The following is a 49,590-nucleotide window of genomic DNA, read 5'->3' as shown; positions in this document are numbered from 1 at the left end:
CCCTGGACACCGAAGCCGGGCGGGGCGCGGCTTCAGGCGACGCGCCGCGAGGCGCGACCCTCAGTGACGCGCCGCGCGGCGCGATGGCCGTGATCCGCCTGCCGCTCGCCGGCAAGCCGCGTCGCGCGGCCGCCCAGACCGAACAACAGACGCCGGCAAAGCCCGGCGCGCCCAAGACCGAGGCAGGAGATCTGACCGATGGCTGACATTCTGGTGGTCGACGACGAGGCCGACATCCGTGAGCTCGTCGCCGACATCCTCGAGGACGAAGGCCACTCCACCCGCACCGCGTCGGACGCGGACGGCGCGCTGAAGGCGGTGGAGACCACGCGGCCCGACCTGATCATCCTCGACATCTGGCTGCAGGGCAGCCGCATGGACGGGATCGAGATCCTCAAGACCGTGCGCCGCAACCAGCCCGACATCCCGGTGGTGATCATCTCGGGCCACGGCAACATCGAGATTGCGGTCGCGGCCGTCAAACAGGGCGCCTACGACTTCATCGAAAAGCCCTTCACCACCGACCAGCTGATGCTGGTCTCGACCCGCGCGCTGGAGGCCTCGCGCCTGCGCCGCGAGATCGCCTCCCTGCAGGAGGCCGACCGCTTCCAGGCCGAGATCATCGGCGCCTCCCACGCCATCGTGGCGCTCCGCCAGAAGCTCGACCGCGTGGCGCGCACCGCGTCCCGCGTGCTGCTCTCGGGCCCGCCGGGATCGGGCAAGGAGGTGGCCGCGCGCTACATCCACACCCATTCCGACCGCGCCCGCTCGCCCTTCGTGGTGCTCAACTCGGCCAACATCGAGCCCGCGAAGATGGAGGAGACCCTGTTCGGGCGCGAGCGCGAGGACGGCGCCGTGGTTCCGGGCCTGTTCGAGAAGGCCTCCGGCGGCAGCCTGTTCCTCGACGAGGTCGCCGAGATGCCCGCCGGCGCCCAGTCCAAGATCCTGCGCGTGCTGGTCGACCAGCGCTTCGCGCGGGTCGGCGGCTCGGACATGGTGCAGACCGACGTGCGGGTGATCTCGGCGACCACCCGCGACCTGCAGTCCCTGATCCAGGCCGGCCGCTTCCGCGAGGACCTGTTCCACCGCCTCTCGGTGGTGCCGCTGGAGACGCCCTCGCTCGCGGCCCTGCGCGAGGACATCCCGGTGCTCGCCAACCACTTCCTCGCCCGCCTCGCCAAGACCGAGGGCCTGCCGCTGCGCAAGCTCTCGCCGGATGCGGCCGCGCTGCTGCAGACCCAGAACTGGCCCGGCAACGTCCGCCAGCTTCGCAACGTGATGGAGCAGGTGCTGATCCTGGGCGCCGGCGGCGGCGAGATCGCCCCCGAGGAGCTGCCCCTCACCGCCGGCGACCCCGCCGAGGGCGGCGCGATCCTGAGCCCGGCCATGGCGACGCTGCCGCTGCGCGAGGCGCGCGAGCTGTTCGAGCGCGATTACCTCATCGCCCAGATCAACCGCTTCGGCGGCAACATCTCGCGCACCGCCGCCTTCGTGGGGATGGAGCGGTCGGCCCTGCACCGCAAGCTCAAGAGCCTGGGCGTCGCCACCGTCACCCGCGGCGGCGCGCGCGTGGCCATCGCCGGCGAGGGCGAAGTCGACGAAGAGGATTTCGACGAAGGATCCTGAACGAGTCCTTGACGAGGCGCGCGGCGTTCATTCAATCTGATGAACGGTACCCTGTGCGTCGACTGCAAGGAGTTTGGTCATGACGTCGGTCTCGCGCATTCTCGGCGTCTCGGCTTTGGCTCTCGCGGCGACGTTCGCCGCGGATCGCGCCTCGGCCCTCACCGCCCTGACCGCATTTGAGGGCGGCACGCCCTACTCGTCCTACTATACGGCGACCCCGGGCGACATGATCGGCTGGCGCTTTTCGATCGCAGCGCCGATCATGCTGACCGCGCTGGGCGTGCTCGACGACGGCGACCTGGTCTCGCCGCACATGGTCGGCTTGTGGGGCGGCGGCACGCTGCTCGCCTCGCAGGAGATCGACGCGGTGGAGGGGACGCTGCTGAGCGGCTTCTACTACGAGTCGATCACCCCGGTGGCGCTGGCCGCCGGAACCTACACGATCGCCGCCTACTACCACGGGGACGACCAGGACTCCTACATCAGCGGCGCCACCTCGACGAGCTTCGACCCCGCGGTGACCTGGCTGGCCTCGCTCTATCCCGCGGGGGAGTCCCTGGGCTTCGTCGAGCCGACGCTCACCTCCGGCTCGAGAGGGCGCTTCGGGCCGAACTTCCAGTTCTCGGCGAGCGTCGTGGCGACGCCGCTGCCGGGCGCGGCGGCGCTGCTGGCGGGCGGGCTGGCGGCGTTCGGCGCGCTGGGCGCCGCCCGCCGCCGCCGGGCCTGACCCGGAGGGGCGATCCGGGGGCCGCGCTCAGGCGGAGGCGATCCGGGGCCGCGCTCAGGCGGCCGCCGCCATCCGCGCCAGGAACGGCTCGGGCAGGGCGGCGCGCATCCCCTCCAGCGCATTGACGCGCGCGAACCAGGCGTCGATGGCCGGCCCCCGCGGCCGGGCGTCGACGAACTCCAGGTTCTGCAGGCCCGTCGCCACCGCCAGATCGGCGATCGTGACCCCGTCCCCGACCAGCCACTCGCGCCCGCTCAGCGCCGCCTCCAGGATCGGCGTGAGCCCCTCGAGCAGCGCCCGCCCCTCCGCGATCAGCTCCGGTTTCGCGTTCGGCCCGGCGACGACGATGTTGAAGAACACCAGGCTGGTCGGCCGCGCCAGACGGCACTGCGTCCAGTCCAGCCACTGGTCCACCTGCGCGCGCAGGGCGGGTTGCGCGGGATACCAGCTCTCGAGCCCGTGCGTGCGGCAGATGTGGCGCAGGATGGTCATCGACTCGGCCAGCGCCAGCTCCCCGTCCTCGAGCACCGGGATCTGCCCGTTGGGGTTCAGCGCCAGGAACGCCGGGGTGCGATGCGCGCCGACCGTGAGATCCACCAGCCGCGGCTCCCAGTCGAGGCCCGCGCAGTTGAGCAGCGCCGCCACGCGGCGGGAATTCTGCGAGAACGGATGCAGATGCAGGATCATCTTCAGGCTCCATGAGAAGAAAGGGCCGCGACTCGCCGCCCCCGATCCGCACACTGCCGCCCCTCTGCTGACAGCTGTCTGTCAGCAACCTCGAGCTGCCTGTCGTCGAGGGACGAGCGCAGCCAGCCGAGTCCTGAAACTGGTCCTGAGTCCCTGCGCCTGGCGCACGATCTTCAGGGACGATCAGACGGCTCTGGCCCCCAGCCGCTCCGCCGCCGCGTCGCGTCGCGCCTTCAGTTCGCGGGGGAGGGCGATCTCCTCGACCGCTTCGCTCAGCGTCTCGACCTCCTCGAAGACGAAGGCGCCGGCGCCGTGACTTGCCAGCGACGCCTTCATGTAGGACAGCATCGGCGTCCCCTGACGCATTGAGAACTCGAAACGATTGCGCGCCGCGTCGAGGTCGCGCCCGGCTCCGACCCAGGCCTCGCCTGTCGCCTCGCAGCGCACCAGCCAGACGCCGGGCCGACGCCTCGTCTCCTTCCACGCGGCCAGCGCCGCCTTGCGATCCACCTTGGCCATCTCGGGCTCCCATAATTGTACCCGGGTGTAATTGACATGCCCGCCGCGTCGGGGCAATAGGCTCAAGCCAAACGACCCGCAGCCCGGATCCCGCGTCATGAGCGACCCCGCCCCCCACGCCGCCTTTGCCGGCCCGCGCCTCCTCGCGCTGGGTCCCTTGCCCGAGGTCGCCGCCGCCCTGCACGCGGCGCTGGCGCTGGAGCCGGGCCTCGCGATCCTCGTGTTCGACGCCGAGGGCCGCCAGCTCGACCTCGATCTGCGCGGGACGCAGGCCGAGGCCCGCGCCCGCCACGAGGCGCCGGGGCAGGGCGATCGACCCCGTCCCCGCGGCCGGCCCAGGCTGGGGGTCGTCGCGCGCGAGGTCACCCTGCTGCCGCGCCACTGGGACTGGCTGCGCGCCCGCGGCGGCGCCTCGGCCGCGCTGCGCCGGCTGGTCGAGGCCGCCCGTCGCGCCGAGGCCCCCAAGGACGCCCGCGACGCCGCCTATCGCTTCATGTCCGCCGCCGGCGGGGACCTGCCGGGCTTCGAGGAGGCCGCGCGCGCCCTCTACGCCGGCGATGCGCGGGGCTTCGAGGCCCGCCTCGCCCTCTGGCCGCCGGACCTTGCCGCCCACGCCCGCCGCCTCGCCGCCCCCGCCTTCGCCGAGCGCGGCCCGACCCCGAGCGTCCAGGTCACCGATCCGGCCGTCCGCGCCCTGCTGACCGACCCGCCTGCGGGCGCGCCGCTGATGCTCCACCTCGTGCGCCTGCGCGAGACGGCCGACTATGCCGAGGCGCCCCGGCTTGCGCCCGAGACCCCGATTTCGGGCGCGCAGGCCTTCGACCTCTATCTGCGCGGCGTGCTGCCCCTGCTGAACGAGAACGGCGGCGAGCTGACCCTGCTCGCCCGCGCCCATCCCCTGCTGATCGGGCCCGAGGGGGAGCGGTGGGACCGGGTGATGCTGGTCCGCCAGGCGAGCCTGAAGCGGCTGCTCGCCTTTGCCGACGATCCGCGGATTTCGGCCCACCTGCAGCACCGCGCGGCCGCCGTCGCCGACAGCCGGCTGATCCCGCTGAGCGAGGCCCTGCCGGGCTGACCTCGCTCATCGCGGGGCGGGCGCCGCAGCCCCTTGCCGCGGCGCGCAACGGCGGCGGCGTTTGACACCGCGCGGGCGCCGTCGCATCCTCCGCCCCGGCGTGCAGGGGACGGCCTGCGGGGACGGAGATCCCATGAAGATCATCATCTGCGGCGCGGGCCAGGTCGGTTCGCAGATCGCTCGCCACCTCAGCCGCGAGGCCAACGACGTCACCATCGTCGACCAGGACGCGGGGCTCGTGCGGCGTGTCACTGACTCCTTCGATGTCAATGGAATCGTTGGTTTCGCCTCCCACCCCGACGTGCTCGAGCGGGCCGGGGCCGAGGACGCCGACATGCTGATCGCCGCGACCTTCGCCGACGAGGTGAACATGGTCGCCTGCCAGGTCGCGCACTCGGTCTTCTCGGTGCCCCAGAAGATCGCGCGGATCCGGGCCCAGTCCTACCTGCAGAACCGCTGGGCGGACCTGTTCCGGCGCGATCACATGCCCATCGACGTGGTGATCTCGCCCGAGCTCGAGGTCGCGCGCGTCGCCATGCGCCGCCTGCAGAACCCCGAAGCCTTTGATATCGAGAACTTCCTCGATGAGAAGGTGCGGCTGGTCGGCACCCGCCTGCTGCCCGATTGCCCGGTCCTGAACACGCCTCTGCGCCAGTTGTCGGAGCTGTTCTCGACCCTCAAGGCCATCGTCGTCGCCTATCGCCGCGACGGGCAGCTGCACGTCGCCTCGCCCCAGGACTCGCTGCTGGAAGGCGACGACGTCTACTTTGTCGCCGCCGCCGAGGATGTCACCCGCACCCTGTCGCTGTTCGGGCGCGAGAGCCGCAAGGTCTCCCGCGTGGTGATCGTGGGCGCCGGCAACGTCGGTCTGCAAGTCGCGAGGATGCTTGAAAAACACGCCGAGCGCCCGCGCGTGAAGATGATCGACCGCGACCGGGCCCGCGCCGAGCGCGCCGCCGAGGAGCTGGAGCGGACCATCGTGCTGCTCGGCGACGGCCTCGACCCCGTGCTGCTCGAGGAGGCCAACGTTCGCGACGCCGACGCGATCCTGTCGCTGACCTTCGACGACAAGACCAACCTGCTGGCCGCCGCGCGCGGCAAGAAGGCGGGCTGCCGGACCGCCATCGCGCTGTGCAACGACCCCTCCTACGCCGAGCTTTCGGATTCGCTGGGCGTCGACGCGCTGCTGGTGCCGCGTTCGACCACCGTCTCCTCGATCCTGCGCCATGTGCGCCGGGGGCGGGTTCGCGCCGTCTATGCGGTGGGCGACGCCGAGGCGGAGGTGATCGAGGCGCAGGTGCTCGCCACCTCACCTATCGCCGGCAAGCCGCTGAGATCGGCGGGATTTCCAGAATCCGCCATCGTCGGCGCGGTGCTGGGACGCGACGGGGTGAAGATGCCCTCGGGCGACCTGGTGATCCAGGAGCACGACCGCGTGGTGGTCTTCGCGCGCCGCGACGTGGTGCGGGAGGTGGAGCAGTTGTTCCGCGTCTCGGTCGACTTCTTCTGAGCCGCGGCCGTCCGCCATGCGCCTGAAGGGCTTCCCGGTCTTCCTGGTCTTCGCCTTCGCGCTGGGGGCGCTGATGCTGCTGCCCGCGCTGGCGGCGGGGCTCGAGCGGGACTGGCGCTCGGCGCGGCTGTTCTTCTACGCCTCGCTCTTCGTGATGCTGGCGGCCTCGGCGCTGGGGGCGGCGGCGTGGCGGCGGGGGGAATCGGGCTCCAATGCGCGGGCCGAGCTGATGACCCTGCTGGGCGTCTTCGCCGCCGGCCCGGTCTTCGCGGCCGCGCCCATCGCGCTGATCCTGCCGGAGATCGGCTGGACGGGCGCGTATTTCGAGGCGACCTCGTCGCTGACCACCACCGGCGCCACGCTGATCACGCCGTTCTCCGCGCCGCCCTCGATCCACCTGTGGCGGTCGATGCTGGGCTGGCTCGGGGGGCTCGCGACGCTGGTGGGGGCGATCTCGATCCTCGCCCCGCGCGAGCTGCTGGATCTGCCCGGCGCCTCCTCGGCCGGTGAGGCGCGGATGCGGGTGGGTCGGATCCTGGCGCTGGGGCCGGGGGGACGGCGGGCGGCGCGCGCGCTGATGGCGGTCGGGCCGGCCTATGCCGGGCTGACCGCGATCGCGGCCGCCGCGCTCGCCACCTCGGGCGCCCCCAGCTTCGTGGCGCTGTGTCATGCGATGGGCATCGTCTCGACCTCGGGCATCTCGCCGCTCGCGGGGGGGCTCGCGGCCGAGGGCAACCGCATGGCCGAAGTGGTCGCTGTCCTGTTCCTGATCCTGTCGATGTCGCGCCTGACGCTGGGCCGGCGCGGGCCGACCGCCGGCCCCGGAGCGGCGCGCACCTGGCTCGAGGCGCGTCGCGATCCCGAGATCCAGCTGCTGGTCATCGCCGTGGCCATCGCCACCGTCTGGCTGTTCGCCCATGGCATCTGGGTCGGCGCGGGGCCGAGTCAGATCTTCGACAGCCCGTTCCACGCCGGGCGGGCGCTGTGGGGCGGGTTCGCCACCTCGATCGGGATGATCTCGACCTCGGGCTACGTCTCGGCCGACTGGCCCGACGTGGTCACCTGGGCGCAGGTCGAGGCGCCCTCGCTGATGCTGATGGGCCTCGCGACGCTCGGCGGGGGCGTGGCGACCACCGCGGGCGGGGTGAAGCTGTTCCGCGCCTACGCGCTCTATCGTCACGGGGGGGGAGAGCTGGACCGGCTGTGCCACCCCTCGCGCATCGACACGGCGCGCACCTCGGGGGGGAAGCTGTCGCGCGACGCGATCATCAACGCCTGGGTCTACGTGATGCTCTACATGACCGCGCTGGCGGTGGCGCTGATGGCGCTGACCCTGGCGGGGATGGAGTTCGACGCGGCCATGGCCGGGGCCGTGGCCTCGCTGTCCAACACCGGGCCGCTGTTTCCGCTGGCCACGGGCGCCGACTACCAGCAGGCCTCGGAGGCCGCGCGGGCGGTGATGCTGGCCGCGATGATCCTGGGGCGGATCGAGGTTCTGGCGGCGGTGGCGCTGTGCAACCCCGCCTATTGGCGGAAGTGATCGCGCAAATCTGATTTCGCACCCGCAGCAAACGGCCGCACGCGCGAAAAGGACTTTCATTTCCCGCCGGACGCCCTCATCTTGCCTTCATCGACCCAAGAGCGCCGAAGGGCGCCCGCCTCATAAAACTGAAACCCCAAAGAAGGGGGACGAAACACATGGCCGACAAGCAGAATCTGCAGGACGCCTTCCTCAACCACATCCGCAAGAACAAGGTTCCGGTCACCATCTTCCTGGTGAACGGGGTCAAGCTTCAGGGCGTGATCACCTGGTTCGACAATTTCTGCGTCCTGCTGCGCCGCGACGGGCAGAGCCAGCTGGTCTACAAGCACGCGATCTCGACCGTGATGCCGTCCCAGCCGATCTCCCTTTACGAGCCCGGCGAAGAGGGATAACTGCCGCGGGATGACCCGCGCCCATGTGCTGCATCCCGATATCCGCAACCGACCCACCGACGACCTGCGCCTGCCGGCGCAGGCGCTCGAGGAGGCCATCGGTCTCGCCGCCGCCATCGACCTCGAGGTCGTTGGCGCGGACGTCGTCCGCCTGCCCAAGGCGGACGCCGGCCATCTGTTCGGCTCCGGCAAGGTCGAGGAGCTGGGCGAGCGCTTCAAGGAAGAGGAGGCGGAGCTTGTCATTGTCGACGGCCCCGTCTCCCCCGTCCAGCAGCGCAACCTGGAGAAGGCCTGGAAGGTCAAGATCCTCGACCGCACCGGCCTGATCCTCGAGATCTTCGGCGAGCGCGCCCGCACCCGCGAGGGCGTGCTTCAGGTCGAGCTCGCGCATCTCAACTACCAGAAGACCCGGCTGGTCCGCTCCTGGACCCACCTCGAGCGTCAGCGCGGCGGCCTCGGCTTTGTCGGCGGCCCTGGCGAGACGCAGATCGAGGCGGACCGCCGCGCGCTGAGCGACCGGATCAAGAAGATCGAGAAACGTCTTGAAACGGTTGTCAAAACCCGTGAGCTGCACCGCGAGTCCCGGCGCAAGATCCCCTATCCGGTGATCGCGCTGGTGGGCTACACCAACGCCGGCAAGTCGACGCTCTTCAACCGCCTGACCGAGGCGCATGTGATGGCCGAGGACATGCTCTTCGCCACGCTCGACCCCACGATGCGCGAGATCCGGCTGCCCTCGGGCCGCCGCGCGATCCTGTCGGACACGGTGGGCTTCATCTCCAACCTGCCCACGCAGCTGGTCGCGGCCTTCCGCGCCACCCTCGAGGAGGTGCTGGAGGCCGACCTGATCCTGCACGTGCGCGACGTCAGCCACGACGACGCCGAGGCCCAGGCCGAGGACGTCGCCCGCGTGCTGGGCGCGCTCGGGGTCGACGACGACCGCCGGGCGGGCATGCTCGAGGTGCGCAACAAGGTCGACCGGCTGCCCGACGCCTCGCGCCTGGCGATGCTGAACGAGACCGCGCGGCGCACCGACGCGGTGGCCTGCTCGGCGCTGACCGGGCAGGGCGTGCCCGAGCTGCTCGCGGCCGTCGAATCCCGCCTCGGGCTGCGCGAGCTGAGCCGCCGCCTGCGCGTGCCCTCCGAGGATGGCGCGGCGCTGGCCTGGGTTCACGCTCACATGACCGTGGACGGCGCTGAGACCTCGGACGAGGCGACGCTTCTGGACGTGCGCGGGGATCCGGAGGAATTCGGCCGCCTCGCCAAACGCTTCCCCGATGTGGCCGAGATCGCGGACGAAGACGACCTGCCGCGCGTCGCCGAGTGAGGCGCGCGCGCGGGGCAGGGCGGCGAGCCCTCCCGCGAGACCCCCTGCGCCGCTGATCCCTCCGCCGAACCGATCGCGGGCCGCGGGAGGCGATCGTCTCGCCTGCCGCCTCGCGCGTCCTGTTCACGTGTCGGAAAGCGATTTCACGAACGCTGCGTTCATGTTCTTGCAACAATCCCGATCCTGAAGCAAAACGACGCGGGGGAAATCGGGGTTCGCGCCACAGAGCGCGACAGGGGCAGGATACGCGACATGACGACACCCAGCTGGGATGGGCCGAGCTTCACCGCTTCGGACGGCTTCTTTGCGAAATACGCGCCGCAGGTCGTGGCGCTGGCCGACGGAAACTTCGCGGTGGTCTGGAGCGGCTCGCGCGCGAGCGACGAGGATCCCGACGGCGGCCAGACCCCGATCGCGCGCCTGTTCGACGCCGATCGCAACCCGCTGGGCGACAGCTTCGTCGTTGCCGACGATCTCGACGGGTCGCAGGCCGACTTCATCGTCGCGGCCACCGCCGACGGCGGCTTTGGCGTCATGTACACCGACCGGCTGGCGGCCTCCGAGCCGGGCACGTTCCTCGCGCGCTTCGACAAGACCGGCGCGCGGGTCGGCGACGACGTGCGCCTGTTCGGCGACGGCGTCTCGGGCGTTGGCCTCGCGGGGCAGGCGGACGGCTCGATGATCGCGCTCGAGGTGGTGTTCTCGGGCGGCAACGCCACCCGCGCGGCCGTGATCGACAGCGACAACGCGCTGGTCGAGACCGGCATCGACACCGGCGCGGGCGCCGTCACCATCGGCGGCGAGAACATCCTGGACGCCGTGGGCGCGGGAACCGCCTTTGTCGAGCTTTCGGGCGGGGCCTCGGCGCGCGCCGCGACGCTGTTCGCGCTGGGCGCCGACGGCGCGCCCGACACCGCGACGCCGCTGTTCGCGGGCGAGGAGAACTTCGGCAACTACCTGGCCCGCGTGCTGCCCGACGGCCGCGCGGTCGTGGCCAGCACGGTTTCCGAGGACGGCGCCAGCCTGCTGCGCGTGCGCCTGTTCGGGGCCGACGGCGCGAAGCTCTCCGACCAGACGCTCGACCCCGATCCCGACGCCAACGACCCCTCGCAGATCGTGCCGTCGCCCGACGGCGGCTTTCTGGTGCTGATGACCTCGGGCAACCTCAACGGCCCCGACCGGCAGGAGGCGAGCGCGCTGAGCTTCGACGCCGAGGGCGCGCCTGAGGGCGAGGCCTTCGCGCTGAATCGCGACTCGACCGGCGCCCAGTCCCGCGCCCATGGCGTCTGGCTCGAGGGCGGCGACTTCATGGCGGTCTGGGACGACGCGCCGAATCCCTGGGACAACCGGATCACGGGGCAGGGGTTCGACCCCTCCGGCCTGACCGCGGGCCACGCGCCCACCGACCTGGCGCTGACCGGCGACCCGGTGACGCCCGGCCTCGCGGGCCAGACCATCGGCACGCTTACGGTCGTGGACGAAGACGAGGGCGACAGCTTCACGTTCGAGTTCGTGAACGCCTCGGACTCCCTGCGCTTCGTGATCGAGGGCGATGAGCTGCGCTATGCGCCCTCGGTCGAGCCGACCGACGTCGCCACCTTCAACCAGGTGGCGCTGCGGGTCACCGACGCACAGTTCAACACCTACGTCGAAACCCTTGAAATCCCCTTCGAATCCACCGATCCGGAGCCCGAGGGCGTGACCCGCGTCGGAACGAAGAAAGCCGACAAGCTGGTCGGCAAGGGCGGCGACGACCTGCTCAAGGGCAAGGGCGGCAAGGACAAGCTGCTGGCCCGCGCGGGCGACGACGACCTGCAGGGCGGCGGCGGCAAGGACCTGCTGAAGGGCCAGGGCGGCGACGACCGGCTCGACGGCGGCAAGGGTCGCGACAAGCTGATCGGCGGCGGCGGCGCGGACGTCTTCGTGCTCGACGGCAAGGGCGGCCCCGACCGGGTGAAGGACTTCGCCGACGGGCTCGACCGTATCGAGATCCGCTCGGGCGCCTCCGACTTCGAGGCGCTGAAGCTGGTGCGCAAGGGCGAGGACGTCCTGATCAAGGACGGCCGCGACAAGCTGGCCCTGCTGGACGACGTGTCGAAGTCCGATCTGGACGGCGGCGACTTTCTGTTTTCCTGAATGAATCCAATCTCGTGTCCCAATCGCTTGCAAGGAGCGGTTCGATGACTGTGCCAAGCCTCGACGGCGCCACCCTCGAGATCTCGCAGAGCACCACCAGCTACAACCCCGAAGTCGCGGCCCTGGCGGGCGGCGGGTTCGCGGTGCTCTACCAGACCACCTTCACGCCCGATCTCGACCCCGACCGGGGCGCGGGCGCGGCGGTGCGCCTCTACCAGGCCGACGGGACGCCGATCGGCGCGGCCTTCCACGCGGACGCCGACACCACCGGCTCGCACATCCCGCAGACCATCGTCGCCACGCCCACGGGCTTTGCGGTGATGTGGCTGGAGTCGCCGCTCGTCGGCGGCGCCCAGACCACCTTCGTGCAGCGCTTCGATGAGAACGGGACCCGCGACGGCGGCCCCGTCGCGCTGTCGAACGGCGAGTACGGAGGCGTCGTCGGCCTGACGGCCACTCCTGGCGGCGAGCTGGTGGCGATCCACGCGAACTTCGACGACGACACCACGCGCGTCAGCGTGATCGAGACCGACGGCACGCTCTCGAAGGACTTCGCGGACGAGGGCATGGGGCGCAACTCGCTGGTCGGGGACGCCTGGCAGGCGGCGACGGCGGCGAATGGCGACGTCCTGTTTCTTCGCAACACCGTGGGCGATCGACTGCCGGACATGAGCTGGTCGCGCGACCTGACGCTGCATCGCCTCGACGCCGACGGGACGCTGCTGTCCTCGAGTGTGGTGGTCGACGATCTCGCCAGCCCGGGCGCCTTCATGTTCGCGGCTCTGCCGGCCGGCGGCGCGGCGGTGGTCGAGGTGAAGGCCGGCGCCGCCACGCAGCTGGTCGTGCGCCTGATCGACGAGGACGGGACCGTCTCGACCCCCACGACCCTGACGCTCGACATCTATGCCGAGGCGGCCTCGCTGATCGCGACTAACGACGGCGGTCTGCTGGCGCTGGTGGCGGGCGGCGACTTCTCTGCGCCCGAGGGGCTGGAGATGCTGGCCCAGAAGTTCGACGCGGCGGGCGAGCCCGAGGGCGAGCTGTTCGTGGTCAACCAGGATCCCGACGGCCACCAGGTCCGGGCGGACGGCGCGGTGCTGGCCGGCGGCGACCTGATCGTCGCCTACGAGAGCGGCGCGCCGGGCTACGACATCCTGGGCCAGCTGCTCGATCCCTCGGGGACCACCAGCGGCAGCGTGCTCGACGATCCGGTGATCGAGAACTACGGCAAGGGCAACGATCGCGCGCGCGGCGGCAACAACGACGACGTGATGCGCGGCGGCTCCGGAACGGACCGGCTGTGGGGCCAGGAGGGAGACGACCGGCTTCTCGGCGGCAAGGGCGGCGACGTGTTGTTTGGCGGCGAGGGCGACGACATGCTGTTTGGCGGCGGCGGCCGGGATCGGCTGTTCGGCGGCAGCGGCGACGACCGGCTCGACGGCGGCAAGGGCGTGGACCGGCTCGAGGGCGGCTCGGGCGCGGACATCTTCGTCATCGGCCGCAAGAGCAAGGAGACGATCAGCGACTATCTCGACGGCCTCGACCGGATCGAGATCACCTCGGGCGCGTCCTCCTTCGACGATCTGAAGTTCAGGGAGCGCAATGACGTCGTGCTGGTGAAGATCAAGGGCGCCACGGTGGCGAGGCTCGAGGATGTGGACGACGCCTCGATCTTCGATCACCACGATTTCATATTCAGCTGAGGGGGTTGGGGGGCGGCGTTCAGATGCCGCCCCGCGTTCGCTTACCCGAATATTTTACATAATATTGATTACACGAAAGTCGGATGTGCGTCCGGAATGGCGGCTGTCGGGCCGCGGCCTTCCCTTCAGCCTCCGCGCGCGCGCGCCTCGCGTTTGTTCAGAGCGTGGCCGAGGCGTCGCCGATCAGCACGAACGGTCCCCAGAACACCGGATGCGAGGTCGCCGGAGTGCGGCGCAGCTCGCCCTGCGCCTGCTGGAGCGCGTCGGCGAACTCCAGCTGCTCGTCCTTCAGCAGGCGGAAGAACCGCCCCATGAGCTGCGTGGTCTCGACGTCGGCCACCGGCCAGTGCGTGGCCAGCACCGCCCGCGCGCCGGCCGCGAAGAACGCGCGCGCCAGGCCCGAGAGGCTCTCGCCCCCCGCCCCCGACAGGCCGACCTGCTGGCGCGCGCCGTAGATCGAGTTAGAGGCCGTCGTCAGGTAGCCCGAAGCCGTGTTGCAGGCTGACAGGACAATGAGTTGCGCGTCGAAGGTCATCAACCGGATCTCGGAGGCGGTCAGCAGCCCGTCGCTGTCCTCCGAGGTCGTGGCGGTCACCGTCAGCGCCGGATCGGTGAAGCAGTCCGGAGTCGGCCACAGGATCCCGTGCGTGGCGAAATGCAGGACCCGGTAGTCGGCGAGCGTGCCGTCCTGCGCCTCCTGTTTGAGCGCGTCCTCGTTGAACGCGGCCCCCGTGGCCAGCAGCGCGTCGTCGCCGAATATCTCGCGGATCACCTGCGCCTCCTGCGCGGTGCCCGGCAGCTCGCCCACCCGGTCGACCGCCTCGGCGAGCCGCAGGCAGGTCTGCGGCAGGCTCGAAACCCTCAGCACTTTCTGAGGGTTCACGCCCGCTCTGAAGTCGGCGAACGAGGCCACCGCGCCCGTCGCGTTCGAGCGTCCGGCCCGCACCCGGATGTCGACCAGGTTGCGCGGGCTGGGCACGTAGCTGACGGCCCGCTGCGCGCCCAGGAACGGCACGTCGGTGTAGTCGCCCGTCTGCCAGGCGGTCCCGGGGGCGTCGCTGACCAGCAGCTCGAGCGGCAGGCTCTGCAGCGCGCCGGAGGTCGAGAAGATCAGCCGGTCGTGCTTCATCAGCGCGTCGCGATAGCCCGGGAACAGCAGGTTGAACACCTGGAAGGCCACGTCGGCGCGGTAGGTGGGCACCCTGCCCTCGCGGTCCGTTTCAACCCCTCTGCGAAGAACGCCGACCAGGACGTTGATCTGGCTGTCGGTTACCGGCAGCGCACCGTAGGTGATCTGGTCTCGCGAGATGATCAGCAGGAAGCTGCGCGGCCAGCCGACCAGCACCTGGACCAGCGCCTCGCCCTCCTGCAGCACCGATTGCAGCTGCTCGAGCGACACGGGGCTCGAGATCGCCGACTGGTATTCGGGCGCGATGCGGTCGCGGGCGGCGCGCAGACGCTCGACCTCGGCCTGGGACTCGGCGACGGCCTCGGCGAGCGCGCGGGCCTGGTCGCTCTGGCTCAGCGGATCGCGCAGCTGCAGCACCTGCAGGGCCTTGAGGGTCGCGTAGCGCTCGTTCGCGTCGCGCCAGGCGCGCACCGCGCGGGCCTTCTCGTCGTCGCCCTCGCCCAGCAGCGCCGCGGCGCCCGAGACGGTCTGCGCGGTGATCGACTGGCGCACGATCTGCGCGGCGCGGAAGATGCGCGCGCCCATTTCCACCTGTCGCTCAGGCTGTTGCTTGACGATGTTCAGACCGAGCTGGAAGAACGGCCACAGCGAGCCGTAGTCGACCACCACCGGATTCTCCTCGTAGACGAGGAACCCGCGCTCGAACACCTCCATCGCCTCGTCCTTGCGGTCGAGCGCCACCAGCGCCCGCCCCTCGCGCAGCCGGGCGCGGGCCTCGAGGGGCGTGTCGGGCATCAGGGCGCCGAAACTCTCGGCGGCCTCGCGGGCGTCGCGGCGGGCGCCCTCGTAGTCGCCCTGCTCGAGCTCGACCAGCGCGCGCTGGGAGAGGAACCGCGGCCGGTAGGCGGCGGCCGCCCGCGGCGCCAGCGCGATCACGTCCAGCGCGCGGTTGATCGCCTGCTCGGCCCCGGCGTCGTCGCCCTCGAGCAGGCGCACATGCGACAGGGTGTGGCTGTTGGAGGCCTCCTCGATCAGGGCCAGCTGCTCCTCGCCCGAGGCCTCGATCAGCGCCCCCCCCGAGATCTGCCCCGAGGCGGCCGAGCGCGCGGCCGGCGCGTTCAGCCCGAACTGGGCGGTGTCGGTCAGCCCCTCGGAGGCCTGGTCGACAAAGGCGCGCGCCCCCTCGAGGATCGAGCGGTTGAGCTGATCCTGCGCGCGGTAGGCCACCAGCAGGGCCCGGTCGCGCCCGGCGTCCTCGCGCTCCGCCTCCGGCCCGTCGAGCAACGCCTCGGCCCGGTCGAACAGCCCGTCGGCGGTGACGAACCGCTCCTGGCTCGAGTGGGCAAGCGCCTGATTCATCAGGACATAGGCGCGGCTGGGGGCCCCCGGACACGCGCCCGCAACGTCCTCGATCTCGTAGACCGAGAGCAGCTCCGAGAACGCATCCTCGGCGGCGCGGAAGTTCAGGCCGAAGCTGTTGCGCTGGCCGCGCAGCAGGATCTGGTCGACCTTGCCGCACAGCTCGGGCTCGTCCTCGCCCGAGGCCAGCGTGAACGAGCCCGAGGGGACCGAGCCCGCGCAGGCCGCCGCCCCGACCGCGGCCGCGGCGATCATCCAGCGACGCAGCAGCCGGGGCCTCATCGCTCGATCCCCGTCGTCGGCGCGGACTGGGCCGCGCCCGGGCGATCCTGGCGCGCCGCCTGCGCGTCGTCCTCGTCCGAGGCCTGGCCGTTGGCCTCGGCGCGGGCGCGGGCGAGTTCGGAATCCTCGAAATATCCGTCGGGCACGCCCCAGAGCTCCTCGTTGCCGTAGGAGACGAACAGCTCCAGCAGGTCTTCCTCGTCGACGTTCAGGATTTCGGGCTGGTCGATCGAGACGATGTTCAGCACCCGCGGCGGGCCGAGGCCGGTGCAGTCCTGCACGTCGCCGATCACGCAGCCGTTGAGCAGGAAGGCGACCCCCTTGGGCCCGATCGGGTAGAGGCCTGCGGCCTTCTGGCCGCTGTCGCCGATGTAGCCGAACAGGCTCAGGCTTTCGGGTTCGACCTGCTCGCCATAGACCAGCACCGGGGTGTTGAGGCCGAAGTAGTCGTCGTCGCTCTCGTATTGCTCGAGCAGGCCGGCGGGCATGTAGATCTCGACCGTGCCGCGGGCGTCGAGCACGAGGGGGCCCGAGGTGAAGATGTCCACCGACTGCCCGGTCTCCTGCAGCAGGAAGCGGTCGGGGTCGTCGTCGGGCCGCGCGTCGCGCTCGGCGAAGGTGTGGCCCAGCGAGACGTTGCGCGCGTCCTCGATGACCACCGCCCCCAGCGGATTCGAGGCGCCGACATAGTCGCGGAAGCGCACGTCGCCCCCCGCGCCCGCGTCGATCGCCAGCGCCCCGCCCTCGCCGCGGGCGGCCGCCGCGGCGGGGTCGCGCGCGCTCGAGCGGTCGTTGGCGCCGTCCACGGGCCGGTCGAAGCGCACCGTGCCGCCCTGCGGGTCGGCGCCGCCGGCGGTGGTGTCGATGGCAAAGACCGTGCCGTCGGGCAGGAACAGGCGCAGGTCCTCGCGCGCGGGGTCGCCGCCCTGCGCGCGCCAGTCGGCCGGCCCCGCGGCGCGCGGGGGCGCCAGCGGGCCGTCAGGGTCCATGGCGTCGCTCAGCGCGCTCAGCCGGCCCAGGAACGCCACGTTGTCGGAGGTGCGGATCAGCACGTCGCCCCCCGCCTCGAAGGCGCCGAAACGCAGCCAGCCCGCGTCATGCGTGTCGATATTCAGCGAGCCCGGAGCGCTCTCCTCGATCAGGGTCACGTCGCCGAAGATCCGGCGGATCGAGACGTCGCCCCCGAAGACGTTGGTCGGATCGTCGAGGCGCAGCTCCGCCCCCCGGTCGACCGCGGTTTTCGAGGGCGCCGCGCCGGTCGAGAAATCCGCGTCGCCGTTCGCCCGGATCGGCCCGGACAGGTCGATCATCCCGTCGGCGGCGCGCCCGCCCTCCATCTCGAGCCGGGTCACCCACGCGGCGGGCTCTTGGGTGATCGAGGCGAAGCCCTCCCCCGAGGCGCCGGCCATGACCCGCAGCTCCCCCGTGGCCGAGATCGGCCCCAGATGCAGGTCGCCCGCGACCGCGACCGCGATGGTCTCCCCTTGCGCCGCGAAGGCGCCGCCGATGGCGTGGGCGCCGGAGTCGAGCCGCACGTCGCCGCCCGCCACCGCCCACACATCGCCCGAGGTCGCGATCCGCGCCCCTTCCGCGTCGAGCAGATCGCCGCCCGCGCGGAGGTGCGCCGTCTCGAGCCGCTCGCCCGGGACGCGGGTGTAGAGGCCCCCGCCCACCTCGGTCCCGTCGGGCAGCACGCCGCCGCCCGCGCCGATCGTCAGGTCGTTGCGATCCGAGATCGCCACATGCCGCGCGCGAGAGACCGAGACCTCGCCGCGGAAGTCGTTGTCGCGGCCCCCTGCCCCGCTCTCGGCCGCCAGCAGCACCGAACCGGAGGCGTCGAACAGCGCCTCGCCCCCGACCTGCACCAGCGCTTCGAACCCGTGGCCGGCCGAGGCGAGGGGGGCGGCCGAGACGACCTCCTCGACCACCGTCTCGCTCCCGCCCGGCTCTTCGCCGGGCAGGTTGCGCGGGGGAGCGGCGGGCGCGGGCGCCTCGGGGGCCGTCGCGCTCCACGGGTCGATGGCGGCCATGCCGAGCTGCGTGCGGATCGAGCCCGCATCCGCCTGCGCCGTCAGCCCGCCGCCCACCTCGAGCGCGCCCAGAAGCAGGTCGCCGCGACGCGCCCGCAGGCTGGCCTCGCCCGCCACGGCCGCGCCGTCGAGGTCGAGCGGCCCGCCCGCATCGGCCACGATATCGCGCGCCTCGATCGCGCGCAGGGTCAAGGCGCCGGCCTCGCCGCCGCCCCTGGTCTGCACGCTCAGCCGCCGGCCGGCCGAGACCTGGGTCAGCCTCGCGCCCTTGTCGGCGCCCAGCGTCAGGTTCCCCTGCCCCAGCACCCGCCGCGCGGCGAGATCGCCAAGCGCCGTGACCTGCGCCCCGCCGCCCGAGGCGACGTCGCTCAGCGCCACGTTGCGCCCCTGCAGACGCAGCGGCCCGGCGGTTTCGATGCGCGCGGCGTCCAGGTCCCCCTGCGCCGTCCCGTCGAGCCGCGCGACCGCGAGATCGCTCAGCGTCGCGGCCCCTGCGGCGGTCACGCTCAGCAGTCCGCCCTCTGCGCGCGCCAGCGTCAGGTCCCCGCCCGCCGCCAGGCTCGCGTCCCCGTAAGTCAGGTCCGTGGCCGCGATCGCGCCGCCCGAGCGGAGGTCCAGCTCTCCGGCCTCGATCCGCGCGGCCTCGAGCCCGGCGCCGCCGGACAGCTCCGCCCTCGCCCCGGTCAGGTTCGCCACGCTCAGCCCGCCCTCGGCCTCGAGGCCGAGGGTCTCGCCCGCGATCCGCCTCGCGTCCATGTCGCGCCCGGCCTCGAAGCCCAGCGTCCGGCCCTCGATGTCGCTCGCGCCCAGGTCCCGCCCGGCGCTCGCCGCGAGCGTCCCGGTCGTGAGGCGCGCGGCGCTCAGGTCGCGCCCCGCGGCGATCTCCAGCGCCCCGAAACTCGAGGCCGAGACGCCCAGGTCCTGGCCCGCCCGCACCGACGCGGTCCCCGCCCCGACGCGCAGCAGCTCGGCCGAGCCCTCCCGCGCCACGCCCGTCGCCTCGTCGGCCGAGAGGTCGGTCCAGGCGAGATCCCCGCCCGCGGTCATCTCGACTGTCGCCGCGACCACGCGCGCGGCGCGGCCGTCGCGCCCGGCGTCGGCCTCGATCCGCCCGAAACCGGAGTCGCGCGCGATCACGTCGGCGACCGCGCTCACCGTCGCGCGGTCCGAGGTGACCCGCGCCAGCAGCGCCGTGCCCTCGCCGAACCCCTCGTCCCCGGCAGAGGCCGTGTCCTCGCCGCCGAAATCCACGCCCGCCGCGACGATCAGCCGACCCGCGGTCAGGTCGCGCAGCGTGGCGTCGCCCCGCGCGGTCAGGGTCAGTCTGCCGAACTCCGAAGCCTCGGCCGTCGCGTCGCCGCGGGCCGAGATCGTGGCGCTCGCGGCGCTCACCCCGCTCAGGGCGGCGCCGGCGCCCTGCGCCTCGCCCACCGCCGCGCCCTCGACCGTCACCGAGGTCCAGCTCAGCCCCCGCCCGGCGATCGTGCTCAGCGTCCCGGCCTGCACCTCGTCGAGCGTGATCGAGCCTCCCGCCGTCACCGCCAGCGTTCCCGCCTCGACCTCCGCGAGCCGCGCGCCGCCGCCGGCCTCGATCGCCGCGTCGTCGGCGCTCACGTCATCCAGCGCGGCGGCGCCCCCGGCCGCGCCCTGCAGCGCGCCGAACTCGGAGTCCGCGATCTGCAGGGTTCCGCCCGACACCAGCGCCTCGTCCGCCGCAACGCGCAGCAGCGCGAAATCGCCGGTCGCGGCGCGCCCCTCGGCCTGCCCCGCGGCCACGTCGGTCCAGCGCATGTCGCCGCCCGCAACCGCGGTCAGCGTCGCAGCCTCGACCGAGCGCAGCGTCGCGTCCCCGCCCGCGGTCAGCGCCAGCGGGCCCTCGACGCGCACCGTCTCGAGGGTTGCCGCCCCGCCCGCGGTCAGCCCGAGCGAGGCGAAATCGGCGCCCGAGAGCGACGCGCCCTGCCCCGCGCTCGCCTCCACGTCGCCATGCGCGCCGCCGGTCATCGACAGCGCCAGACCGGCGTCCAGCCTCGCCACCCCCATCGCGCCGCCCGTGCTCGAGAGGTTGCCCTCGGCCGAGATCCCGGCGGTCTGCGCGGTCACCTCGACCAGCGCGGCGTCGCCGCCCGCGGCGACCTCCAGCGTCTGGAAGGCCGCGCCCAGCAGCAGGGCCGCGCCGCCCGCGGTCAGGTCCAGCGAGTCCACCGCGCCGCCCAGGACCGCGGCGTCGGTCCCGGCGCTCGCCGTCACCCGTCCGTGCGCGCCGCCGGCCATCGACAGCTCGCGCCCCGCGTCGAACGAGGCGAGGTCGAACCGGCCGCCGGTGACCGACAGAGCCCGGTCGACCGAGACCGAGGCGGTCCCCGCCTCGACCTCGCTCAGCGCCCCGTCGCCGTCGCCCTCGACGCTCAGCGTCGCGGCCGCGATCCGCGTCAGGCTGGCGTCGCCCTCGGCGGTCAGGGTCAGAGTCTCGAAGACCGCGTCCGAGAGCGCGGCCTCGCCCGCGGTCGCCGTCGCCGCGCCGTGGCTCCCGCCCGTGAGGGTCAGCGTCTCGCCCGCAGCCAGCGTCGCCTGCGCCAAGGCGCCGCCGGCGACCGAGAGGGCCCGCCCCGCCGCAATGTCGGCCCCCGCCGCGGTCGCGCCGTCGAGGCTGACGTCCCGCCCCGCCGCGACCTGCAGATCCGTCGCCGCGACGCGCGACAGGCCCGCGTCGAGAGCGGCGCCGACGCCCAGCACGCCGGCCGCGTCCACATCCGCCAGCGCCACCGAACCGTCCTGCGAGACGACGCTCGATCCCGCGCCCAGCCTCAGATCCGCGCCCGAGACGTCGCCCGTCGCCAGCACCCCCATGCCGCCCGCGGCCTGCACCGAGGCCAGGGAGACCGCCCCCGCCTGCGCCGTCTCGCCGCCCACGCTCAGCCGTCCCGTCAGCGTCGCGCCGGTCACCGCGAACCCGTCCGCGTCGCGCAGCGCGGCCTCGCCGGCCGCTAGGCTCACCGTGGCGAAGGCGTTGTCCGCGCGGTCGAGGGTCACGTCGCCGTACGCGGCCTCGGCGCCCTCGCCCGTGGCGAAGCTCGCAAGGCCCCCCACGCGCATCGCGCCGGTCTGGGTGATGCCGCCTCCCCCCGCCGTCGCCGCCCCGTCGACGTTCGAGCGCACGCTGAGATCGCCCCAGACCTCGGCCCCGGCGAAGACCAGCGCGCCCGCCGCCTCGAGCCGCGCGTCGCCAGGGGTGACCAGCAGCGTCTCGCCCGAGAAACGGTTGCTCAGGGTCCCGCCCTCGACCGTCTCGCCGCGCACGTCGATGCCTTCGAGGCCCGCGAACACCGCCTCGCCGCCCACGCCGATCATCTCGGTGGTGGCGATCGCCTCCAGGCTTGCGCCCTCGCCCGCGGCGAGCGGCGTGCGCTGGCGGCCCAGCGCGGCCTCGCCCAGCCGGGCGTCGGTCGCGATCCCGACGGTCGCCCCCCGCACGCCCGCCACGCTGACCGCGGCAAGCTCCGCGGGGGCGTCGGCGACCGTGCGCACCTGCCCCAGCGATCCGGCGTAGAGGGACCCCGCGGTCGTCACCCCGCCCAACGAGACGTCGCCCCCGCCGTCCAGCGTCAGCCAGTCCGCCCGGATCGCCAGCGCCGAGATCGCGCCGCCGGCCACCACGGACGCCCCGCCCAGCCGCAGGTTCATGAGGCTCGCCGCGCCGTCCGAGCGCAGCCGCACAGCCCCCGCGCCGCCCTCGCGCACCGAGAGATCGCCCCCCGCATCAAGATCCAGCGAGCCCGCAACGAAGCGCGCCAGCGTCACCGCGCCCTCCGCCTCCATCGCCAGCTCGCCCCCGGCCTGCATGTCGGCCGCCCCGACGGCGCCCGCGCTCGCGGCCAGACGCAGATCGCCCCCCGCCTGCAGCCGCAGGGCCGAGACCGAGCCCGCCTCGACCGAGATCGCGCCCCCGGTCGCCACGTCGCTTAGCGCCACGGCGCCCGCCTGCCCCGCCACCGACAGCGAGCCCGCGCGCAGGTCCGCAATCGCAAAGCCGTTCGCGTCGCGCGCCGCCACTGCGCCGCCCGCGCGCCCCGAGAGGGTTGCGAACGCGTTGTCGGCCCGGTCGAGCGTCGCCTCGCCCGCCACGTCGAGCGCCAGCACCCCCCCGACCGAGGCCGCGCCGGTCTGGCTCAGCGACCCCGCGCCACCGTCGGCCACGGTCCCGAGCGCCGCGCTCCCCCCCACGTCGAGCCCGGACAGAACCAGGTCGCCCGCATGGGCGAACGCCAGGTCGCCGCCCGCGCTCAGGTCCGCCGCTCCGGCCACCCGCATCCGCAGCGGGCCGATCCCCGCGTCGGGGGAGTCGACGAACGTGCCCACCCCGATCTCGGCCCGCGGCAGCAGCACGTCGCCGGCGGCCGCGAGCGTCAGGTCCCCGGCCACCGAGACGAGATCCGAATAGGGATCGAGGGCTGCGGAGGCGACCACCACCTCGGCGCCGTCGGGCGCCAGGATCGACAGCGTCCCGCCGCCCGCGCCCGCGGCCGCGAAATCGATGTCCGCGTCGCGCAGCTTGGCGATGTCGCCGCCAAGGCTGGTCAGCGACAGGTGGCCCGCCCCCTCCTCGCCGGCCGAGGTCTCGACCAGCCCCAGGCGGATGTCGCCCAGGATGCTGACGCTCAGGTCGCCGGCCACGCGCACCCGGTGCAGGCTGAGCGTGCCGGTCACCTCGCCCGCATCGAAGCCCGCGTCGGTCCCCAGCCTCACCCCGTCGAGCGCGAGGTTCGGCGCCTGCGCCACGCGCAGGTCCCCGTCCAGCGCCAGATTCGACAGCCGCACCCCGTCGAACCCGCCGCCGCCCGCCGCCGTCGCCTCGAGCGAGCCGAGCACGGCCGTGTCCACCCAGATGTCCCGCGCCGCCGCGCCCTCGACGCCGCCGAGAACCGTGTCGCCCGCCAGCACCGAGACGAGATAGATCGAGCCGCCGTCCGCCCCGCCGCTCAGCGCGCCCGCGCCCCCGCCCACGCGCACCTGTTCAAGCGAGAGATCGCCCGCCAGCGCCCGGGCCGAAAGGCTCTCGCCCGCCTCGACCGAGACCAGCGACAGCGAGTCCGCATCGCTCACCGACACCGCCTCGCCCACGATCGAGACCGCGCCGTCGAAGGCGTTGGCGGCCTCGAGCGTCACGTCGCCCGGCGTCTCGAAGCGGCTGTCGCCGGCGACCGAGAGGATCCCCTGGCCGGTCTGGCCGATGTCCCCGCCCGCCTGAAGCGAGAGCGAGGTCAGGCTCGAGGCGCCCAGCGTCACCGGTCCGGCCGCGCGCAACGTCGCCGCGCCGCCCGTCAGCGACAGCTCCGCGCCAAACGCGTTGCCCGCGTTCCGCAGCGTGAAGCCGTCTGCCGACAGCGCCGCCCCCGCGCCCAGCTCCAGCGCCGCGGACTGGGTCAGCGCGCCGCCCGCCGTCACGCTCAGCAGATCGGCGCGCACGGCCCCAAGCTCCAGATCCCCCGCCGCGGCCAGCGAGACGTCGCCCGCGCCCGCGTCCCCGTCGCGGGCGTCGACCGACACCGCGCCGCCGAAGACGTTGCCCGCGTCCAGCGCCGTCACCGCGCCGCCGGCCGTCGTGATCTGCGTCTCGCCCGCCACCGCCACCGGCCCGCCGAGGCTCAGCGACTGCGCGTCCACGCTCAGCACATGCGCCGTCACCGCGCCGGTCGCGGCGGGGCCCAGCGCGATCACCTCCAGCCCGCCGGCCAGCGCCACGTCGGGCAGGCTCAGCGCCTCGTTGGTGCGCAGCGTCAGCAGATCGCCCGCCGCCATCGCCGCGCCGTCGATCCCCTGGGGGGCCGACAACGCCAGCTCCCCGAAGCTCGATTCCAGCCTCAGAGCGCCCAGCACCCGGATCGCCCCGGTCCCGTCGGCCGGCTGCGAGGCGAAGCCCGCGTCCGCGCTCAGCACCAGGTTGCCGCGCATCACGATCGAGGCGCCCAGCAGCAGGTCGCGCCCCGCGCTCAGCGTCAGGTCCACGTTGGGGCGACGGTTGGCGATCTCGGCCTCGACCGAGATGTCCTGCGCGGCCTCGATCACCACGTCCCCGAAGGACGACGAGATCGACGAGGCCAGGATCACCAGATCCTCGCCGGGCGCCTCGTCGACCAGGATCGCGCCCTCGAAGGCCACGCCGTCCTCGTTGTCCCCGACAATGCGCACGTTCTCGGGGTCGAGCAGCAGCAGCCCCGCCCCGCCCTTCGGCGCCGACAGGTCGACCCGCCCCTCAAAGCCCAGCCTGCCCAGCGAGGAGATCTCGGCGAACCCCCCGTCGCCCCCCGCAGGCCCGCCGCGCGCGGAGATCCGACCCCCCATCCAGGTCGCGGCCGAGGACCACAGCACGACCTCGCCGCCCTTGCCCTCGATCCGGGCGTCGGCGTCGATCGTCGCGCCCGCCTCCATCACCGTGACCTCGGCCGCGCGCAGCCCGCCCTTCGCAGGCCCCGCGCCCCGCACGCCGCCGCCGACCAGCGCCGCGCCGCCGCCGCGCCCGCCCGAGACGTCGATGCGCGAGCCCTCGGCCAGCCGCACGGTCCCGCCGGTCGCCTCGACCCGCCCGCCCCGCGCGCCGTCCCCGCCCGAGGCGTCGAGCCGCCCGCTCACCACCACGTCGCCCGCCCCGCCGTCGAGCACGATGGTCCCGCCGTCGACCCGCGCGCTCGAGGCCTCGATCACGCCGCCGACCGAGACCGCGGCCTCGACCGCGTCGCGCGCGGCGGCCGCGGTGATGATCACCGTGCCCCCCTCGGCGATCAGGACGCCCGAGTTCTCGGCCCGCGCGCCGCGGGTCTTCGCGGCGTCCTTCAGGTCGATCTCGAACAGCCCGTCGCCCGAGACGTCGACCGAGAAGCTCTCCTGCCCCGCGACGACGATCTTGCCCATCTTGCCGGCGATGACGCCGCGGTTGGCGACCTCGGGGGCGACGAGGCCGACCATCCCGGCCTCGGCGAAGGTGATGGTCCCCTCGTTGACGATGGCGGCGCCGGGCTTGCCGGGCCGGTCGAAGTCGCCGCCGCCGGCCATGAAACGCCCGTTGTCGATGTCGGCGGTGGTGGCGATCAGCCCGCCCACGTCGATCACCGAACCGGCGTGGAACATCACCCCCGACTGGTTGACCAGCCAGACGTTGCCGTTCGCGGTCAGCTTGCCGCGGATGTGGGTCGGCAGCCCGTCCAGCACCCGGTTCAGCGCCACCGCGCTTCGCCCGGGCTGGAGGAACCTCACCGCCTCGTCTGCGCCGATGTCGAAGCTGGTCCAGTCGATGATCACCCGGCGCGAGCCCTGGCGCACCACCGTGACGTCGCCCCGCGTGGTGATCGTCGCCTGCCCGCCCTTCACCTGCCCGCCCGAGGGGCCGGCCACGGCCGGGGAGGGCGCGGCGAGCCCTGCGGCCATCGCCGCGACCGCGACGCCGGCCAGCAGCGCGCGGCGCAGAGGGGGAAGGGAGACGCGGGCGAGGGGAACGGGACGCGACTGCATCATGCTCAGAACTCCTTCACCGCGCTGAACAGCAGCCGCCAGGCGCGGCTCTGGTCATAGGCGAGGGGAACGTTGATCGGCTTGGCGGCCTCGAGATTGACCGAGAGCCGCCCGGGAAACGTCGCGCGCACGCCGAACCCCGCCGAGAAGATCTCGGCATGGGGCGGCGCGCCGCCGTCGAGATTGCGCACCTCGGCCCAGTCCATGAACCCATAGACCTCATAGGGCGCGCGCAGGGCGTCGAAGACCAGCTCGTTGGCATAGCGCAGCTCGGCCGCGCCGCCGAGCCCGACGTCGCCGGAGTATTCCGACGGGTGATAGGCCCGCCCCAGCTCCGGCCCGCCGATCGACATCTCCTCGGAGGCCAGCAGCGCCCGGTCGGCGGTCTGCGCCCAGGCCTTGCCCCACAGCGAGAACCCCTCGCCCAGCACCTGGGTCCGCGCGAGCTCGGCGCGCACCGAGGTGAACACCCCGTCGCCGTCCTGGCGGCTGAGGTTGGGGTCCCCCGCGCGGCTGGTCCCCAGGATCGGCAGCCCCTGGCGCAGCTCGAACCGGCCCTCGGTGAAGCCGTTCTCGTCGCGCAGCACGCCCTCGTAGCCCACGAACAGGACGTTGAGCCGGTCGTCGGTGACCAGATCCCCCACCCCCGGCAGCCCCGGGATCGGCGCGACCACCGGTGAGGGCGTCAGGGAGTTCACCTGCACCGCCTCGAGCCCGCCGAACAGGTCCAGACTGATCGCGCGGGTGCGCAGCGCGGGATAGCGCAGGCCCAGCTCGATCTCGGTCTGGTCGGTGTCGATGTCGAAGCCCTTGACGATGTCGCCCGGGGCGCTTTCGGAATACAGAGCGCGAAAATGCCCGCTCAGCCCGGAGCTTCCCAGAAACCGTTGATGTTCGAACTGAAGCGTCCAGCGCTCCCCCCAGCTGTCGCCCAGCGGGTCCTCGTAGTCGGCCGAGTTGAACCAGCTCAGCGTCGAGGTGTCGCCCGCAGGCGACCAGGAGTTGAACGACCCCACCAGCCCCACCAGCCCCGGCCCGATGATCGGCGACTGCCGGTTGTCGGCGAACGCGGTCAGGGAGAACGGCTCCCGCTCCATGTTGATGTAGAGCTCGATGGCCCCGCGCTCGTCCGCGCCGACCTTGGGCACGGCCGCGGCGCGGGTGATGCCGGGAATGTCGTTGAGCTGCAGCAGCACCCGCTCCAGCGCCTCGAGCGTGGGGTTGCGCAGGCCCTCTAGGGGAGCGGCGAACTGCTCGGCGAGCGCGCGGACCGGGCCGATGGGCAGCTCGGGCGCCTCTATGGCGACGCGGGTGATCACCGCCTCGACCACCTCCAGCCGGGCGCGCCCGCCCTCGATGCGCTGGGCGGGGACCACGACGCGGGTGAACAGGTAGCCGTCGTCGCGATAGCGGCTCTGGATGCGGGCGGCGATGGCGAACAGCTCGGTCAGGTCGACCTCGCGCCCCAGCGCCTCGGCGTAGTCCTGCGCCAGCACGGCCTCGTCGTAGATCGTGGCCCCGACCAGCGTCACGCCGGTCAGCTCGAAACGGATGTCGCGGGCGTTGGCGGGCGGGGTCTGCGAGGTGAACTGGATCTCGCCCGAGGGGGCCAGCGCGCCGGGCTCCGGACGGGCCCGCTCGGTCGCCTCGCGCAGGGTCTGGCCGGGATCGGGCAGCCGGGTCGCCACCGGCGGCGGGGACTGCGCCCAGGACGGCGCTGCGGAGAAGACCACAAGCAGCGCCAGCATCGACGCCGGCACACGTCGTGCCCCCCGACGCGACTCGCTGGCCTTGTCCAATTCGCCCCCCGCTGCGCTGCGATCACCACCCTGTCAGAGTCGTTAACACCGGGGAAGGTATGCGGTCAAACGAATGCCGGCCCGGCGCGTCGTCGCCCCGAAGCTTAACCACTCGTTCATAAACGATTATTTCGAAGGGGTGAGGGGCGTTGTCCGCGCGCGCGCGAACGCCGCCCTCGCCGCGGCGCTTGGGGCCCCGGGCGCCCCGGCGGGGGCGTCAGGTCCCCGGCCGGCTCACTCCTGATCCCAGGAGGGGGCGCGGATGGCGCCGACGACGTGGCTCGAGTCGTTGCGCTCGGCCGTCAGACGCTCGAGCGCGCCCGGCGCGTCGGCGCCCGCCTTGCCCAGTGCGCCCGAATAGGGCCCGGTGACCGCGCGGGTCGAGCCGTCGGCCGCGATCATCACCAGCTTCTCCCCCCCCGCGAGCGACACGCTCTGCGAGGCCGGGACCACCGAGCCGGGCGTGATCGAGGAGACGTTGCTTTCCAGGATCACGAAGTCGGAGGCCGCCGCGGGCAGCGCCGCGAGCGATGCGGCGGCGCCGAACAGGGCCGCGCCAAACAGACGGGCGACAGGCCGTTTCATGCCGAAAACTCCCACTCTTGAAAGGTCTTGCGACCCTCTTGCCTGAAAACGCGGCGAAAATGCGGACGCCGGCGAGCGATCCGCAGGCCCGCCCGAGGACGCCCTGCCGCCGCCACAGGCGCGAAGATCGTGTCCGTCGCCGCCTGACGCAAGGATACGATAACGCATTCGCGACCGATTCACGATCCCCGCGATGATCCGCGCCCCCGCGCGGCGACGCCCCCCTCAGGCGATGCGGTCGTCGGTGCGCCCGGCGTGCAGCCGCGTCAGGTGCAGCGCCACCAGCGGATCCCCCTGCCCCGGCCCGTCCTCGGCCGCCAGCGCCTCGAAGGCGACAAGCGCCGCGGCTGGGTCCTGCCCGATCAGCGCCAGCGCCGCGGCATAGCCCTCGCGCAGCGCCTGCGAGGCCACGGGATCGTGATTCCACACCTGCACCGGCTCGGCCTTGCCCTTCAGCATCACCCGCCCGACCGGGCGCAACGGCGGCAGCGGCCGGGCCGCGTCCGCGAACCCGGCCGCCGCCCGCCGCGCCGCCTCCGAGACGGTGACCCGGGTGCCGAGCGCCTTGTTGATGCTCTCGAGCCGGGCGGCGGTGTTCATCGCGTCGCCCATGGCGGTGTAATCAAAGCGCTTGCGCCCGCCGAAGTTCCCCACCGAGGCCGCGCCCGAGTGCACCCCGATCCGCGTCACCCCCATCCCCAGATGCGCATGGGACCGGCGGAAATCCTCGGCGAATGCGTCCATCGCCACGGCGCAGAGCACGGCGTTCAGGGCATGGTCGGCCTCGGTCGTCAGCGCCCCGAACAGCGCGACCACCGCGTCGCCGATGAACTTGTCGATCGAGCCGTCGTGGGCCGCGATGATGTCGGACATGCCGTCGAAATAGGCGTTCAGCAGGGCCGCCAGCTCCTCGGGCTCCAGCTTCTCGGACATGTCGGTGAAACCCGCCACGTCGGTGAAGATGAACGAGATCTCGCGCCGCTCCCCCCCCAGCCGCAGGCTCGAGCGGTCGCGCGCCAGCCGGTCGACCATCGCCGGCTCGAGGTAGTGCGAGAACGCCTGCCGGATGAAGGCCTTCTCCTGCACCGAGAAGAACGCCTCGGCCGCCCCCCCCAGCCCGAAGCTCAGCGCCAGCGCCGCGAGGCCGGGGCCAAGCGGCAGATACGGCCCGCTCCACACCCCCGCCAGAACCAGCGCGAGGCCCAGATACCCGACCCCCGCCCCCAGCACCGCCAGCCCCCGCCAGTGCAGCCCGATCGAGGAGATCCCGATCGCCGCCCCCAGCAGCGCCATCGCCACGGTGACCGCCATGCCCGAGCGCCGATCGACGCTCCAGTTCGCCACCACCCGCCCGTCGAGCAGCTGGCTGAGCACATGGGCATGCACCAGCACGCCGGCGTAGCCCTTGAATTCGGTCAGCCCCGGATCGACCAGCAGCGAGGTCGCGTGCCGGTCGGTCTGGGGCAGGTCCGCGCCGATGAACACGAAGCGGTCCCCGAACCAGCCCGAGAACATCTGCCGGGGCAGCGCGGGGTTCAGCAGCACCTGGCTCTGGATCTTCTGGAAGGCCTCGGCGTGGTCGGCGGTCTCGCGCCGCCAGTCGACGATGCCGCGCTTCTGGAAATCGCCCTCGACGCCGGCCGCGGCCAGCATCGCCGCCGACATGCCCAGGATCTCGCCGGTCATGTAATTGTCGAAGCGCCGCACCACCCCGTCGGGGTCGTAGTCGAGCACGGCCGAGCCCGGAACCGCGTCGGCCTGCGCGCGGAACCAGTTCATGTAGTCCATCTGCCGCGGCAGCATCCCCGCCCGCTCGTCGGCATAGGCCAGCACCACCTTGCCGGGAAAGGCGCGGATCGCCTCGATCAGGCGGGCGTCCTTCTCGGGCTCGGTCGGCTGGTCGATCAGGATGTCGAGCGCGAAACCCTTCACCCCGGCCGAGCCCAGCAGGTCGATCACCTCGGCCAGATGCGCCCGATCCACCGGCGAGCGGTAGGGGAACAGCGCCAGCGTCTCCTCGGTGATCGTGATCACCGAGATCCGCGGATCCTGCCTTTCGGTCAACGGCGAGAACAGCACCCGCAGCCGGTCGTTCAGCCCGGACTCGAGGCTCTTGAGCACCTGCACATTGGCGAACCCCAGCACGCAGATCAGCGCGACGCCGAGCGCGATCGCCAGCCCCGCCATCCGGCGCGGCGCCAGCACGGCGCGCAGGCGTCCGCCCGCTCCCGCGCCCGAGGCGCCCTCGTCGCTGCCTGTCACCCCGCTCGCCCCTCCCCCCGAGGCCCGGGAGGGCCTGCCTCCACGGCGTCGCACGCTGGCGCGCGTGGCGTCAACCTTGCGGGATCATTCGGCGGGAATGTCGCCCGGCCGCGGCGCAGGCGCGGTCATCAGCGGCATCAGCGCGGCCATCTCCGGCCCGCGGTCCCGCCCGGTCAGCGCCCGGCGCAGCGGCAGGAACAGCGCGCGCCCCTTGCGCCCGGTCTGCGCCTTCAGCGCGCCGGTCCACTCGCCCCAGGTCGCCTCGCTCCACGGCCGCGGCGGCAGGGCGGCGAGGGCCTGGGCGACAAAGTCGCGATCCTCGGGGGCGACCGCGGGGGCGACGCCCGCGCTCAGCAGGTCGCGCCACTCGGCGATCTCGTCGAACCGGGTCAGGTTGGCGCGCACGGCGGCCCACAGCGCCTCACCCTGCGCCCCCTCGATCCCCAGCCCCGCCAGCCGCGGCGCGGCTTCGGCGTAGGACATCGCGTGCAGGATCTTCTCGGACAGGCCCCCGAGGTCCGCCGGGTCCAGCCGCGTCGGCGCGGTCCCGAACCGCGCGACATCGAACCCCTCGACCAGCGCCTGCGCCGAGGGCCTCGGCTCCACCGGATCGGCCGAACCCAGCCGCGCGATCAGCGACAGCAGCGCCCCCGGCTCCAGCCCCTCTGCGCGCAGGGTCCGCAGGCTCAGCCCTTCGGCGCGCTTGGAAAACGCCTCCCCGTCCGGCCCGGTCAGCAGCGAGTGATGGGCAAAGCGCGGCGCCTCGGCCCCCAGCGCGCGCATGATCTGCACCTGCACGGCGGTGTTGGTCACATGGTCCGCCCCGCGCACCACGTCGCTGACCCCCATCTCGGCGTCGTCCACCGAGCTCGCGAGCGTATACAGCACCTGCCCGTCCTCGCGGATCAGCACCGGATCGGAGACCGAGGCCGCGTCGATCGACACCGGCCCCAGGATCCCGTCGACCCACTCCACCCGCGTCCGCTCCAGCGCGAAGCGCCAGTGCGGCGGGCGCTGCGCGGCCAGCGCCGCCTTCTCGTCCTCCGACAGCGCCAGCGCCGCGCGGTCATAGACCGGCGGCAGCCCGCGCGAGAGCTGGACGCGCCGCTTCAGCGCCAGGTCCTCGGCCGTCTCCCAGCAGGGATAGAGCCGCCCGTCCGCCTTCAGCCGCTCGGCCGCCGCGGCGTAGCGGTCCAGACGCTCCGACTGGCGCACCTCGCCGTCGCGCGCCAGCCCCAGCCAGTCGAGATCCTCGCGGATCGCCTCGACGAAACGGTCTTCGGAGCGCGCCGCATCGGTGTCGTCGATGCGCAGCACGAAGCGCCCGCCCCCCTGCCGCGCGATGGCCCAGTTGAAGAAGGCCGCGCGAAGGTTCCCCAGGTGCAGGAACCCGGTCGGCGAGGGCGCAAAGCGCGTGAGGGTCATTTCCCCTCCAGCTCGGGGCGATGCATCTGGAAGGCCATCAGCATCTGCTCGCAGCCGCCCACCACCATCTGCTTGCGGAAGCAGCGGGCGGGCATGCCCGAAAGCGCATTCATCGCGCGCTGGAACATGAAAAGCCCAGCGCGCCTGCGGGGTCGCACGCCTTTCTTCAGACTGTATCCGAAGCCCGGAGAGAAGAACGACGAGACCAGCCGGTAGTTGCGCAAGTTCGCCCAGGGCACGAATCCGAACTGGCGATCCTCGATCCCCTCGGGGGTCAGGCGCAGGATCGGCTCGGTCTTGGCGGCCTCGCGGAACAGGATCAGGCCCATCAGCGCGAACATCAGCCCGCCGACGCCGGCGATCAGCGGCGAGGGCGGCTGCCCGGGCCCCTGGGGCGCGATCTCGGCCTCGCTCCCGGGCGCGGGCGCGGGCGCGGCGGGGCCCTCGACGGCGGGAAGCTCGGCGATCGCGGGCTGCCCGCCCGCGCTCTCGAGCGGCGCAGGCCGCGCGCCCTCGATCGCGGCGCCCACCGCAATCCACAGGAACCAGGCCGCCACCAGCAGCGACAGCAGGCTCATGGTCTTGAGCTTGAACGTGTTCTGGTGAAACTCGATCACCGGGGGGATCTCGGGGGGCTCCCACTCGCGCGGGGCGTCGGGATCGGCGGAGGCGGTCGGGTCAGTCACGGTCGCGCCAACTCATTGCTATGGGGTAGCGGCGATCCAGCCAGAAGGCCTTGGGCCCCAGCTTGGGCCCCGGCGCCGACTGGAACCGCTTGTATTCGGCGAGGTAGAGGAGATGCTCGATCCGCTCGACCACCTCTTGCGGGTGGCCGCGCGCGACCAGGTCGGCGACGGCGAGGTCGCCCTCGACCAGCCCCTCGAGGATCTCGTCCAGCACCGGGTAGGCCGGCAGGCTGTCCTCGTCCTTCTGGTCCTCGCGCAGCTCGGCGCTCGGCGGCTTGTCGATCACGCGGGGCGGGATCACCGTGCCCGCAGGGCCCTTCATCCAGTCGCGATGCTGCTGGTTGCGCCAGCGGCAGGCCGCGAAGACCCGCATCTTGTAGAGGTCCTTGATCGGGTTCCAGCCGCCGTTCATGTCGCCATAAAGCGTGGCGTAGCCCACCGCGACCTCGGACTTGTTGCCGGTGGTCAGCAGCAGCTCGCCGAACTTGTTGCTCAGCGCCATCAGGATCAGGCCGCGCAGACGCGACTGGAGGTTCTCCTCGGTGACGTCGGCCGCCATCCCCTCGAACAGCGGCGCGAGCGTCTCGGTCATCGTGTCCACGCCCGGCCCGATCGGCACGGTGTCGAGCCGCGTTCCCAGGGCCTTGGCCACCCCTTCGGCATCCTCGAGGCTGTGCTCGGAGGTGTAGCGCGAGGGCAGCATCACGCAGCGCACGTTCTGCGGCCCGATGGCGTCCGCCGCGATCGCCGCGACCAGCGCGCTGTCGACCCCGCCCGAGAGCCCCAGCACCACCTTCTTGAACCCGGTCTTGGCGAGATAGTCGCGGGTCCCCACGACCATCGCCTTGTAGTCGAGCTCGGCCTCGTCGGGCACGCTCGCCATCGGCCCGGGAACGCAGCGCCAGCCCTCGTCCCCGCGCTCGAAATCGAGGTGCGCGATCTGTTCGTCGAAGAACGGAAGCTGGGCGGCCAGCCCCCCATGCACGTTCAGCGCAAACGAGCCGCCGTCGAAGACCTGATCGTCCTGCCCGCCGGTGCGGTTGAGGTAGACCAGCGGCAGCCCCGTCTCGATCACGCGCGCCACCATCAGGTTGACGCGGGTGTCGTGCTTGCCCCGCTCATAGGGAGAGCCGTTGGGCACGAACAGGAGCTCGGCCCCGGACTCGGCCGCGGTCTCGGCCACGTCGGGAAACCAGGCGTCCTCGCAGATCGGGATCCCGAGGCGCGCCGCCCCCACCTGAATGGGCCCGGACGGATCGGCCGCGTGATACAGCCGCTTTTCGTCAAACACCCCGTAGTTGGGCAGGTGGTGCTTGGAGACGCGGGCCCGGATCTCGCCGCCCTGCAGGATCCAGTAGGCGTTCTCCGGCCGCTCGAGCCCCGCGAACGGCGCCCCGATGCCCAGCGCGGGACCGTCCTTGGTGGCCTCGGCCAGCTTCTCGATCTGCGCGAGGCAGGCCTTCACGAAGGCGGGCTTGAGGACCAGGTCCTGGGGCTGATAGCCGGCGAGGAACATCTCGGGCAGCGCCACCAGGTCGGCGCGCGCGGCGCGACCCTCCTCCCAAGCGGCCAGCGCCTTCGCGGCATTGCCGTCGAGGTCGCCGACGCGGGGGTCGAGCTGGGCGAGCGTCAGGCGGAAGGCGTCGGGCATCACGGTCTCCGGCGGGTCCGGCGCGGACGGAGGGTCGGTTTCAGGCCCGGCAGTTACAGGCGCCCCGGCAGGCGAGGCAAGCCCGCGCGGCGACGCGCCCCGCCAGGCGGGGCCGCGCGCCCTGCCCCGCAGGCCGCCTCATGATCCCGCGCCCGCGCGCCGCGGCCGGTTGCATGGCGCCGGGGGCCCGCCTACTGTCCGGTCCAGCAAACCGCGGGGCCAGGGGACTGCGCCCCGCAGCCCCACGCACGACGGCGCGAGCGCGCGCCGCGGCCGCGGACGATCCGGGAACGCAGCACGAGGACGGAAGCAGCATGGGCCGAGGTTGGGTCTGGGCGATGGCCGGCGCCGGCGCGCTGGCGGCGGCGAGCGCGGCGGCGCCGCAAACGAACGTCGAAACCAAGCGCTACGACACCGGCGAGGTCTATGAGGGCCAGTTCAAGGAGGGCCGCCAGCACGGTTCGGGCACCCTCGTGCGCCCCGACGGCTTCCGCTACACGGGCGAGTTCGTGGACGGCTGGATCCAGGGCCAGGGCGTCGCCGAATACCCCAACGGCTCGGTCTACGAGGGGCATTTCGTCGGCGGCAAGCCCCAGGGCAAGGGCCGCATCCGCTACCACGACGGCGGCTCCTACGAGGGCGACTGGGTCGAGGGCAGGATCGAGGGCGAGGGCGTCGCCCGCTACGCCGACGGCGTGGTCTACGAGGGCGCCTTCGTCGACAACCAGCCCTCGGGCGACGGCGTGCTGACCCGCCCCGACGGCTACCGCTACGAGGGCGCCTTCGTCGCCGGCGCGCCCGAGGGCGAGGCCACCGTGCGCTACCCCGACGGCTCGGTCTACGAGGGCGGCATGCAGGGCGGCCTGCGCCACGGCGAGGGCCGGATCGAGCTCGCCGACGGCTTCGTCTACGAGGGAACCTTCGTCGAGGGCAGGATCGAGGGCCAGGGCCTCGCCCGCCAGCCCAACGGCGACGCCTACGAGGGCGCCTTCGTCGACGGCAAGCGCCAGGGCGAGGGCCGCGTCACCTACGCCAACGGCGACGTCTACGAGGGCGGCTTCGTGGACGACCTGCGCCACGGCGCCGGCCGCTTCGAGGGCGCCGACGGCTTCCGCTACGCGGGCGACTGGGTCGAGGGCCGGATCGAGGGCCAGGGTAAGGCGACCTATGCAGACGGCACGGTGCACGAGGGCGCCTTCGTCGCCGGCGCGCCCCAGGGTCCGGGCACGGTGCGCTACGCCGACGGCTCGACCTTCGCCGGCTCCTGGTCGGGCGGCCGCATCCAGGGCGAGGGCACGGCCGTCTACGCCAACGGCGCGCGCTACGAGGGCGGCTTTGCCGACGGCAAGTACGACGGGACCGGCCGGCTGGAGTACCCCGACGGCTACGTCTACGACGGCGGCTGGACCGCGGGCGTCCAGGACGGCCAGGGCACGACCACCTTCCCCGACGGCTCGGTCTACTCGGGCGGCTTCGTGGACGGGTTGCGCGACGGCCAGGGCCGCATCGAGATGCCCGACGGCTTCGTCTACGAGGGCGGCTGGAAGACCGGCGAGATCCACGGCGAGGGCGTGGCCTCCTACAAGGGCGGCGACGTCTACCGCGGCAGTTTCGAGAACGGCCAGCGCAACGGCCCCGGCCGGATGGAATACGCCGACGGCGCGGTGTTCGAGGGCTGGTGGGTCAACGGCCGCCCCGGCGCCGAGCCCGACCCCGACGCCGGTCCCGACGCCGATCCGGCCTCCGACCCTGCCTCTGTCGCCCCCGCGGATCCCGCCGCCACGCCCGATCCCGCGTCGGGCTCCCGAACGGACGCCCCTTCGCAAGCCGAGGCCCCCGCCGCCCCCGTCGCCGCCTCCCCGGCCGACGCCTCCCCGGCCGACGCCCCCCAAAGCGGCGCAGCCTCGAGCGGCTCTCCCCCGAGCGGCAGCGGAGGCTGACCCCCGAGCGGCGGGGGAGCCTGCCCTGCCGCTCGGCGCAGGCTGCCCCGCCGCCCGGCCCAGGCTGCCGCGCAGGCGGCGCCCCCGCGCCCGCCATCCTCATCGTCCCTGCTCATCGTCCCTGCGGCGCCGAGCCGCCTCTGGCTCGGTCCCGGCCGGCGCCGATCCAGTTCGAGGCCGTCGTCGCAACGAGCTCCCATTTCCCCCGGCCGCGCGTCCAGTCTCTTCGGGCCGCGACGCGCGCCGGACCGGGCCTGAGCTGACGGCGCCAGACGGAGCGGACGCCCATCTCGGCGCCTCGGAAGCCCCCGCCCCCGGCGTCGCGCCCACGGATCGGGCGCGACCGGCGGCCCCGCGCTCAGGCGGCCTCGCGCTCAGGCGGCCTCGCGCTCAGGCGGCCCCGCACTCAGGCGGCCCCGCGCTCAGGCGGCGCGCGAGGTGGAGGCGGGCGCGGCGCCCTGGCGGGTGCGGAACATCGCCGTCAGGCGGTCCAGCTCCTCGGACTCGCGGGCGAGGTCGCGGGCGGAGCGGGCCGAGCTGTCGGCCAGCGCCGCGTTGCGCTGGGTGTTCTCGTCCATCTGGGTCACCGCCTGGTTGATCTCCTCGACGCCCGAGGCCTGCTCCCGGCTCGCCGCGTCGATCCGGCCCACCCGCTCGGAGATGCGGCGCAGCGATCCCGCCATCTCCGACAGCGCCGAGCCGGTGCGCTCCACCAGCCCCACGCCCTCGGTCACCCGCTCCGAGCTCTCGTGGATCAGGCCGCGGATGTCGTCGGCCGCCTCGCGCGAGCGGCGGGCGAGCGCCCCGACCTCGGAGGCGACCACCGCAAAGCCCTTGCCCGCGTCGCCCGCCCGCGCCGCCTCGACCGCGGCGTTCAGGGCCAGAAGGTTGGTCTGCGTGGCGATCGAGGCGATCACGTCCACGATCTCCCCCATCCGGCGGGAGCTCTCGGAGAGGCGGCCCATCGCCTCCACCGCCTCGTCGACCACCACCCGGCCGCCGTCGGCGCGTCCGTCGGCCTCGGCCGCCTCGGAGCGCGCCTCCGAAGCGGCCTCGGCGTTGGCCTTCACCGAGCCGGTCATCTCCTCCATCAGCGCGGCGGTCTGCTCGAGGGCGGCGGCCTGGCTCTCGGCCCGCTCGGCGAGCGCGCCCGCCCCCGAGGCGATCTCGTCGGAGGCGCCGCGGACCCGGCCGCCGGCCGACTTGATCTCGGAGACCAGCGAGCCCAGCCGCTCGGTCGTCTCGTTCACGCCGGTGGCGAGCTTGCCCAGCACGCCGGCGTAGGTCCCCTCGACCTGGCGGGTCAGGTCGCCCTCGGCCAGCGCCCGCACGGCCTGATCCACGTCGGCCGAGAACGCCGCCACGATCTCGCAGATGCGGTTCATCCCCACGCCGACGTCGCGCAGGAAGACGTTCTGGCTGTCGGTGTCGATGCGCCTTGTGAAGTCGCCCTCCGCCGCCGCCGCGATCACCTCGCGCAGCTGGGTCTCCAGCTGCCGGCTGTCGGTGACGTCGTCCCATGTGATCACGTAGCCCAGCTTGCGTCCGCGGGGGTCGACGATGGGCGAGGCCGAGACGTCGAACCGCCGCTCGTCGAACGAGATCGTCGAGATCTGCCGCTCGGTCAGCCCCTCGAGCATCTGCCGGATGCGGGCCTTGTCCTTGTGGAAGAAGTCGATGTTCTTGCCGGCGAGCCCGTCGATATCGGCGCCCATGCTCTCGAAATAGGCGCGCGAGGGCTCGATCATCTTCGAGAAGGCGGCGTTGGCGTAGGTCACGAAGAACCGCGCGTTGCACACCACGATCGGGGCCGCCGAGACCTCGAGCGCGGTGGTGATCCGGTTCATGCGGTCGGCGGCGCGCTGGGTCTCCTGGGCGGTGCGCGCCAGCACGCCCACCTCGTCGCGGCGATGCAGCACGCCGTCGGGCACCTCGGCCTCCTTGCCGCTGTTGAGCGCCTCGAACACCCGCGAGATCGAGCGGATCGGCGAGACCACGCCCCGCGCCGCGATCCAGGCCACCAGCCCCGCGCCCAGCACCGTCGCCACGAGCGCGCTCAGCGTCACGGCGAGCTCCCGCCCCGCGGCCGAGGCCCCTTCCCCGGCCAGGGCCTGGATCTGGTCGGCGATCCCGTCCTCGAGCCCCTTGAGCAGCGAGATCCGCGCCGTCGAGGCGTCGAACCACTGCGGCCCGGTGACCCCGGCGATGAACCCCAGCCGCACGCCGTCGACCGCGACCGCGCGCATCCGCTCGACCTCGCGGGTCTCGGGCGAGGCGCGGAACGCCTCGATCGCCTGGCGGGTCTCCTCGTCGGCCGCGGTCTCGGCGAAGTTCAGATAGACCTCCTGACGGATCGCAAGGTCATTGAATCGATCGAAGACCGAAGGCTCGAACCGGCCGGCGCCGAAGCCGTTGGCGCCCATCGCCCGCTCCAGCCCCGCGCGCTCCTTGGCCTCGATCAGGGCGGCGTAGGCGCCCATCAGACGCTCGCCGCGGGGAAAGTCGATCGCGCCGCGAAGCCGCGCCTCGACGTCGATCAGCTCGCGGATCGAGCCGGTATACCATTTCGCCATTTCCGAGAGCGGCAGGCCCAGCGCATCCACCGCCGCGCGCGTCTGCTCCAGCGCGTCGAGCCGGGCGGCAGCCTGCTCGGCGGCCGTGGCGACGCTCGCCGCGCCCTGGGTGGCGCGATAGGCGGCGAGCGCTTCGTCGAACACCGCGCGGGCGGCGTCCGACCCCTCCCTGACGCCCGCCAGCCGCTGCGCGAACTCGCCCCCGCCCTCCGAGCCGATGTAGCCCGCCGAGGTTCCCCGTTCCTTCTGCAGCTCATGAACCAGGTCCGAGGCCGCGCGCACCATCGTCACCCCGAGACTGGCCTGCTCGGACGCGCTCCGCCGCTCCCACGCGCCGGCGACCACGATCGCGGCGAAGACCGCCAGGAACAGCAGCGGCACGCCGACCGCGAGGGCAAAGCGATGCACGATGGTGAAATTCAACATGGTCGGGCTCCGACGGGGTCCGGGTCTGCGATCGGCGGACCATCCCCGGATATCCTTACCGAAGCCTCAACGCCCGACCGCGCCCGAGGCGGAATTCGCGCTTTTCATCCCCCGCCTGACGCGTGTATAAGCCCGGCCATGGTCCGCGACGCCCATATCGCCCCGCCCCTGCCCCGAGCGCCCCAGGCGCCCGGCAGGACCGGCGTGTCCGCGCCCCGCGGCGCGGCCCGGGCTCTCCTCGGCCTTGCGCGCCTTCTCCTTACGCGCCCCTGAGCGTGCCGGGATCTGCGGCGCGCGCGCTCAGGGGACGTTCGCGACGCGCCGCGCAGACCCGACGGAGCTCCGGCCAAGGCTGACCTGGCCGCTCCGCCCAAGGCACAAGCGCAAAGGACCCCTGACATGACCGCCCCTGCCCCCGCTTCCGACCGCGTCCAGATCTTCGACACCACCCTGCGCGACGGCGAGCAGTCGCCCGGCGCCACGATGACGCTGGCCGAGAAACTGTCCATCGCCCGCCTGCTGGACGAGATGGGCGTCGACATCATCGAGGCCGGCTTCCCGATCGCCTCCGAGGGCGACTTCGAGGCCGTCTCGGCGATCGCCAACGTGGTCGAGAAGGCCACCGTCTGCGGCCTGGCGCGCACCGGCGCCGCCGACATCGAGCGCGCCGCCAAGGCGGTGGAGAAGGCCCGCAAGAGCCGCATCCACACCTTCATCGCCACCAGCCCGATCCACATGGCCCGCAAGCTGCAGATGGAGCCCGAGCAGGTCCTCGAGAAGATCCACTTCGCCGTCACCCACGCCCGCAAGTTCGTGGACGAGGTGCAGTGGTCCCCCGAGGACGCCACCCGCTCGGAGCACGATTTCCTGGTGAAAGCCGTGCAGACCGCGGTCGACGCCGGCGCGAAGGTGATCAACATCCCCGACACCGTCGGCTACACCGCCCCCGACGAGAGCGCCGCCCTGATCCGCCTGCTGCGCGAGCGCGTGAGCGGCATCGAGGAGGTGATCTTCTCCACCCACTGCCACAACGATCTGGGCATGGCGGTCGCGAACTCGCTGGCCGCCGTCTCGGCCGGCGCCCGCCAGGTCGAATGCACGATCAACGGCCTGGGCGAGCGGGCGGGCAACGCCGCGCTCGAGGAGATCGTGATGGCGATGCGCGTGCGCCATGACATCATGCCCTGGGACACCAAGGTCGACGCCACCCGGATCATGCAGGCGAGCCGCCTCGTCTCCCAGGTCACCGGCTTCCCGGTGCAGTACAACAAGGCGGTCGTGGGCAAGAACGCCTTCGCCCACGAAAGCGGCATCCACCAGGACGGGATGCTGAAGGACAACACCACCTACGAGATCATGCGTCCCGAGATGGTGGGCCTGACCGAATCCAACCTGGTGATGGGCAAGCACTCGGGCCGCGCCGCCTTCCGCGCCAAGCTGAAGGACCTGGGCCACACGGTCGGCGACAACCAGCTCAACGACGTGTTCGTGCGCTTCAAGGCGCTGGCCGACACCAAGAAGGAGGTCTACGACGAGGACATCCTGGCGCTGATGGCCGAGACCGGCGCCGACGGCGCCCCCCAGCGCTTCGAGGTCAAGGAGCTGGCCGTCACCTGCGGCACCACCCGCTCGCCGAAGGCCGAGCTGACCCTGATCGTGGACGGCGTCGAGAAGTCCGCGACCGAGACCGGCGACGGCCCCGTCGACTGCTGCTTCAAGGCGATCCGGACCATCGTGCCCCACGAGGCGAAGCTGCAGCTGTTCCAGATCCATGCGGTGACGGAAGGGACCGACGCGCAGGCCACCTGCTCGGTCCGGCTGGAGGAGGACGGGCGCATCGCCACCGGCCGCGCCTCGGACACCGACACGATCCTGTCGGCCACCCGCGCCTACGTCCACGCCCTCAACCGCCTGCAGGTGCGCCGCGAGAAATCCGTCGCGCCCGAGGAGGCCAAGGCCGGCTGAGCCGCGCCCAAGCCTCGCCTTCCAAGGGCCGGCCCCCCGGGCCGGCCCTTTCGCCTCTCTCCCTCCCGCCAGGAGCGCCGCCCATGACCATCACGCGCGAGGCCGAGCTCGCCGCCCTCAAGGTCATCGGCCGCATCGTCGCGCGCACCATGCACGCCATGGCCCGCGCGATGGAGCCGGGCATGACCACCCGCGAGCTCGACGAGATCGGGGCCGCGCTGCTCGAGAGGGAGGGCGCGATCTCGGCCCCCCGCTCGGCCTACGGCTTCCCCGGCGCCACCTGCATCAGCGTCAACGAGGAGATCGCCCACGGCATCCCCGGCGATCGGGCGCTGGCGGCGGGCGACCTCGTGAACATCGACGTCTCGGCCTCGAAGGACGGGTTCTACGCCGACACGGGCGCGAGCTTCCAGGTGCCGCCGGGAACCCCCGCCCAGGACCGGCTGCGCCGCGACGGACGGCGGGCGATGGAGATCGGCATCGCGGAAGTCGCCGGCGGCCGGCCGCTGGCGGGCATCGGCAAGGCCATCGGCCGCTTCGCCTCGGCGCGCGGCTACACGCTGATCCGCAACCTCGCCAGCCACGGCGTCGGCCGCTCGCTGCACGAGGCGCCCGAGACGATCGCCACCTGGCCCACCCGCGGCGACCGCCGCCGCATCGACACGGGCCTCGTGCTGACGGTCGAGCCGTTCCTGTCGCGCGGCGGACAGTGGGCCACCGAGGGCGACGACGGCTGGACCCTCTACGCCGACCCCGCCGCCCCGGTGGTGCAGTTCGAGCATACGGTCGTGGCCACCCCCCGCGGCGCCGTCATCCTCACCCTGCCCGGCTGAGCGCGCCGCGGGGCGCGGCCGTCAGTACCTGAAATCCCACTGGTTGAGGTGCACCCCCGCGCCGCCGCGCAGCACGACCTCGCCCCCCTCGAAGCTCAGCACCAGGTCGCGGCCCCGGATCGAGGGCAGCAGGTCCCACGGCGTCAGGCCCAGCCCCTCGAGGCTGATCACGTCGCGCCCCTGCTCGAAGTCGAGGATGAAGCCCCGCCCGCCGGCCAGGCGGAACTCGAACCGGTCGCCCTCCAGGAACCGCGACAGCGCCTCCTCGTCCCCGCTCTCGGCGGCGGCGACGAGCGCGCCTTCGGGCGTCGCGTCGGGGTCCCTCGCCTCGCTCACGTCGGAACCGCTCCGTGGTAGAAGAAGCGCCCGAGGCCGATCGAGAAGATCAGCCAGCCCGCGATGGCGTGCAGCAGCACCGGGAACCAGAAGTTGCGGCCCCGCCCGTGCAGGTAGGCGAGCGAGAAGATCGCCCCGCCCGCCGCCGTCAGCAGCAGCGCCACCCAGTTCCACAGGAACAGGTGCGCCAGCGCGAACACGAAGGCGTTGGCCGCCACCGCCGCCGCCTTCGAGGGGAACAGCGCTCCGTAGCGGCGGAAGAACAGCACCCGGAACACCGCCTCCTGCGGCAGGGCCGACATCAGCGGGTAGAACACCAGGATCATCAGCCACAGGTCGGGCATCCGGCTCGGCATCCAGAACAGCGCGTGGGGGATCAGCGCGACCGTCAGCGCATAGATCGCCACGGCCGTGCCCGCCGCGAAGGCCGGCGCGCTCCACAGGCCCGGCGAGGGCGGCCCGCGCAGGAACTCGGCAAAGCGGAACCCCGGCGTCACCGCCAGCAGCGCCAGCCCCAGCGCGAAGCTTGCCGCCAGCAGCGTCCACATCACCGAGGGCGGCAGCCCGAAGGCCAGCGCCATCGGCAGGCCCAGGAACAGCGTCGCGAACTCGACCCCCAGCCGCAGCCGCGAGGGCAGCCGGCCCAGCGGCTCGGCCTCGGGCAGGTCGAACGGCGGCCGGTCGTCTAGCGAGGCGCCCGCCGGCTCCGCGGGTCCCGAGGCGCTCAACCTCCCGCTCCGGCGGCAAGCACGGCAGGGCCCGGGCGCGCGGGGGCGCGGACTCGCGGGGGGAGGAGGCGCATGGATCGGGCTCCGGTCGAGGGGGCGCGGAGCCTCACACCTAGCTTATGCGCGCCGGGGCGCAAGTCCGGGACGGCGCGCCGTCGGGCAAGCGCGCCCTCCGCAGCGGCGGAGGGCGCGCCCCGACGCTCCGCCGCCCAGGGCGTGACGAATGGGGGCGGAGCGCGTCTGCAAGCGTTTCGGTCAGCCGGCGCGGCGCGCGCGCCGGCCTGCGGTCACGACTGCGTGGCCGGAACGATCAGGATCTCGACCCGGCGGTTGGCCGCGCGGCCCTGAGCGGTGTCGTTGCTGGCCACGGGCTGCTCCTCGCCCTTGCCATAGGCCTCGATCCGCGGGCGCTTCACGCCGCGGTCGATCAGCTCCGAGGCGACGGCCCGCGCCCGGCGGTTGGAGAGCTGCATGTTATAGGAGGCCTCGCCCGTCGAATCCGTGTGCCCGATCACGTCCACGTAGGACGAGGGATACTTCTGCAGCGTCTTCGAGACCCGGTTCAGCGGTCGGCGGAACTCGGACTTCACCACCGTCGAGTCGGTGTCGAAGGTGACCCCGCCCGGCAGGGTGACCAGCAGCGCGTCGTCGACCCGGGTGACCTCGGCGCCGGTGCCCGAGAGGTCCTGGCGCAGGTCCTCCTCCTGCTGGTCGAGGTAAGTGCCCACCGCCGCGCCGGCCAGCAGGCCGATGCCCGCGCCGACCAGCGCGTTGCGGCGGTCGTCGCCGCCCACCAGCAGGCCCGAGGCGGCGCCCAGCACCGCGCCGACGCCCGCGCCGGCGGCCTGGTTGCTCGACGGGCCCTGGCCGCTGGCGCAGGCGCTCAGCATCGCCGCGGCGCAGACCGCGATCACCGGCGCGCGCAGGCGACGCCCCGAGACCCCGAGGGGCGAGCGCGCGCGGGTCGGGCGGGCGGAAGGAGCGGAGGTGGCGGGGGTGGCGGAGGTGGCGGAACGGATCGCGGACATGGCGTCGGTCTCCTTGTCGTCTCGGTGTCGTGTCGATCGGCCCTGGGGCCGGTTCGGCCGCTCACCCTGTCCAGAAATGCGGCGGCGCGAGGGCCGCGAGGTGACTTTCACAGGCCGGCGCCCCATCCCGAAATCGCGATTCCCGCCCGCGGAAGCGCTGCCGCCGCCCGCCGGTCCACCGTCTCCCGCCATCCGATCGCGTCGAAGAACCCCGTTGCGAGCCTCCCTCCCCCGACCAGAACCTCCCTGTCCCTGTCCCTGTCCCTGTCCCTGTCCCTGTCCCTGGCCTGTTCCAGGCCCCCTTTCCCGGTCCGGGAGCCCCGGGATCCGCCTCCTCGGTCGCCCGCCGGCCTTCAGCGCGCGGCATCCCGCCTCGGCGCCCCCTGGCGCACGACACCGGATCCTTGCCGCCCCACGCCCGCAAACCCGGACGCGGCGCGTCCCTCAGGCGCGCCCTGCCGGCCGGCCCGCGGCCCCCGGCCACTAGAGGTCGCGCCCTGGCAACAAGGGCCGCCCGCCGAGCATCGTCCGACCGTCGCCCATCGCCCAACCGCGAGCCGACCGCCTGTCGTGCCGCTCCCACAATCTTGCGGCGGCGGCCCGATCCTCAGACGCTGTCGCCGTGGTCCGCCGCCTCGCCGGCGCCTTTCGCTGCGGCCGGGGGGTCCTGCGTGCCTGCGGTCTCGTCATCGGACTCGGGCGGAAGATGCACGCGCTCGGCGGCGTGGACGCGCAGACGCTCCTCGGCCTCGGCGAAGCGGGGGGCGAGCGTGTCCAGTTTCGCCAGGATGAAGGCCGCGTCGTCCTGGCGGCCCTTGGCGTCCAGCAGCGCGCCGCCGTAGGAGGCCAGCATCCCCTGGATCGATTCGCGGATGCAGGTGTGGTCCTCGACCATGTCGGCGAGCAGCGCCATCGTCTCCATCCCCACCGGCACGTCGAAGCGGCGGGCGGCGAGGCGCAGGGCCTCGGCCGCGCGCTCGACCTCGGCGTCGAAGCCGCCGTGATCGGCGCGCAGGCGGCGGCGGTCCCCGTCGGGCGCCGGCCGGCCGGTGGCGGCGATGCGCAGGAAGCCGAGCGCGCCCGTCTCGAGGAAATACATGTGGCGCAGCCGGCCCAGCAGGGTCGCGGCATGGCGGCTGAACTCCGCCGTGCCCACCTTCAGGTCCAGCGTCAGCACCAGCGGCAGAAGCCGCGCCAGACCGCGCGCCTCCTCCGTCACTCGAAGCTCCCAACCGCCCATCGCGCCGCGCCCTTCCCCTCGTCGCCGTGCCCCGGAGGGGGCGCGCCCCCGCGGCCCCTCGCGCGCGACCCTAGGAGCGACCGGGTTAACAGGCCGTTCCCCGTCCCCGCCTCCGCCGCCCCTGCCCCCCCGCCCCACTCCCAGTGCCCCAGACCGCGTGCCCCGGGCCGCATTGGCGCCCGCCTGCGGGGCAAGTAAGAGGGGGCGCATGGACGATGCGAACGGCGCCAGCGGCGGGGACGAGGACGGCGGCCGCGCCCGGCGCGGCTACCATCACGGCAACCTGCGCGAGGCGCTGGTCGAGGCGGCCCTCCCCCTGATCGCCTCGCGCGGGCCGCAGGGCTTCACCATGGCCGAGGTCGCGCGCGAGGCCGGCGTCTCGGGCGCCGCCCCCTACCGACACTTCAAGGGGCGCGAGGACCTGATCGCCGAGATGGCGCGCCGGGGGTTCGAGCTGTTCGCCGATCTGCTGGAGCGGGCCTTCGACGGGGGCCGGCCCTCGCCGATCTCGGCCTTCGAGAAGATGAGCCGCGCCTATCTCCACTTCGCCCGGCGCGAGCCCGGCCTCTACATCGCGATGTTCGAGAGCGGGGTGGCGGTGTCGACGGATCCTGCCCTGCGCGCGGCCTCCGACCGGGCGATGGGGGTGATGCGGGCCGCCTCCGAAGCGCTGGTGCTGCGCCTGCCGCCCGAGAAACGCCCCCCGGTGCAGATGATGAGCTACCACATCTGGGCCCTCTCCCACGGCGTGGTGGAACTGTTCGCGCGCGAGAGCGCCGGCCAGCGCGTCTCGATCTCCCCCGAGGATCTGCTGGAGACCGGCGCCATGGTCTACCTGCGCGGCCTTGGCCTGATCCCGGGCGACGACTGAAGGGGGCCGCGTCCGAGGGGCAAGCGCCACCCGGCCCGCCCCATCGCGCCGCGCGCGGATCCGGGCGCGGCGGCCCGGCGCCCGCCCGGACTGGCGCACGGCCTCCCGGCGGCGCCGTCGCGCAGGCGCCGCGTCGGGCGATGCGCCCGGACCCAGGGCGCGCCCGCGGCGCTTTGGGAGGACGGCGCCGGCTGGCGACCGTCGACCCACGCAACCGGTGCGCCCGCGCCGCGAGCCGACCCTCCCGACCGGCGCGCCCTGCGTCGCGGAGCTTCCTCGGCGGTGCGGCGGGCGCGGCGACCGCCGCACGAGGCGCCGCGGAGGTCCCGGACGTCCCGGACGCGCCGCCGCCGACCCGCGAAACCCGCAGCCCCGACGTCGCGGCCGAGCGCCCGGCCGCGCCGCCGCCCTGCTGACTCCGGGCTTTGCGCTCGCCCATGATGGAGCGGGGGTGGCGGGCGGGTTCGCCAGCGGCTTCATGCATCCCCTGCTCGGCCCCGACCATGTCGCGGCGATGGTGGCGGTGGGCCTGTGGGGGGCGGTGCTGGGGGCGCCGGCGATCTGGGTGCTGCCGGTGGCCTTCCCGCTGGTGATGGCGCTGGGCGGCGCGATGGGCGTCGCCCGGGTCCCCCTGCCGGGAATCGAGACCGGCATCGCCGCCTCGGCCCTGGTCCTGGGCCTGGCGGTGGCGCTGGCGGTCCGTCCGCCGCTGTGGGCGGCGGCGGCGGTGGTCGCGGTCTTTGCCGTGTTCCACGGTCACGCCCACGGGGCCGAGATGCCCGGCGCCGCCTCGCCCCTCGCCTACGCGGCAGGGTTCGTGCTGGCCACGGGACTGCTTCACCTTGCGGGCATCGCGATCGGCGAACTCTCGCACTGGCGCGCGGGCCGGGCGCTGGTGCGCGCCGGCGGCGGGGCGATCGCGCTGGCGGGACTCGCCTTCCTGACCGGGGCCGCGTGAGGCGACCGCCTCGGGGGCGCGCCGGCCGCCGGCCGCCTCGCCCACACCGCTCGGGCCCCCCGCCCGCGCCCGCCACGTCTCGCCACACGACGCCCGGGCGCTGCGCTCCGGCGCTCCGGGAACCGGGCGCCTCTCCCCGGTTGCCACGCCCCCGCGCCCGCCTGACCTCCCATCGCCTGCGCCTCGCCTGGCTTTCGGCGCCGCTCCTGCTCGCGGCGGCCCCGGCCTCGGCCCACGGCGCCTTCGGCTTCGAGGCGCCCTGGACCGTCGGCGCCCTGACCCCGGTCGTGTTCCCCGAAACCATGGCCGCGCTGCTGGCGCTCGCGGCCCTCGCGGCGCGCAGACCGGCGCGCAGCGGCTGGGCGACCGCGACGGCGGCCGGACTGGGCGCGACGCTCGGCGGGGTCGCGCTGCTGCTGCTCTACTGGGGGTTCGCGCCGGGAGGGCTGGCGGCCCCGATCGTGGCGGGGCTCGCCGGGCTGCTGGCGCTGGCGCCGCCGGCGCTGCCGGGGGCGCTCGCGGCGGCGCTGGCCGCCGCGGGAGGCGCGGCGCTGGGGCTCTCGAACGACCTGCATGCGCCCTGGGAATACGCCGCCTGGCAGACCGCGGGGGCCTCGGCGGCGGCCCTGGCGCTGAGCCTCGCCGCGCACGGGGCGCTGCGGCTGGTTCCCGCGCGGCCCCGCCCGGTCGTCGCGGCCACGCTGGGCGCCTGGGCGGCGGCGGCGGCGGTCCTGGGGCTGACATTCCGGCTCGCGGGCGGGGGCTGAGCCCGCCTCGAAACGAACAAGGCCGCCCCGGGGTGCGGCCTTGGCGATCTGCAACCTGCAACCTGCGAGCTGCAGCCTGGGTGGCGAGGCGCCCTCAGGCGGCCTCGACCAGTTCGCCGGCCAGCGCCCGCTCGATCAGCGCCGCGGTCTCGTCGATGCCGTAGAGCGCCACGAACCCGCCGAAGCGCGGCCCCTGGCTCGCGCCCAGCAGCACCTCGTAGAGCGCCTTGAACCAGTCGCGCAGATTCTCGAAGGCGTGGTCCTTGCCCACGGCGTAGACCTCGTCCTGCAGCGCCTCGGGGTTCGCCTCGCCCTCCCAGGCCCGCAGACGGGCGGCAAGGTCGGCCAGCGCCGCCCGCTCCTGCGCGTCGGCCTCGCGGAACACCCGCGTGGGCTTCACCTTGTCCTGGTAGTAGGCGACCGCCCGGCCCACCGCAGCGTCAAAGCCGGGGTTGGTCTGCGCCGAAACGCCCGGCGCATACCGCGCAAGGAACCCCCACAGCGTCGCCCGATCCTCGGCCCCCGTCACCGAGGCGAGGTTGAGCAGCATCGCAAACGGCACGACCATCTCGTCGCCCGGCGGGGTCCCGCCGTGTATGTGCCAGGCCGGGTTCATCAGCTGCGCCTTCAGCTCCTGGTCGGGATAGGCGCGCAGGTGCTGCGAGTACTCGTCCACCGTGCGCGGGATCACGTCCCAGTGCAGGCGCTTGGCGGTCTTGGGTTTCTGGAACATGAACAGGCTGAGGCTCTCGGGGCTGGCATAGGCCAGCCACTCCTCGATCGAGAGGCCGTTGCCCTTCGACTTGGAGATCTTCTGCCCGTCGCCGTCCAGGAACAGCTCGTAATTGTACATCTCCGGCGCGGGCATCCCCACCGCCCGGCAGATCTTCCGGCCGAGATCGGCCGAGGGGATCAGGTCCTTGCCGTGCATCTCGTAGTCGACGCCGAGCGCCATCCAGCGCATCGCCCAGTCGGGCTTCCACTGCAGCTTGCAGTTTCCGCCGGTCACCGGGATCTCGACCCGCTCGCCGTCGGGCTCCTGATAGACGATGGTCCCCGCGGCCAGGTTCCGCTCCAGCGTCGGGACCTGCAGGACATGGCCGGTCTTCGGGCTGACGGGGAGGAACGGCGAGTAGGTGGCCTGCCGCTCGGCGCCCAGGCTGGGCAGCATCACCTCCATCACCGCGTCGAACCGCTCGAGGATCCGCAGCAGCATCGCGTCGAAGCGGCCCGAGCGGTAGTAGTCGGTGGCCGAGGCGAACTCGTACTCGAACCCGAAGGCGTCGAGGAAGGCCCGCAGGCGCGCGTTGTTGTGCTCGCCAAACGAGGGATGCGTGCCGAAGGGATCCCGCACGCGGGTCAGCGGCAGGTTCAGGTCCTCGACCAGCATCTCCCGGTTGGGCACGTTGGTGGGCGCCTTGCGCAGCCCGTCCATGTCGTCCGAGAAGCACAGCAGCTTCGTGGGAATGTCCGAGATCGACTCGAACGCGCGCCGCACCATGGTGGTGCGGGCGACCTCGCCGAAGGTGCCGATATGGGGCAGGCCCGAGGGGCCGTAGCCGGTCTCGAACAGCACATAACCTTTCTCGGGCGGGGCTTTCTCGAACCGTTTGACCAGCCGGCGCGCCTCTTCGAAGGGCCAGGCCCTGGAGTCGAGGGCGGCGTCGCGCAGCTCGGTCATGGTTGAGGTCTCCTGCGGAGGCGTGAGGGGTCATTGAGGTCGGATGAGGGGGGGCGACTCGCGCGCGCCCCTCGAACCGCCCCCACTAGGACCGCGCCCCGCCCCCGTCAATGCCGAGCCCCGCCGGGCCCCGTCCCCGACCCGCGCGCCGCGCCCGCCCGACCAGGCGCCGCGCGACGGTCCCGCCTGTCGCCGGCGTCCCGCCCGCGGCGCGTCCCGCGGCCTGCGCCGGTCGCGACCGTCCTCGGCCGCCGCCCGCGCCCCCCGCTTCCGCCCCGCGACCCC

Annotated in this window: 32 protein-coding genes; 16 read left to right on the top strand and 16 right to left on the bottom strand. The window is 73.3% G+C overall.

Annotation, left to right across the window (positions count from 1 at the left end; all coding sequences use genetic code 11):
* The 3 genes from AAC134_RS16220 to AAC134_RS16210 form a co-directional block, all read left to right on the top strand.
* Nucleotides 1-206: hypothetical protein (locus tag AAC134_RS16220; protein WP_339950160.1), on the top strand; the 206-nt coding region annotated here is incomplete at its 5' end.
* Entirely contained in the window at nucleotides 199-1,626 is a 1,428-nt protein-coding gene (locus AAC134_RS16215; RefSeq protein WP_339950159.1) for a sigma-54 dependent transcriptional regulator, read from the top strand. The genes AAC134_RS16220 and AAC134_RS16215, both read left to right, overlap by 8 nt.
* Before the next feature lie 79 nt (nucleotides 1,627-1,705).
* Nucleotides 1,706-2,353 carry a hypothetical protein gene (locus tag AAC134_RS16210; protein ID WP_339950158.1) on the top strand — a complete coding sequence of 216 codons (648 nt, stop codon included), beginning with the start codon at nucleotides 1,706-1,708 and terminating at the stop codon, nucleotides 2,351-2,353.
* A 54-nt stretch (nucleotides 2,354-2,407) separates the two neighbouring features.
* On the opposite strand, the gene AAC134_RS16205 is transcribed toward AAC134_RS16210, so the two are convergent.
* Nucleotides 2,408-3,040 (bottom strand): glutathione S-transferase family protein, encoded by a 633-nt coding sequence (locus AAC134_RS16205; protein ID WP_339950157.1) that lies wholly within the window; start codon nucleotides 3,038-3,040, stop codon nucleotides 2,408-2,410.
* A gap of 183 nt (nucleotides 3,041-3,223) precedes the next feature.
* Nucleotides 3,224-3,559, bottom strand: coding sequence for a GIY-YIG nuclease family protein (locus AAC134_RS16200; RefSeq protein ID WP_339950156.1), 336 nt, complete (start codon nucleotides 3,557-3,559; stop codon nucleotides 3,224-3,226).
* Between the two features lie 97 nt (nucleotides 3,560-3,656).
* Between AAC134_RS16200 and AAC134_RS16195 the strand changes: the two genes are divergently transcribed.
* From AAC134_RS16195 to AAC134_RS16165, 7 genes are all read left to right on the top strand, one after another.
* Nucleotides 3,657-4,634, top strand: coding sequence for a DUF2239 family protein (locus AAC134_RS16195; protein WP_339950155.1), 978 nt, complete (start codon nucleotides 3,657-3,659; stop codon nucleotides 4,632-4,634).
* A gap of 133 nt (nucleotides 4,635-4,767) precedes the next feature.
* The gene (gene trkA, locus AAC134_RS16190) at nucleotides 4,768-6,144 is read left to right on the top strand and encodes a Trk system potassium transporter TrkA (protein WP_339950154.1); all 1,377 of its coding nucleotides are present in this window, start codon (nucleotides 4,768-4,770) and stop codon (nucleotides 6,142-6,144) included.
* A 16-nt stretch (nucleotides 6,145-6,160) separates the two neighbouring features.
* Nucleotides 6,161-7,684, top strand: a complete 1,524-nt coding sequence (locus AAC134_RS16185) for a potassium transporter TrkG (RefSeq protein WP_339950153.1) — start codon at nucleotides 6,161-6,163, stop codon at nucleotides 7,682-7,684.
* A 158-nt stretch (nucleotides 7,685-7,842) separates the two neighbouring features.
* On the top strand, nucleotides 7,843-8,079 hold the full coding sequence (gene hfq / locus AAC134_RS16180) for an RNA chaperone Hfq (protein ID WP_092862134.1): 237 nt from the start codon (nucleotides 7,843-7,845) through the stop codon (nucleotides 8,077-8,079).
* A 10-nt stretch (nucleotides 8,080-8,089) separates the two neighbouring features.
* The gene (hflX, locus tag AAC134_RS16175; protein ID WP_339950152.1) at nucleotides 8,090-9,406 is read left to right on the top strand and encodes a GTPase HflX; all 1,317 of its coding nucleotides are present in this window, start codon (nucleotides 8,090-8,092) and stop codon (nucleotides 9,404-9,406) included.
* Nucleotides 9,407-9,658: 252 nt separating this feature from the next.
* Nucleotides 9,659-11,542, top strand: a complete 1,884-nt coding sequence (locus AAC134_RS16170; protein WP_339950151.1) for a hypothetical protein — start codon at nucleotides 9,659-9,661, stop codon at nucleotides 11,540-11,542.
* A gap of 44 nt (nucleotides 11,543-11,586) precedes the next feature.
* Nucleotides 11,587-13,245, top strand: a complete 1,659-nt coding sequence (locus AAC134_RS16165; protein ID WP_339950150.1) for a calcium-binding protein — start codon at nucleotides 11,587-11,589, stop codon at nucleotides 13,243-13,245.
* A 157-nt stretch (nucleotides 13,246-13,402) separates the two neighbouring features.
* On the opposite strand, the gene AAC134_RS16160 is transcribed toward AAC134_RS16165, so the two are convergent.
* From AAC134_RS16160 to AAC134_RS16125, 8 genes are all read right to left on the bottom strand, one after another.
* Nucleotides 13,403-16,015: a CHAT domain-containing protein gene (locus tag AAC134_RS16160; protein WP_339950149.1), complete on the bottom strand. Its 2,613-nt coding sequence runs from the start codon at nucleotides 16,013-16,015 to the stop codon at nucleotides 13,403-13,405.
* On the bottom strand, nucleotides 16,012-25,554 hold the full coding sequence (locus tag AAC134_RS16155) for a filamentous hemagglutinin N-terminal domain-containing protein (RefSeq protein ID WP_339950148.1): 9,543 nt from the start codon (nucleotides 25,552-25,554) through the stop codon (nucleotides 16,012-16,014). The genes AAC134_RS16160 and AAC134_RS16155 overlap by 4 nt, the downstream gene beginning before the upstream one ends.
* 2 nt (nucleotides 25,555-25,556) lie before the next feature.
* The gene (locus AAC134_RS16150) at nucleotides 25,557-27,299 is read right to left on the bottom strand and encodes a POTRA domain-containing protein (RefSeq protein ID WP_339950147.1); all 1,743 of its coding nucleotides are present in this window, start codon (nucleotides 27,297-27,299) and stop codon (nucleotides 25,557-25,559) included.
* Nucleotides 27,300-27,584: 285 nt separating this feature from the next.
* Nucleotides 27,585-27,935 carry a hypothetical protein gene (locus tag AAC134_RS16145; protein ID WP_339950146.1) on the bottom strand — a complete coding sequence of 117 codons (351 nt, stop codon included), beginning with the start codon at nucleotides 27,933-27,935 and terminating at the stop codon, nucleotides 27,585-27,587.
* A gap of 225 nt (nucleotides 27,936-28,160) precedes the next feature.
* The gene (locus AAC134_RS16140) at nucleotides 28,161-30,197 is read right to left on the bottom strand and encodes an adenylate/guanylate cyclase domain-containing protein (protein WP_339950145.1); all 2,037 of its coding nucleotides are present in this window, start codon (nucleotides 30,195-30,197) and stop codon (nucleotides 28,161-28,163) included.
* 84 nt (nucleotides 30,198-30,281) lie between these two features.
* On the bottom strand, nucleotides 30,282-31,622 hold the full coding sequence (locus AAC134_RS16135; protein WP_339950144.1) for a glutamate--tRNA ligase: 1,341 nt from the start codon (nucleotides 31,620-31,622) through the stop codon (nucleotides 30,282-30,284).
* Nucleotides 31,619-32,308, bottom strand: coding sequence for a hypothetical protein (locus AAC134_RS16130; RefSeq protein WP_339950143.1), 690 nt, complete (start codon nucleotides 32,306-32,308; stop codon nucleotides 31,619-31,621). Before AAC134_RS16130 ends, AAC134_RS16135 begins: the two co-directional genes overlap by 4 nt.
* Nucleotides 32,301-33,959 (bottom strand): NAD+ synthase, encoded by a 1,659-nt coding sequence (locus AAC134_RS16125; RefSeq protein WP_339950142.1) that lies wholly within the window; start codon nucleotides 33,957-33,959, stop codon nucleotides 32,301-32,303. The genes AAC134_RS16130 and AAC134_RS16125 overlap by 8 nt, the downstream gene beginning before the upstream one ends.
* Before the next feature lie 314 nt (nucleotides 33,960-34,273).
* Between AAC134_RS16125 and AAC134_RS16120 the strand changes: the two genes are divergently transcribed.
* Entirely contained in the window at nucleotides 34,274-35,899 is a 1,626-nt protein-coding gene (locus AAC134_RS16120; protein WP_339950141.1) for a 2-isopropylmalate synthase, read from the top strand.
* Between the two features lie 422 nt (nucleotides 35,900-36,321).
* Here the strand turns inward: AAC134_RS16120 and AAC134_RS16115 are convergent, their stop codons facing one another.
* Nucleotides 36,322-38,898: a nitrate- and nitrite sensing domain-containing protein gene (locus AAC134_RS16115; RefSeq protein ID WP_339950140.1), complete on the bottom strand. Its 2,577-nt coding sequence runs from the start codon at nucleotides 38,896-38,898 to the stop codon at nucleotides 36,322-36,324.
* A 399-nt stretch (nucleotides 38,899-39,297) separates the two neighbouring features.
* Here AAC134_RS16115 and AAC134_RS16110 point away from each other — a divergent pair, with 399 nt between their 5' ends.
* On the top strand, nucleotides 39,298-40,863 hold the full coding sequence (locus tag AAC134_RS16110; RefSeq protein ID WP_339950139.1) for a 2-isopropylmalate synthase: 1,566 nt from the start codon (nucleotides 39,298-39,300) through the stop codon (nucleotides 40,861-40,863).
* 83 nt (nucleotides 40,864-40,946) lie between these two features.
* Nucleotides 40,947-41,696: a type I methionyl aminopeptidase gene (gene map / locus AAC134_RS16105; protein WP_339950138.1), complete on the top strand. Its 750-nt coding sequence runs from the start codon at nucleotides 40,947-40,949 to the stop codon at nucleotides 41,694-41,696.
* A 21-nt stretch (nucleotides 41,697-41,717) separates the two neighbouring features.
* Here the strand turns inward: map and AAC134_RS16100 are convergent, their stop codons facing one another.
* The 4 genes from AAC134_RS16100 to AAC134_RS16085 all read right to left on the bottom strand — a co-directional run bounded on the left by AAC134_RS16100 (nucleotide 41,718) and on the right by AAC134_RS16085 (nucleotide 45,007).
* Entirely contained in the window at nucleotides 41,718-42,032 is a 315-nt protein-coding gene (locus AAC134_RS16100) for a hypothetical protein (protein WP_339950137.1), read from the bottom strand.
* On the bottom strand, nucleotides 42,029-42,760 hold the full coding sequence (locus AAC134_RS16095) for a CPBP family glutamic-type intramembrane protease (protein ID WP_339950136.1): 732 nt from the start codon (nucleotides 42,758-42,760) through the stop codon (nucleotides 42,029-42,031). Before AAC134_RS16095 ends, AAC134_RS16100 begins: the two co-directional genes overlap by 4 nt.
* 287 nt (nucleotides 42,761-43,047) lie before the next feature.
* Complete coding sequence (locus tag AAC134_RS16090; RefSeq protein WP_339950135.1) at nucleotides 43,048-43,788, bottom strand: OmpA family protein; 741 nt, start codon at nucleotides 43,786-43,788, stop codon at nucleotides 43,048-43,050.
* A 607-nt stretch (nucleotides 43,789-44,395) separates the two neighbouring features.
* Nucleotides 44,396-45,007, bottom strand: coding sequence for a hypothetical protein (locus tag AAC134_RS16085; RefSeq protein WP_339950134.1), 612 nt, complete (start codon nucleotides 45,005-45,007; stop codon nucleotides 44,396-44,398).
* Between the two features lie 229 nt (nucleotides 45,008-45,236).
* Between AAC134_RS16085 and AAC134_RS16080 the strand changes: the two genes are divergently transcribed.
* The 3 genes from AAC134_RS16080 (at nucleotide 45,237) to AAC134_RS16070 (ending at nucleotide 47,624) form a co-directional block, all read left to right on the top strand.
* Nucleotides 45,237-45,899: a TetR/AcrR family transcriptional regulator gene (locus AAC134_RS16080; RefSeq protein ID WP_339950133.1), complete on the top strand. Its 663-nt coding sequence runs from the start codon at nucleotides 45,237-45,239 to the stop codon at nucleotides 45,897-45,899.
* Nucleotides 45,900-46,116: 217 nt separating this feature from the next.
* Nucleotides 46,117-46,857 (top strand): HupE/UreJ family protein, encoded by a 741-nt coding sequence (locus tag AAC134_RS16075; protein WP_339950132.1) that lies wholly within the window; start codon nucleotides 46,117-46,119, stop codon nucleotides 46,855-46,857.
* Nucleotides 46,858-46,997: 140 nt separating this feature from the next.
* Nucleotides 46,998-47,624: a hypothetical protein gene (locus AAC134_RS16070; RefSeq protein WP_339950131.1), complete on the top strand. Its 627-nt coding sequence runs from the start codon at nucleotides 46,998-47,000 to the stop codon at nucleotides 47,622-47,624.
* A 94-nt stretch (nucleotides 47,625-47,718) separates the two neighbouring features.
* Here the strand turns inward: AAC134_RS16070 and AAC134_RS16065 are convergent, their stop codons facing one another.
* Entirely contained in the window at nucleotides 47,719-49,305 is a 1,587-nt protein-coding gene (locus AAC134_RS16065; protein WP_339950130.1) for a lysine--tRNA ligase, read from the bottom strand.
* Between the last annotated feature and the right edge of the window lie 285 nt (nucleotides 49,306-49,590).

The organism is uncultured Albimonas sp. (assembly GCF_963977235.1).
Taxonomy (GTDB): domain Bacteria; phylum Pseudomonadota; class Alphaproteobacteria; order Rhodobacterales; family Rhodobacteraceae; genus Albimonas.
The sequence above is the reverse complement of the archived record's forward strand: the minus strand, read 5'-3'. Positions and strand labels throughout refer to the sequence as shown.

Coding starts and splice junctions, on each gene's coding strand:
- AAC134_RS16215 (WP_339950159.1), top strand. CDS start 199: ATGGCTGACATTCTGGTGGTCGACGACGAGGCCGACATCCGTGAGCTC.
- AAC134_RS16210 (WP_339950158.1), top strand. CDS start 1,706: ATGACGTCGGTCTCGCGCATTCTCGGCGTCTCGGCTTTGGCTCTCGCG.
- AAC134_RS16205 (WP_339950157.1), bottom strand. CDS start 3,040: ATGATCCTGCATCTGCATCCGTTCTCGCAGAATTCCCGCCGCGTGGCG.
- AAC134_RS16200 (WP_339950156.1), bottom strand. CDS start 3,559: ATGGCCAAGGTGGATCGCAAGGCGGCGCTGGCCGCGTGGAAGGAGACG.
- AAC134_RS16195 (WP_339950155.1), top strand. CDS start 3,657: ATGAGCGACCCCGCCCCCCACGCCGCCTTTGCCGGCCCGCGCCTCCTC.
- trkA (WP_339950154.1), top strand. CDS start 4,768: ATGAAGATCATCATCTGCGGCGCGGGCCAGGTCGGTTCGCAGATCGCT.
- AAC134_RS16185 (WP_339950153.1), top strand. CDS start 6,161: ATGCGCCTGAAGGGCTTCCCGGTCTTCCTGGTCTTCGCCTTCGCGCTG.
- hfq (WP_092862134.1), top strand. CDS start 7,843: ATGGCCGACAAGCAGAATCTGCAGGACGCCTTCCTCAACCACATCCGC.
- hflX (WP_339950152.1), top strand. CDS start 8,090: ATGACCCGCGCCCATGTGCTGCATCCCGATATCCGCAACCGACCCACC.
- AAC134_RS16170 (WP_339950151.1), top strand. CDS start 9,659: ATGACGACACCCAGCTGGGATGGGCCGAGCTTCACCGCTTCGGACGGC.
- AAC134_RS16165 (WP_339950150.1), top strand. CDS start 11,587: ATGACTGTGCCAAGCCTCGACGGCGCCACCCTCGAGATCTCGCAGAGC.
- AAC134_RS16160 (WP_339950149.1), bottom strand. CDS start 16,015: ATGAGGCCCCGGCTGCTGCGTCGCTGGATGATCGCCGCGGCCGCGGTC.
- AAC134_RS16155 (WP_339950148.1), bottom strand. CDS start 25,554: ATGATGCAGTCGCGTCCCGTTCCCCTCGCCCGCGTCTCCCTTCCCCCT.
- AAC134_RS16150 (WP_339950147.1), bottom strand. CDS start 27,299: ATGCTGGCGCTGCTTGTGGTCTTCTCCGCAGCGCCGTCCTGGGCGCAG.
- AAC134_RS16145 (WP_339950146.1), bottom strand. CDS start 27,935: ATGAAACGGCCTGTCGCCCGTCTGTTTGGCGCGGCCCTGTTCGGCGCC.
- AAC134_RS16135 (WP_339950144.1), bottom strand. CDS start 31,622: ATGACCCTCACGCGCTTTGCGCCCTCGCCGACCGGGTTCCTGCACCTG.
- AAC134_RS16125 (WP_339950142.1), bottom strand. CDS start 33,959: ATGCCCGACGCCTTCCGCCTGACGCTCGCCCAGCTCGACCCCCGCGTC.
- AAC134_RS16120 (WP_339950141.1), top strand. CDS start 34,274: ATGGGCCGAGGTTGGGTCTGGGCGATGGCCGGCGCCGGCGCGCTGGCG.
- AAC134_RS16115 (WP_339950140.1), bottom strand. CDS start 38,898: ATGTTGAATTTCACCATCGTGCATCGCTTTGCCCTCGCGGTCGGCGTG.
- AAC134_RS16110 (WP_339950139.1), top strand. CDS start 39,298: ATGACCGCCCCTGCCCCCGCTTCCGACCGCGTCCAGATCTTCGACACC.
- map (WP_339950138.1), top strand. CDS start 40,947: ATGACCATCACGCGCGAGGCCGAGCTCGCCGCCCTCAAGGTCATCGGC.
- AAC134_RS16090 (WP_339950135.1), bottom strand. CDS start 43,788: ATGTCCGCGATCCGTTCCGCCACCTCCGCCACCCCCGCCACCTCCGCT.
- AAC134_RS16080 (WP_339950133.1), top strand. CDS start 45,237: ATGGACGATGCGAACGGCGCCAGCGGCGGGGACGAGGACGGCGGCCGC.
- AAC134_RS16065 (WP_339950130.1), bottom strand. CDS start 49,305: ATGACCGAGCTGCGCGACGCCGCCCTCGACTCCAGGGCCTGGCCCTTC.